This is a genomic window from Allomuricauda sp. M10, from assembly GCF_020782875.1.
Taxonomy (GTDB): Bacteria; Bacteroidota; Bacteroidia; order Flavobacteriales; family Flavobacteriaceae; genus Flagellimonas.
Genome location: NZ_JAJGBN010000007.1, coordinates 115,343 through 173,013, shown reverse-complemented (window position 1 = coordinate 173,013; position 57,671 = coordinate 115,343). Strand labels below are relative to the sequence as shown.

Sequence of the window (57,671 nt, the reverse complement as noted above, 5' to 3'; positions counted from 1 at the left end):
GCAGAAACTTCCAAAAGGTCATCTTTCATGGTGATGTTGAAATCCTTTTTGTCGAACCCTGGGGCCGCCAACTCAATTTCAAAATCATCATCGTGCTCCTTCACGTTCATTGATGGCATGGATTTTTCCAAGTTGAAAAAATCATCATCAATAAAAGTGTCTCGATTAAAAAAATCGATCAAGCTCTCATTCCATGGAAATCGCTTTCCGTTTAATTTAACCAGTGACATAATTAAAAATTTAGAATAATGAATCTTTGTTGTACCATATCCAGTGTACCGGCATTGGTATTGTATCTCAATCCTGCGGTTTTTTTCGCTTTAGAATCGATCCCGCATAGCTGTACACCTTGTTCTTTAGATTGAGATAATTCTCAATGTAAACCGTCATGGCATCCTTGAACGTTTGGTGTTTTTGGTAGTAGTGGGCATCGCAGTCGTCCGTGGTGCATTCGATCAATCCACCTAAATGTTTTTCATGCTCCAGAATCGCTTTTTTCAATCGGTTCTTTTCCTTTTTGGAAAGGGCGAAATCCCGTTTAAACTCTTCCAACCTCTCAAAAAGATTAGGTGTTCTTGGTTCAAAAACATAGGAGTTCAACAACCGCTGGATGAAGAGCATCTCATCATCAATGAACTGCAGGTAGGAATTCCAGATCTGGAGTTCCTTGTGCAAATCCCCTATTTTTCCCAATTTGACCATGACCCGAGGTTTTTAGTTCCAAGGCATTCATTAAGGTAAGGTTTGGTCGGTCTTTTTGAAATGATTTAAATCATTTAGGTGGTTCTAAATGCTTTTGTCCGGGTATCGATCATCCATACCAAAGGTTTGTTTTACCAAGGCGGTGAATTGGTTCTGGGTCATACTGTCCGCTTTTTCCGAAGCGATGATTTTTTGGGCCAAAGCAGGGTAGCGTTCTTCCAGTTCATCCAAAAACTTTTCCGGGGCCTCAGCTGGCCCAAAAATGGCAAGTTCATCCACATCATGCAGCTCCAAGGTTATGTTTTCAAAATACCTTTTTAACTGATGTTTTTCCCTTTCCAGGTACTTACTGTCCTGCACCACATCCTGTGGTCCCCAGTTGGCCTTGGAACGTGATCCCCCTTTGGGATTGAAAAACTCCAATTCGGATTCTACATTGAAAACACTTTCCCCACCATCCTCCAAGACCACCCCAAGGGCCTCTTTTTTATCCAACCAAATTCCAACTCTTTTCATCTTTTGCACTTTTCAGTTATCATTGAGTTCCAATATGGGCACTTCGGGATCATAGCCCATTTCCTTGACCAAGGGGTTGGATAGGATACTGCCAAAGAACAGATGCTTTCTGTTCATGAAAACGATCATATCGCAATGTTTGCTCTCCACAAAGAGATGGATTCCCTTGCTCACCTTCACCGAGGACAAAAAATGGGTTTCATAATCAGTCCCTTCCAAAATGTCCATCAACAATTTTTTGTTTTCCTCTTCCACCCTACTCAACTTACCATCCTTGTCTCTATCTATATGCAATACATTGATCTTGGCACCATGCAGTTTGGCAATCTCGATAAGGTATTCAATTTCGCGTTTTTTAAAGTGGGTCCTGTAGTCGGTCGGGAAGGCAATTTCCTTTGGAGGTTCCACGGAAAAATCGCTTGGGACGGCAATGACCGGGCATTCCTTGATGCGCTCCATCACCGATACGGTATTGGTTCCAAAAACCCTGGCCTTGGCATCCGTAACCCCTTTGGTGCCCATGATGATGATGTCAATATCTTTCTTTTCGATCACATTACGAATGGCTTCCGTAAGACTATTGAAGGTGACAATAGTGTACAGGGCATGTTTGTCATTATCAGGATGCAGATCGAGGATTTCCATTAAACGGTCCATACCGTCCTCTGCTTCTTTTTTTGCAGCCTCATATAAAGGTTCTCCAATTTCGGGCACCCTCATGCTGTCTAGATTATAGCCAGAAACATGGAATGCGTTCAAAAGGTAAAAATCACACCGAACGTCTTTGTACAACTCAAAGGCATATCTAATGGCGTTCAGTGCATTTTTAGAATAATCCGTGGGTAATAATACACGCTTGTCCATTACTTTTATGTTTTTCATTAAAGCTACACCCAACTTTAAAAACATGCCATGATTTGCGTCATCTTGACCGGTCAGGAAGAATCAAAAAGGGAACCGCCAATTTGGTATTCAGGTCTTTGATGATTCCTTTACCGATGAATTCCAAAAAGAAATGATGTTGGTAATAGACCATGCAAAGCATGTCAATGTTCCACAACTCCACAAATTCCAAAATGGTCCTCACCTTATCCTGAAACACAGGCAAGACCACTTCCTTGGAAAGGATTTTGGAAACCGCTTTTAAAAACTTCGCCTTATGTTTGGCCATGGCATCCGTCCCCTTACTTTCTTCAATACTCATGGGCATCAATGCGCTATCCATAATATTGGAAAAAAACAAAAGCGCCTTCACATTTTCCTGCGCTATAGGATTGACATAATTGGATACGAAGGCCATTCTTTCCACAGGTTTGAAATCTATTTCCAAAGGTACGATCAATACGGGGCACTGATTTACTTCGCGTACCAATTGCATGGCATTGTTACCGAACAGGATGTTGGCCCCCTCCTCTTTCGCTTTGTTACCTATGACCATCAGATCTATCTGAAGTTCCTTGGCATACCCTGAAATTCCTTTGGTCACAGTATGGCATAAGGACACTTTTTTGATCTGGTGTTTGGAATTTTTCCCCAAATCCAGCACCAATCTGTGTGCCATGGCATCTAACCCTTGTACGGATTCCACTTGTTCAGTTTCTGAAACACTTCCTCCTGAAGTGGCACAAACATTTACCAAATGAAAAGTACATTCCTTGGTTTTGAACAGCTTTGCAGCATAATAAAGGGCATTGTATGAGTTATTGGAAAAATCCGTTGGGACCAAAATTTGTAACATGGCTTAACTTTTAAGGTTATAGGGCAATACCAAAAAGGGAATAAGACTGTGAAGACCTATATTTTTAATTACAGGCTCTATGAACAACCGTTCCAAAAAGGTGTGTTTGTTTTTGACCATTACCAACATCTCTGCAGTCACTTTTTCTTGTATGGCATTGATGGCGGTGGTCAACTCCTGATCAGGCAAATCGTGAAATGTGTGGTTGTGTTCCACTAACAATCCTTCTAAATGGGCCCTGTTATTTTCTTGTCCCTCCATTAATCCTTCTGGGGAAGCCACATGCATGATATGGATCTTGGAGTGCCATAGTTTGGCCATTTTTAAAAGAAAGGAAACATCTACTTGATCAAAATCGATTTCGAGGTCGGTAGGAAACAAAATTTCACCAGGGGTAATATATTTGTAATCTGCAGGAATGGCCAGTACCGGAATCTGTGTACGGTTGAGCACGTGAACGGTATTGGAACCGAACAAAATTTCCCGTGCGCCAGTGGCCCCTTGGGTACCCATGATGATCAAATCCACTTGTTCCTTCATGGAAAACCCCCTTATTTCATCCTCAAGGGTATTGAATGCCGCATGGGTAACAAATTGATGTTTAGGGTTGTCAAATTGGGCTTTGATCCGTTCTCGGGTTTTATCCAACTGGGCTTCCGCGGCATACCTAAAATCGTCTGGCAGACCCATTTGACCTGGACTTCCCAATGCATAATCAATACGATAAACAGGGGGCGAATAAGCATGCATCAAATAAAAAACAGTAGTGGTATTCTCCAACAACTGGGCCGCATAACTGATGGCATGGAATGCGTTTTCGGAAAAATCGGTGGGCAGTACAACCTTCATCATAGCTCAAGTGTTTACATATCCTACAATACCATAAAGCTAGCTACTCATGGATTCAAATTCTATGATTTCCATCACCTTAACAAAAGGTCGCTATTTTAAATCGCCTTATTGGTGTATGACGTAGAAAGGTACCTTGGTATGAAAACTGATCTGTTCCACAAGGGAATCGAACAATATCAATTGAATAAAGTTCAGGTTTTTGGCCACCATGAACATCATATCGATATCCCTGCTTTCAACAAAACATTGAATAGCGGACTTTACACTTTTGTTGGTTATGGTGTGCGTACTGTACCGCCCAGGAAAGGATTCTTCCATAAAATCGAGGAGGTAATCCTTATTTGTGGTTTGTTCAGGATTTAGGGAGTCATGGTCTTTCATCACATTCATGATCCTAAAATTCCCGTCGCCCAAGTCCAACATTTCGGCCATGGAGCGCAATATTTCATGGGAATAGAAAATATTATAATCTGTGGGAAAAGCAATTTCAATGGGTTTTGAAAACTCCACATTATTAGGCACCACCAAAGTATTGCATTGTACCTTGGTCACCACATCGCCAGCATTGCTGCCCACCACTTTCTCTTGAATACCCGACACTCCTTTGGTACCCATCACAATAAGGTCGATGTGTTGACCTTCCACATGTTTTTTGATCGTAGGAACAAAAAAACCATTTTCATGTAGGGAGTAAAAGGAATGGTCAGGGTCATTGTTTTGTTTTCGGATATACTCCACCAATTCCATCAATTTTTGCTTGGAAGTCAAAGGAAATGTGCCTTTGGTCTCATCTACTGTTCCATCTTCAACATTGGAATCCAAAACCGAACCCACATAGAGCAAATAAAAGTTGCACTCCAAGGAACCGAACAACATCTGGGCATATTTTAACGCGTTGGTGGAGTTTTCAGAAAAATCCGTCGGGATCAAAATATTCTTCATCGGGCTTCTGAATAAGGCCCAAAGTTTAACATTCCCTTAAACAAATGGAATGATAAATATCATGCCCAATTTCCACAGACTCCCAATATTAGTTCACCCGCTCCAACGCTTCTTTGTCCAACACCACAATATTTCTGTTTTCTATGGCGATGAGTCCCTCGTTCTTAAAATCGGACAAGGTTCTGATCAAGCTTTCCGTGGCAATGCCCGCCACGCCTGCCAAATCGCTACGGGCAATTTTTAAGGGATTGTTCTTGCCCCTGTTCATGGCCTTTGAATACATCAATAGGGTTTGGGCCGTCTTCTTTCGTACAGAACTATAGGCCATTTGCAACAACTGCTTTTTTATCTGCACCAGATCTTCTGCAATGACATCCATCAGTTCCAAGGAAATGTGTTTGTTTTCTTCAAGGATGGATTTTACCTTTTCCTTGTGGATTCCCGCCAATTCCACATCTTCGATGGCCACGGCATATTCTTGGTAAGGAAGGTTATCGGTGAGCGAGGTGAATCCAAGAAAATCGTCCTCCGAGTATACCGAAGTAATAAGTTCCTTACCTTCTTCATCAAGTCCACAACTTTTCACCACTCCCTTTAAAATCAGGTACACCATATTGGAATGATCTCCTATGGTATAAATGGTTTCATCCTTTTTGTAGGTGAACAATTGTCCATGGTCGTCAAAAAAATTCTTCAGTTCGTTGAGGGATCGTATATCATCTTCCTCTTTATGGGGCCTAATACGTTCCAAAAAGGAACTCTCCAAATGCTCGGCTTTTTCTAAACGGGAATAAATAGCTCCCAAAAGTTCCTCCTCTTCAAAAGGTTTGGTCAGGTAATCATCCGCACCCAGATCCATGCCTTTGCGTACTTCTGAACGTTCGGTTTTAGCCGATACAAAAATGAAAGGAATATGTCGGGTCTGGTCACAGGATGCCATTTGCTCCAGTACCTCATAACCGTCCATTTCGGGCATCATGATATCACAAAGGACTATATCGGGTCGTTCTTTTTTGGCCAGTTCCACAGCCAACTTTCCGTTGGAGGCCGCAAAGACCCGAAATCCTGAAAGTCCCAACAATTCTTCTACATTTTCGCGTAATGAGGTATCATCCTCAACCAGAAGCACTTTTTTCATTTTCCTTGTTGTTAATGGGTATGTGCAGTGTAAATGTGGAGCCCTTGCCCAACTCACTTGTAAAAGTGATATTGGCCCCAAGGTTGTGCATATGCTGGCGTACTATGTTCAACCCAATCCCTGTACCCTGAACAGTGAGTACGTTACTGGCTCTAAAATACCTATCAAAAATAAAAGGTTGTTCCTCAATGGGAACACCAAGTCCTTGATCAATAATATCAATCCGTAATATAGTGCCTATCCGTGTTGCCCTGAGTTCTATTTCGGTATCCTCGGGGCTATATTTTATGGCATTGTGCACCAAATTGGAAAGTGACAGGGCCATTATCTTCTCATCAAATTCGATATTGATGCCATCAATATCCAAAGGATATAGGATATGTTGACCTTCTTTTAAAAGGGTGTTGGAATCATAAATGACCTCATTGACCAACTTGCTCAGCGGGAAGTTGGTGATATTGTAATTTACCTTACCTGTGTCCAACCGCTCAATAGAAAGAAAATCGGTGAGGATGTTATCCAAATGCCTTACCTTATACTTGATAGTGTTGATGTGCTTGTCCCTTTTGTCCTGTTGGTCGGTTTCAGTATATTTTGACAATAGTGAGGTAGAGGTCAAAATACTGGTCAAAGGGGTCTTGAACTCATGGGAGACCAAGGACAAAAACTTGGTCTTTAGTTCGTTCAGCTTTTTTTCTGCCATCAAGGCTTCCCTAAGTTGCTGGGTACGTTCTTCAACCGTATTCTCCAATTGTTGGGTATAGTTCTTTCGTTCCGTAATATCCAAAACAATGGCCACGCAGACCTTGCGTTTGCCTATGTGGGATAATTGAAGATGTACCTCTACGGGATAAAGGCTACCGTCTTTTCGCTTGTGGACGGTCTCGAAGTTTACTTTCTCCCTTTTACCACTGATCAACGGCGCTACCAATCGCTTCATCACCTCATTGGACAACTTGGGTTTGATGTCCAGCACCGATAATCTGTTGAGTTCTTCCAAGTCATACCCCAAATTAAGCTGTGCCCCTCGGTTTACGTTGATGAAAATGAAGGTCTCCGCATCAAAAACATATATTTCATTGAGGGATTCATCAAAAATCTGGAACCAATAGTCAATGGTCTGTTCCGCTTTTTTTCGCTCGGTAATATCCACCACTAGGGCCATTACATATTTATCACCTCCAAGTTTGAACGGATTCAGACTTATTTCCAAAGGGAAGCGTTGTCCGTTCTTTCGCATTCCGAAAAGTTCCAGACCTGGCCCCATTGTTCTGGCTATCCCCTTCTTCATAAATTCCTTGACCTCATGCCGATGCCTTGCCCGTAAACCCTCCAATATCAAAACATCAAGGGGCCTACCTACCAAGTCCTGATCATAGTACCCAAACATTTTATTGGCCGCGGTATTGCACGATACAATCTGGTGAGCTTGATCCACAATGACCACGCCTTCGGCAATCACTTCCGAAATCACTTTCAAAACATCGTATTTTTCAAGTAGTTCCATGTCAGCTTAAAAGTACTGATTTTGATCATGGTCAAGAATTTTTTGCTTGCCTATATTTATTAAACAAGCACTAAAAACTAATAAAATGATGGAAACAAGTAAGAAATTGGGGAATGAGCTATACCAAAATTTAGGCAAACTTTTTTATGCCGTAGCCATGGCCGATCATAGCATTCATGTGAAGGAATTGGAAAAATTGAACGAAGTGGTCCATGACCATTGGTTGGATGTGGATACGGTTGAAGATGAATATGGCACGGATGCCGCTTTCCAAATTGAGGCCGTTTTTGATTGGCTCCTGGAATATGGAAAAGAGGCTGACGATATCTATGAAGAGTTTGAACAGTTCTATATGGAAAACAAACCATTGTTTACCCCGAAGATCAAACAACTGACCATGTCCACAGCCAGGGCAATTGCCTCCTCGTTCGCAGGAAGCAACAAAGCTGAATTGATCCAATTGGGCAGGTTGGAGCTATTGTTCAGAAAATGATCATAGTTTGATGGTCATCACCGGTAATTTGGCGTGATTGGAAACATTTTCTGCCAAGCTACCCACCAAAAAATGGGCAAAACCTTTTCGTCCGTGGGTAGGAATCACCAAAAGATCTACGTCGTTCATCAAACAATAGTTGAACAACCCACCTTCCACGGTGTGATAGTTGTGAAAACGCACCTCCACGGATTGGTCCAACTCTTTTTTATAGTTGGCCACTTTTTTCCTCACATCATCAACTCCCATAAAATTGGCACCGGCATCATTGATATACACTATTTCGATGGATGCCGATAGCAGATTCGCAAATGCTGATGCTTTTTTAAAGGCCGCGATGCTTTCATTTTCCAAATCGGAAGCAAAGACCATTTTCTTCACCTTAAAATTCAAGTAGCGATGTTTGATAACCAAAACAGGAACCTCCGAAGTACGGATCACCTTTTCGGTATTGGACCCCACAAAAAGATCGGACAAACCACTTGTGCCATGGGACCCCATGACCACCAAATCGCAATTTTGCTCTTTAGCAACTTGGTTCACTTCCTTAAAATCCTTGTAGTTTTGAATGATGACCTCAACAGGGATTTCTTGGAGATACTCTTTTTTGGTAAAGTCTTTGAGTTTTTTCTTGGCCAATTTTAAATAGTACTTGGCCTCTTGCTCCTCGGCAATTTCAGAGTTGTCCAATACGGACTCGGACATGCCGATCATGTGCAACAATACAATCCCTGATTCATTGCTTTTGGCCATCTGCGCAGCCACCTCAAGGGCATATTCCGAATACTCGGAAAAATCGATGGGTACTAGAATTTTTTTCATGATATCTGAAGTTATCGCCACAGGATTTTGTTCTTGAACGAAGAATCCAAAACCCAAAACCCCTATTCCTGTGATAGTTTCCATTTGTTTGGATTTTAACTTAAAAGTAGAAACCATGTGACCACAATCCTATGACTTAGGTCATATCCTGAACGAAGGGAGAACTCATCCCAGCCTATCTAATTTTTTGCGAAGGGAGGCAACTTCTTGTTGTAGATTTTGCACCTGCTCCAATAAATGGTACACCGCCTGAATACCTTCAGGGTTTATGTCCAGTTCTCGATGCAACCGTACCATTTTCTCAAGGATGGGCAATTCTTCCATGGGGATGAAAGCCTCCTCTTCAACATGGTCAACCCTTAAAAGTTCGAACTCCTGCATAGAGAAAACAAAGGATTCCTGAACCCCATGATGTTCACAAAATGTCTTTATCGATATATAATTTTCTTGTGCCATTTTTTTAGGTTAGGTTGGTTTTTTCAAGAGCTTCGAACAGTGAACGCTGTTCTGGAGTAAGGTTTTTAGGAACGTTTACGGAGTAGGTCAAGATCAAATCCCCGAACTGACCTTCCTTCTTATATTTTGGGAAACCTTTTCCCTTTAGTTTGACCTTGGTTCCGTTATCCGTGCCGGGGGCTACCTTTAATTTTACTTTTCCCGTTAAGGTTTCTACTACTATTTCACCACCTAGCACCGCTTTTACCAAAGGAATCTGGACATTTTTGTAGAGGTCGGCCCCATCTCTTTTAAAATCGGTATTGTTGGTAATGGAAAAGGTGATATAAAGGTCGCCAGCCGGACCACCTTCAATGCCAGGTCCACCATGCCCATTGATTTTGATGGTCTGTCCATCTTCGATTCCCGCTGGGATGCTCAACCGAATGTTCTTGCCATTTACGGTGAGGGTCTGTTTTTGGGTAGTGTACACGTCCATGAGAGATAAATGCAGTTCTGCATGGTAATCCTGACCTCTGTAGCGTACTTTTTGTCCCCGATTACCAAAGCCAGTAGCACCTCCGAACATAGATTCGAAAAAATCGGAAAAATCCTGTGCGGAACCTTCAGAGTGGGAATAAGTATATCCTGAATAATCGCCTTGCGGCCGCTGCGCCCTGGAACGTTTTGCCTTTTCAAATTCTTCGGCATGTTGCCAATCCTTTCCGTACTGGTCGTATTTTTTCCTTTTATCAGGATCCGACAGTACTTCATTGGCCTCGTTCACTTTTTTAAAGTTCAGTTCGGCATCCTTGTCATTCGGATTCAAATCGGGATGATATTTTCGGGCCAGCTTCCGATACGCCCTTTTAATGTCTTCGGTGCTTGCGCTTTTATCAACCCCCAAAACCTTATAATAGTCAATAAAATCCATAGTTGAAATTGTATTCACTGATTGCTCTCTCCTATGATGAACCTAAACTTCATCAATTGAAAATCACTCTTCAAAATAAGAAAAAGTTGGGGAATGTTCACAATGATCGATATCAGGAAAACCCATATCCCCCTTCCAAAGTTTCTCCCTATTTTTACATAAAGCAGAAAATCCAACCACCAAAGTTTTAACTGATGATAGTACACCAGTTCGATCAGACCAATTCCGTTTTAAATACCTTTTTGGCAGAAATGCGCGATGTAAATATTCAAAAGGATTCCATGCGCTTTAGAAGGAACATTGAACGGATTGGCGAGGTTCTTGCCTATGAGGTGAGTCAATCTTTGGATTATGGGGAAGCTGAAATCACCACACCATTGGGAAAGAAAAAGACCTATCTCTGTTCGGACCAATTGGTACTTTGCTCGGTTTTGAGGGCTGGTCTGCCGCTACACAATGGCCTTTTGAACTTTTTTGATGGTGCTGAAAATGCCTTTATCTCTGCCTATCGCCATCACCCAAATGATGGAGATGAGTTTGAGGTCATCGTAAAATATTTTGCCGCCCCTTCCTTAGATGGGAAGATTTTGATCCTTACCGACCCCATGTTGGCCACTGGCAAAACTCTGGAAAATGTGTTGAATGCATTGAAGCAGCATGGTACGCCAAAACAAATCCACATTATTTCAGTAATCGGATCTAAAATGGGGGTTTCCAAGGTGGAAGAAGTTTTCCCTAGGGATACCCAATTATGGATCGCTGCTGTGGACGAAACTTTATCCAGCAAGGGATACATCATTCCAGGACTAGGTGATGCCGGGGACTTGAGTTATGGGGTAAAATTGTAATTCACAGCCACAGTTCCACCACTTCATGTAGTTTGGGAATATGGCAATTCCACCCGAACCTTTCCTGTATTTTTATTTGATACGTTTCCATTGCGGTATTTTCGCCATGGATCAAGAAAACCTTTTCCGGAATATTTTTTATGGAGCCCATCCATGTCAACAGTTCTCCTTGATCGGCATGGGCAGAAAGACTTTCCAAATGCACGATCTTGGCGTTTATATCCACATACTTTCCGAACATTTTAAGTTCAGTGGCACCATCTAACAATTTTCGGCCACGGGTTTCTTCGGCCTGATAACCAACCAAAAGAATGGAGGTCGATTTTTTATCTGCCAATTGCTTGATATAGGTCAAAACCCTACCTCCTGTAACCATCCCACTACCTGCAATTACAATCTTTGGTCTAGGATCATCAATAGTTTCCCAAGTCTCCCGATACGAACTGACCAAATTGATATGGTTGCACATATTATTGTATTCTTCCTCCGAGAGCTTGTGCCAATTTGGATAGTGTTCGAAAACCCCCAACACATTGGTACCCATGGGACTGTCCACAAAAATGGGAATATTGGGAATCAGGTTTTTGCTATATAATTTCCATAACTGGTACATGAGGGATTGTAACCGTTCCACAGCAAAGGATGGAATGATCAAAGTACCCCGTTCCTTTATAGTTCTATCAATCAGTTCGGTGAGTATTTCTGCGACATCTTCCTTGGGGTGTAACCTATCGCCATAGGTGCTTTCCACAAAAAGATAGTCGGCCCATTGAGGTTGTTTGGGCAGATTGAGCAGGTCATCATGCATTCTTCCCACATCCCCTGAAAAAACAAAAAGCTTCCCAAAAAGGTGCAATTCGATAAAAGTGGAACCGATGATATGACCATTATACTTAAAGCAGGCCTGGCAGTTTTCAGACAGGGAGATGTCTTCCCCCTCCTCGATACTTTCAAAAAGGTCGAGTGCTGCAACCACATCATCCTGGGTATAAAGAGGAAGTGCCGGATGATGCTTGCTATATCCTTCTTGGTTTGCCCTTTCGGCTTCTTCTTCATGGATTTTGGCGCTGTCTTCCAAAATGATCCTGGCAATTTCCAAACTGGGAGCCGTTCCCAAAATCTTTCCATTAAAACCCTGTTTAACCAACAAGGGCAAGTACCCACAATGATCCAAATGTCCGTGGGTCAACAAAACCACATGGATATTGGAAACCTGAATGGGCAAGGGTTCCCAATTTTGCAACCTGAGTTCCTTTAATCCCTGAAACATGCCACAGTCTACCAAGATGTTGATCTCATCCGTTTCCAAATGAAACTTTGATCCCGTGACGGTTCCGGCTCCTCCTAAAAACTGAATCTTAAGTTTGTTCATCCGATCTTACATTACACACAATGATTTCATCTCGCCCAAGATGCGTTCCTTTCTTCCGTTGGATACTCCAAGGTGGTCCAATAAAAAGCTATCATGCAACAACTGGCGGCAAAGCACCACATCACGTTCCAACAAAAAATCCTTTTCCCGATTGCTCAGCAAAGTGGAAACCGTAATCGGATAAAGTCCCAACCTATCAATCCGGTCCTTTAGCCCGTCCCCTTCAGGGTAGTCCCAGCTCAACAAATACAGCCCCATACATTTTCCATATTGAATGGCATCCATGGTAAAACGGGTATTGGTGACCACCCAACCCAAGGTATCCTCAAAATCTTTGTCTGGTTTGGCTTCCAACGGGCCTTTTACGTCATGATAACGAGAGTTGATGTACAGCGGGATTTTTATGTTGCAATTGAGTCCGTCCTCGCTATGGAACTTGCATTCTATAATGTTCAAAGTGCCATTTTTTATGGCCAGTACATCAATTTCATGGGAAACGCAGGTCCCCTGCAAGACCTCGCCAACCTTGGTGCGATATCCCGAATAATGTAAGATCCCGCTCAAAAATCGTTCAAAAGGAAAACCAGTGGGCCCCAACTCATAAATGGCCTTTTTCAGTTTGTATTTGGAGGCATAGATAGATTTTCTTTTTTTCAAAAGGGCAAAAGCCCGATTATGGATTTCCCTTGTGGTGATACCGGGGTACAATTCGTCTTGAACCATCTTGACGATTTCCTGTACTGTGGTTTCGCTAGCGCCACTAAGTCGAAGTGATCTTTGCAGCTTATCTATGGAAAACCGAACTTTTTCGCCTGTTGATTTGGTAATGTCTATCTTCTTATGTGCCATATTACTAAATTAAGCAACATAATGCTACTTTTTATCCAACTCCACCGCAAGTTGACCAATATCAATTTATAGGATTTGGGATAAATTGATTCATAAATTACAGGTTGGACTTTTGTTTTCAACCCATTAAAAATTACTATCCCCTTAAAAAATCAAAAAGAGCCTTCAGAATTAATCATTACCTTGAAAAGTATTCCGAGATGTCTTCTATCAGAAACGATATCGTCTCAATTCATAAAAATTATGGACACACAAAAGGAACTTCGTTTACGCTGCTGGATAGATATTGATGGGGAAAGATTCTTCGGGCCGGGTCGTGCACAACTGCTGCATCATATCGATAAAGAAGGGTCCATAAGCAAGGCAGCAAAAGCCATGGGGATGTCCTATAAAAAAGCATGGTCCATGGTAGATGATATGAACCAAAAAGGCCAAAAACCCTATGTTAACCTTCACAAAGGTGGAAACAAAGGCGGTGGTGCCGAACTTACGGAAACGGGAAAAATGGTACTGGAGTTCTTTCAAAAATTGATGGTGGAACTGAATTCCACCGTTAAAAAAAAGGAGAAAGAATTCTTGGATTTAATTTGAGTGGAGCCTAACGGCAATTAGATTTTTATTCCGAAACCGTGGAGCAAAATCAACCGTAAACCCACATACAAGACCAAAATACTGGTGAGGACTCCCAAAAATTTGAGATTGAACTTTCGGTTGGAGAGGTATGATCCCAAACTTCCACCCAACACTACGGCCACAATAAGCTGAAGCATGAGACTCTGGTTCAATTTGAAGGTTCCGGCCATGTTCAAGCCAACCAACCCCGATAACGAATTCACCAAAATAAATACCGATGCCAATGATGCCACCACTCTTGGATTGGCCCATTTTAAAAGGTTCAGCACAGGGGATAGAAAAATGCCTCCTCCAATTCCTGATATACCGGACAACAGTCCTATACTACCTCCAAGCAAGAGTTTTTTGGTATTGTTGAATTCCTTGGATTCCAATTTTTGTTTCACGAATCGCAACAGCATAAAAACTCCTGCCAATATCAAGGCGCTTCCCAAAACCAGGAAGAATGCCTTTTGGGAAAGTCGGACCTGCGCACCTACATAGGCAAAGGGAACACTTAAGATTAAAAAGGGCCAGAACATCTTGAAACTGAACACCCGGTTCTTAATGAACACAATTGTCCCGATAGTGACCACACAAATATTAAGGATGAGTGCCGTGGAACGGATTTCGTAGAAATCGGTCAGAAACAGACTCAAGATTGCCAAATAACTGGACCCGCCTCCAAAGCCCACTGAGCTGTAGAATAAAGCAATTAAAAAGAAAACAATGGGCAGATATTCTATGGGCATATCAGGAGATGAGTTTGCATTTGATCAGATCTCCTTTTTTGAAGTTTTGTCCTAGTTCAACAAAGGCCAGGGCATTTCCCAAAGCCATGGATTGGATCATGGACGAACCTTGGCCATCCAAAATCTCAACGCCGTCTGAGGCTATTCGAGCCTTTAAAAAGGAAGGGCGGTCAAACTTATTTTCATAAGTATGTTGAAGGGGAAACGCATACCAAGGAAGTCCCAGATTCGAATGTCCGCTCCATTTTTGAAGCAAAGGCAAAACGTAAATGAAGAAACAGGTCAGCGAGGAGGCTGGATTCCCTGGCAAAGCAAATACAAACTGATCGCCCCTCCTCCCAAAATAAAGAGGTTTACCCGGTTTTTGGAATACTTTGTAGAACAGTTCCTGTACCCCATTTTCCTCCAAAGACTGTTTTACAAAATCATAATCGCCCACGGAAATGCCACCCGAAAGAATTAAAACGTCACAGGTTTCCATGGATTTTTGGATACTTTTTTTAGTCTCCTCAAAATCATCCTTCACCTGTTGCTGTTGGGCACATTGAAATCCAAACTGTTCCAAAGCTCCAGCAATTGCAAAACTATTGGATTCGTAAATCTGTCCTTCAAGTTTGGGCTGACCGGGTTTTACCAATTCATTTCCCGTGGTAATCATATGGATTCTTGGTTTGGAAAAAACCTTCACCTTGTCCATTCCTAAACTTGCGATCAGTCCCATGGAAGAAGGGTTTAACACATGCCCTTTTTGAAGTACCAATTGTCCTTTTTGCAGTTCGGCCCCTTTCTTGCGGATGCTAAGGCCGGCCTTGGGCATTTCATCCAAAAAAAGGTTTACTCCCTCAACTTTGGTTTTTTCCTGCATCATTACAGCTGAGGCATTGGCGGGAACCTTTGCCCCTGTAAAAATTCGCACAGCATCACCGTCTTCAAGGACAAAGTTCGAGGTATCGCCCGCAGCAATTTCTCCTACAATCGTATATTGTTGATGAAGCCCACACAGTGCATACCCATCCATGGCAGAATTGTCAAAAGCAGGCATATCGAATGGGGCCAGGATATCTTCGGAAAGGGCAAAACCCAAAACTTCTTGAAGGGGTTTTACCTCCGTTTTGAAAATGTTTTGCTGACTTTCAATACAATTAAGGGCTTCTTCTATGCTTATCATTATCCTCCTATTGATATCATAGATCGGTTTTGTTCGTAGTGCTCCTGCTCCATTTTCACTTCCATACCGTCCCGGGAATGCTTTTTGGATTTGATGGCGTTGATGATAATTTCATCCAATTTTTCGCCATTGCGCAAATGCGAGAGTAAATCGGTTTCCGAAGTGGCAAACAGACAGTTTTTCATTTTGCCATCGGCAGTAAGTCGGATCCTGTTACAATCATCGCAAAACGGATTGGTGATGGTGCTTACAATTCCGAAACTGCCTTGGTGCCCCTTCACCCTAAAATTTGTGGAGGTACTGTGCTTAGGATTGTGCAATTCCTCAATTTCACCAAAACTGGAACCGATTGTGTGAAGAATTTCTTCCCTCCCCACACCTTTGTTCCAATCCCATTTGTTTCCTTTAAACGGCATAAATTCAATGAACTTGATCACTAAATTTTTATCCTTGGTGAGGGCAATAAAATCATTGATCTCGTTATCGTTGACTCCCTTGATCAGTACCACATTAAGTTTGAGTTCCATATCCATCTCCAGCGCACGATTCAAATTGGCCATGATGCGTTCGTAATAATCCCGTTTGGTGATGAACACAGATTTGGCCTTATCCAACGTATCCAGACTAAAATTGATTTTCCGAAGACCAATCTTTTCAAACAGATCCAAGTATTTATCCAGAACGATGCCATTGGTTGTCAACTTTAGTGTTACGCCTAATTTGGACAGTTCTTCCACCAGAAAATCAAAATTCTTCCGAACCAAAGGTTCACCCCCTGTCAACCGGATGGTATGTACTCCCAAATCCCTAAACGTACGAGCCATCTCAATGATCTCTTCCAACGTCATGATGTTGGGTCTTTCAATCAATTCGATGCCTTCTTCGGGCATGCAGTAAAAACAGCGCAGGTTGCACCGATCCGTCAACGAAATCCTGAGATACGTATGCGGCCTGCCGAAATTGTCAATTATTTTGGGTGTTCTTTCAATCATGTCGTTTTCCTTCTATCACCTTAAATGCATGCAACGCATGGGGAAAAATGGCTTCCATGGACTCCAAAGCCCCACGGGCTGAACCGGGAAGTGCCAATACCAATTTTCCGTCTTTTATCCCAGCCATGGAACGCGAGAACATGGCATACGGCATACGATCCTGACCATAGCTTCGCATTTGCTCCTCCACGCCTTTCAATCTAATTTCCAACAATGGCTCCAATGTTTGGGGCGTTACATCTCGGGGACCAACACCTGTGCCACCGGTGTAAATGATAAGATCCGAAGTAGCGGTATCCAAAATTTTTACAATCTCCGATGGTTCATCCGGGATGATGGTTTTAAAGGTTTCCAGTCCTAAATCTTGAAGCTTTTGTATAATGCCTTCTCCAGCGGTATCCTCCCCCATTCCTTTGGAAATGGTATCGGAACAGACCACCACATGAGCTTTTAAACCTTCAGTGTTGACCTTGTAGGACGATTTTCCGCCTTTCTTGGATTTCAGCCGAATGGTGCCAATTTCCACATTTTTATCGATGGGTTTCAGCATGTCGTACATGGTGAGTGCTACCACGCTTGCTCCGTGCATCGCTTCTACTTCCACCCCTGTTTTATAAATGGTTTTCACTGTCATGGTGATATAAATCTCCAGCCCTTTGATCTCGTATTCAATCCCTGTGTATTCAATGGGCAATGGATGGCAATCCGGTAAAAGATCAGGCGTTTTTTTCACGCCCAAAAGTCCAGCGGCCTTGGCCATTTCAAACACATTTCCCTTGGGAACTTGATTGTTTTTCAGGGCACTGATGGTATCTGGGCTACTCGTTTTTACTATGGCCTCCGCGGTAGCTTCCCGCAAGGTGTTCACTTTGTGTGTTATATCGACCATTTACTTGTTGACTTTCCATTGATGAGTTTCATCTTCGAATATTTCCTTTCCGAAGACGGGTACTTTCGCCTTGATTTCCTCCACGAAATAATTGGTGGCCTCAATGGCAATCTTTCTATGGGACGAAGAGGTAAAGACGAACAAACAAATTTCCCCGGTCTTCACGGTGCCCAAACTATGGTAAATGTGGGCGCAGGTAATATCGAATTTGGCAAACGCCGCTTCCCTAATCTCGTGGAATACTTTCTCTGCCATTTCTTCATAGGCCGAATATTCGATTGCGGCCACTGTTTTACAATCAATCACATCGGCCCTTATCTGGCCCAGAAAAATGCTGTGCGCCCCAATATTGGTCTTGCTCTGATGGCTTGCCACCGATTGCGCAATTTTCTCCGGGGGTATGGCCCCTTCCACAAAAACCTTTTTTACTTTTTTAGTCTCCATTGATGATGGTTTCAATTCCTCCTTCCACATTGATCAGGTTGTTGAACCCGAATTCCCGCTCCAATATTGCTATGGCATTTTGGCTCCGTTTTCCGGATTGACAGAATACCATTACTTCTTGATCTTTTGGTATTTCATGATGGCGCACCACAAGGTCTGCCATCGGTATTTTTAAAATGTTGTTTCCACTTGGTTTGGGCTGTTCAAAGATTTCCCTGACATCCAAATACCATTGAATTTCACTTTTTAAGGTACATTCCACTTTAACGGGTACAATACCGTTAATTTCAATTTTTTCAATTTCTTCCGGTCGTTTTTTAATGTTGATGAGTTGTTCCGCTCCCGAAAAAATGTTGAAGAGCTTCAACTTGCCGGATAACACCTCGCCTTTCCCTAAAATCATTTTCAAAACCTCTGCAGCCTGCATGGTACCGAGCATTCCTGGTAAAACACCCAAAACACCTGTCGCCTCACAACTAATATTTTGTCGTGTTGTTTTGGGGAACAAGCATCTGTAACTTGGTCCTTTTTGGTAATTGAACACCGAGAGTTGCCCTTCATTTTTATAGATGGAAGCATACACCCATGGCTTTTCAGACAAGAGACAAGCATCGTTGATCAAGTATTTGGTTTCAAAATTATCGGTGCCATCCAGAACAATGTCATACCTGCCAATTACGTTTTGGGCATTTTCCGGCGTCAAGGCTTCTTGAATGACTTCAAAAACAACGTCACTATTTCTTTTGGACAACTGTTCCGCTGCCGCAGCGGCCTTCGGTTTGCCCAAATCCGATTCCTGGAACAACACTTGTCTGTGTAGATTGGTCACATCAACCTTATCATGATCCATAAGGCCAATGGTTCCAACTCCTGCAGCCGACAAATACAAGGCTGCAGGACAGCCCAATCCACCCACACCAACAATCAACACTTTGGCGCGGCGAAGTCTGTCCTGTCCTTCAGCACCTACTTCCTGTAACTTTATTTGTCTGTCGTATCTGTTCATCCGCCTGCGAAGGGTGGCAATAGGGCCACCTCATCCCCATCTTTTAAAATGATAGTTTCATCCAAATTTTGGTTTACGGCCACTTGTATGGATTCATGGTCCATAATTGCAAGTGGGCCCAAACATTTTAATTTTAATTCATGTGCCGTAGTAGTACCAGTCAAATTCAACACTTCTTCACTTGTACCCATGGCTTCAGCGACCAAACCAAAATATTTTACGGTGACCTTCATTATTCCAATCCTTTCAATTTTTCCACATCCGCTTCCGTATCGATATCAAAACCACCTTGTTCAAATTCTATCGTTTTATAAACGAAATCTGCATTCATGGTCAATTTTTTAGCGCCTTGGTCCCCTTTTAAATTTTCCAAAAACGGAAAGGCAACTTTGGAAAAAATGGCTGGCACGCCCATTTCTGATCCGTATTTTGAATAGGTCGCCATGGGTTTTTGATATACATGCGCCATGCTCAATCTTTGTATGTATTCCGTTGTCAAAAAAGGTTGATCCGAAAGTAGCAACAGAACGTGTTCCATTTCTACATCACGATTTAATTCCTGTAACCCTATTTTTATGCTACCTGCCATACCTTTTCCCCATTCCGGGTTTTGTGCCACTTCAAAATTCTTGGTCTCCACTTCGTTCAAGATCAAATCCTGATGGGAACCCAAAACCAAAATTTTCTTTTTGAAATCCAACTTTTCAACCAAATCAATGGTGTGCTGTAAAAGTGGTTTTCCCTTGAACTTTACTAACTGTTTGGGTCTACCCAATCGGCTTGATCCACCAGCCGCCAAAATGACTACTCCTATTTTTGCTGTTTTACTCAAATATGTATTTTTTGAAATTCGGTCCCTTCCTTGTCATGGATGGGAGTCGATCTATGTTTTAAAGGACGTGCCTGTTTTCCTTTCAACACGCTTTGTATTTCCGCCAAAATGGACAGACCTATCTCGGCTGGAGTTTCCGCTCCAATCTCCAATCCCACCGGGGCATGAATCTTGGCCAAATCCTGTTTTGAGATTCGAAAACCCTTTTGTTCCAGATCATCCAACATGCGGTTGTATTTTTTCAATGGTCCCAATATGCCAATGTAAAAAAGTTGTGGTTGATCCAATAAAAGTTCCAATACCGCTAAATCATAATTGTAGTTGTGGCTCATGAGCACAAAACAGGTCCGTGCATCAATATTTATATTTTTGAGCGTCTCTTCCGGTTTGGATACGATTACTTGACATGAACCCACAAATCGTTCTTTATTGGCATGAGTGGGGCGACCATCGGTAACGAAAACCTTCCATCCCAAAAGTTCGGCTTGTTGGGCCAAGAGTTGGGCATCGTTCCCAGCGCCTACCAGCACCAATTTAACGGGAGGCTGGAGTGATTGTACAAAAGCATGGAATTGATTTCCGTTCGATTCCAAAGTCACAAAACTCGACTCATTATTGTCCAAAACGCTTTTGCTTTCTTTTAAAAGAACCTCCAAAATTCTTTCGTTCAAACTTTTGGAAACCATTACTTCGGATGAAGCAACGAGCATCATAGTACCAAGTTGATTCTTTCTACTGTCAATATTAAAACCAATGGTGAGCGCTACTGGTTCTTCCATTTTGGAAGCTTTGCTTAAAATTTCACAGGCATTTTCATTTGATGTAAAATCAATAGGTTCAAATAACACCTGAATAATTCCGTTACAGCCCAACTGCGCTCCTACCACTGCATCATCTTCGTCACTGGTATCGTAAGTAACCAATCTGTTTTCCTGAATTTCCAAGGCATAAAGTGCCTTTCTTAGTGCATCACCTTCCAAACAACCACCACTGATGGCACCGGTTATGGTTCCGAATTCATCCACCAACATTCGTGCCCCTGCCCTTCGGTACGATGATCCTTCCACATGTACCACCGTTGCCAAAACACAACCGATGTTTTGGATTTTTAATTCTTCATATTTTGATATGATAGCATCCAACTCCCTCATACTGAAATGGTTTTAAGTTGGTTAATCACTTTTGAAATTTCCTCAATCGCAATATCCAAATCCTCTTTTGTAGTGGGTTGCCCCATACTTATCCGAAGACTTGCCAAAGCAGTTTGTTCATCATGCCCCATCGCCATCAACACATGGGAAGGACTTATCAAGTTGGAATTGCAGGCGGATCCTCTGGAAACCGCCAAACGTTTGAGATGCAACAACAATTTGGAACCATCAACATCCGAAAAAGTAACGTTGACGGTGTTCGGCAATCTTGGTACATCCCCACCATTTATTTTAGCCCCTTCTACCTGAAGAAGTCCTTGCTCCAATTCATTTCTGAATTGCAACAATCGGTTGCTTTCTTCCTCCATTTTGGAAATGATGATTTCACAAGCCTCCCCAAAACCAACAATGGCCGGAACATTAAGCGTACCAGGTCGAAACCCTTGTTCTTGGCTCCCACCAAAAAGCTGCTTTTCCAATCTTACCTGCTTCTTTTTGTTCAGGTATAAGGCTCCTATTCCCTTGGGACCATATATTTTGTGGGAAGAGAATATGGCCAAATCAATATTCAAATCGTTTAGGTCGACTGGGATTTTTCCAACAGCTTGGGTAATATCGGACATGACAGCCACACCCTGCTCCTCGGCTATTTTGGAGATCGTTTGTATGGGATGTATCACTCCCGTTTCATTATTGGCCAACATAAGGCACACCAACATGGTCGATGGTTTGAAGGCTCTTTTATATTGCTCCAAATCGATGCTGCCTTGGTTGTCAACATCCAAATACGTTACTTGAAAACCTTGGCTTTCCAATGCATCCAAAGTTTCCAAAATGGCTTTATGCTCCGTTTTACAGGTAATGATATGATTGCCCTTATGCTGGTTTGCCTTGCAAAATCCAAATAGGGCCAGATTGGCGGCCTCCGTGGCTCCTGAGGTGAACAAGATCTCATTGGGCCTACAACCCAAGGAACTTGAAATTTGCTTTCTTGACTTTTCCACAGCATCATTGGCATACCATCCAAAGGCATGGTCGCTTGACGCATTTCCAAATTGTTCCGAGAAATAGGGCAACATGGCATCCAACACTTTCGAATCTACCGGAGTGGTTGCATTAAAATCCAAATAAACTCTTTTGTTTGCCGACATTGTTTCTCGATATGTACACGTGTACATATTGCAATTTACTAAGTTTCCCAGACCCTTTCATACATTTTTCAAACCATTTTTGATAAAATCCAAATAAAAAAGTGACTTTTCCCTTGACAATTATGTTCGTATCTTCCAATCACAAACTACTGTCAATCAAAATCCTAAAATCAAAAGAAAATGACTGCAGGCTATTCTGGTACTCCGTTGGCCAAAAAACTGGGCATAAAACCGGGGTTCAAAATTTCAGTCATGAACCCGCCAAATGGGTATTTTGATTTATTTTCAGACCTTCCAAAAGACTTGGAATGGGTAGATGACCCCACCATTTTGAAGGACATCATCCATTACTTTTCCGAAAGTCGCGACCAACTGGAACAGGATATCATTAGACTTCGAAAAGAATTGCAACAGCACGGGGCCATCTGGATTTCATGGCCCAAAAAGACATCCAAATTACCAACCGATCTGGATGGAAATCTGGTTCGTGAGATTGGTTTGCGAAATGGTCTTGTGGATATTAAAGTCTGTGCGGTTAGCGATATTTGGTCAGGACTCAAATTCGTTATTCCGGTTAAAAACAGAAAATGATTTTTTAAATTGCCAACTAAACCTTCACTATGCATTCAACCTTAAAAGTACGACCAATAGCTTTCATCCTTTCGTTATCGTTGCTATTGACCATAGGCTGTAAATCCTTTCAGAGCACTACAATAGCACAAACATCTGGCAATCCTATTTTTGATGGTTGGTATGCCGATCCCGAAGGTGTTGTTTTTGGCAAGGAATATTGGATCTATCCCACTTTTTCTGCCAAATATACGGACCAAGTGTTTTTGGATGCTTTTTCTTCCAAAGATCTGGTGACTTGGGAGAAACATTCCCGCATTTTGGATACAAGTATTGTAAAATGGGCAAAGCAGGCCATTTGGGCCCCTGCTGCCATAGAAAAGGATGGGAAGTATTTTCTCTTTTTCTCGGCCAATGATGTGCAACGTCCTGGTGGACCTATGTGGGATACCGAAAACGACATTAACCATTATGGGGGCATCGGAATTGCTGTTGCTGATTCACCGGCCGGACCCTTCAAGGATTATCTGGGCAAACCCCTAGTTTCCGATTTTTATAATGATGCCCAACCCATTGACCAATTTGTATTTAAGGATGTGGATGGTACCCATTATTTCTTTTATGGTGGATGGAGCCATTGCAATATGGGCATTTTAAAGGATGACCTTACCGGTTTTGTCCCTTTTGAAGATGGCGAAATTTTTAAGGAAATCACCCCCGAAGGATATGTGGAAGGTCCGTTGATGTTTTTACGGAACAATATCTACTATTTGATGTGGTCCGAAGGAGGTTGGACCAACGATACCTACAAAGTGGCCTATGCCATGGGAAAAAGTCCAAAAGGTCCTTTTGAACGGATCGGAACCATTTTGGAGGCCGATCGCTCCATTGCCACAGGTGCCGGACATAACTCGGTAATCCAAGTTCCAGGAACGGATGATTGGTATATGATCTATCACCGAAGACCCATCCCTAATTTGGATAGGGACCATCGGGTGGTGTGTATTGATAAAATGGAATTCAATGAAGATGGCACCATCAAAAACATCATTATGACTTTTGACGGCGTGGCACCTCAATTGATTTCAAATCCTAAAAAATAGAAGTGGTTCAATCCCAAACCTAAAGGTTTAATCCTTCAGGAATTTTTTGATGTCTTTGTTGGCACCATAAACCACAATAAGATCGTCTTTGTTGAGCACGCTATTGGGGTTGGCCACGCCTTTGACCTCGGTAACAAATTTCACCTTACCCACTATGGTCCTTTCCTGTGTATTGGCAATAGTGGTCAACACCAAAAGATTGTATTGCTCTCTAATGTTGCTGTCCCTAATGGTCTTTCCATGGAGTCTAACAGGAACACTTACTTCAACTATGCTGTAATCATCGTTTAATTCAAAGGAGTCCACCACTCCCTTCAAGCATAATTTTTTGGCCCAACGCTCTGCGGATTCTTCCTCTGGATGCACAATTTCATCCACACCAATGGCATGAAGCACTTTTTCATGCAGGTTGTCAATGGACCTACTGATTAATCTTTTAACCTGAAAGTTTTTGAACAAAGCCGTGGCCATGACACTGGCACCTTTGTCCTCACCAATGGCCACCACCACCATATCCGTATCCTTGAGTGGCAGTCCAGCCACCGTAAATTCATCCGTGGCATCCATACAAATGGTATGCGAAATATGCTCCTTGTAGTGGTCGACCCGATCCATATTGGTATCGATACCTATTACTTCATTTCCTGCCTCGGTCAATTTTGCCGCCAGAGAGGCCCCAAAACTTCCCAATCCCACAACAATATATTTCATATGCCTATCTTTTAATTTATGGTGAGTTCTTCCACCGGATACTTATAATTCTTCTCTTTTACCTTTTTAAATACGGCAATCAACAGGGTCAGCATGCTCACTCTTCCCAAAAACATGACCACGATGATCACAAACTTGCTGGCCGCGCTCAAATCTGCCGTAATACCAAGACTCAACCCAACGGTGCTGTAAGCCGAAAAACACTCGAAGGCAATGTCCAACAATTTCTTATCTCCATCAAAAACGGAAATTAAAATGATGCCCAATCCAATGACCAACAAGGACAAGGAAATTACCGCAAAGGCTCTACGTACCGATATTTCGGATATTTCCCTTCTAAAAATCTCAATCTTTGCCTTTCCCTTGGCCAAACTCAAAAAGTTGAGCGTTGCGATGGCAAAGGTATTGGTCTTGATACCACCGCCCGTGGATGCAGGTGATGCACCGATCCACATCAACAAAAATATCATCATGACGGTTGAAAAATCCAATGCGCCCATGTCCACCGAATTGAAACCTGCAGTTCTAGGCGTAGCCGCGCCAAATAAAGCAGTTACCCACTTCCCAAATCCATTGTGTTCTGCCAAGGTATTATTGTACTCGTTAAAATAAAAAAATAATGTTCCCACAATGGTTAAAGCGGTTGTGGTGAGAAGTGTAATACGGCTGTTGAGGGTCAATACCCAAGGTTTATAGGTTTGTTGTTTTCCTTGGAACAAGAAGAACATCCTCAGTAAAAAGTATTTGAGGTATTTGATAATGTTCACCACAATCGGAAAGCCCAAACCTCCCAATACAAAGGCAATGATTATAATTACCTGAAAGGAGTAGTTATACCGAATACCCGATTCGAACAAACCGTTGGGCAATGTGGAAAAACCTGCGTTACAGAATGCCGATACTGCATGGAATACCGAAAAGAAAGTACGCTCAAAAAAAGAATTGAAGAAAAACTTGTCCAAGCTTAGATAGATCAGCAAGGCGGCCACCAATTCGATGGAAAAAGTGATGACCAAAATCCGTTTCAACGTTGAGAAAACCTCCCCAAGCTTATTGGAACCCGTCATATCACTCAACGTCAACTGGTTTTCGTAGGATGTACCTCCTTTAAAAAAATAACTGAAGAAACTCGCCACCGTCAATATCCCTATTCCTCCTGCCTGTATCAAAAAGAGAATGATGGATTGGCCAAAGGTGGTAAAATAAGTTCCTGTATCTACCACGATCAAACCGGTAACACACACTGCGCTTGTTGATGTAAACAGAGCGTCCAAAAAGGAAAGTCCATTATAGGTTGCATTGGGAAGCATCAACAATACCGCTCCCAATAAAATGATGGCAAAAAAACTGGCAATGAACAACTGTGCCGGATTGAGAACGGTTCTTTTATAGTTGATGTTCTGCTCTGAAAATTCTCTTATGAAGGTTAGGATAATGGCAAACTTTACCCAGTTGTCATTGTAGAGAAAAGAAATATGCTTGTGGGCCTCTTCCCCCAAAAAATGAGCGTAAAGAATGACCAGCGTGACAAAAATACTGAGGACATCAAAAATGAGGACAGAGCGTTTTATCTGCTTGTCACGTCCTATATATCTCAACCCGGTTGCCACGATACCAAGGGCAATTACAACATAGTAGTAGGTATTGTACCAGATTTGAATTTCTTGTGACTTGTCGAACCCAAAATCGATGATAAACAAAAACAATCCAAGGATACTGGCATAAAATGCAATCTGAAAAAAATATTTGGAATACTTCAGATAATCGGGAGGTTCGCTTCCCCAATTGACAAGGGCCATAGAATACTAGGATTCGTTTCTTAGGAGCAAAGTTAGGTATTGTACCTTAAACATTTAGGATGATTATGGAATACCTTTTAAATTTCCATTATCAAAAGGTTTGCTCCCTTGAACTCCCTTCGGAAATTTCATATCAAGCTTTGTCTCCTAGCCTTTTGTACCGCCTCCAACTTGTTATGCACCTGAAGCTTTTTATAAATATTTTCGATGTGCTTCCTTACCGTACTGGGTGAAAGGAACAGGTTATTGGCTATGACGGTATAGCTCAAGCCTTCGGACAATTGCTCCAATACTTCCTGTTCACGTGAAGTGAGTTCTACGGTATCCTGTTGTACGTTGATAAACTCCTGCTTTTCAGGATAGCGCAACAATTTCAATGTTTTAACGGCAATGGAAGGACTCATTGCGGCTCCTCCCTGCATTGTTTCTATGATGGCTGCGTAGAGTTTGTCCGCATCTATTTCTTTTAAAAGATACCCATCCGCACCGGCCCTTATGGCATTAAAAATATTCTCATCATTATCAAATACCGTGAGCATGATCACTTTTATATGGGGGTACTTTTGCTTCAGGATGTTCACTGTCTCTATTCCATCCAAAATAGGCATTTCAATGTCCATGAGTACGAGGTCCAGGTTATGGCTTTTTTCCAACTTTCCCAAAAGCTCACTTCCGTTATACACCATATATTTGGTATCGATATCCTTAAAATCGGAAAGCTTTTCATGTATGGCCCTCGCCAAGAACGTGTTGTCATCCACTATGGCCAATTTGATCTTTTTCATCTCACTTCTTTTCGTTCAACTTGTGAGGGACGGGTCATGTACCTACCTTTAATTCGATTTTTGTTCCCTTACCCAAAACACTGGTCTGTTTAAATGCTATTCCTGCCCTTTCCGCCCTGCTCTTCATTATCTGTAGGCCATTTCCCTGTGAAAAACTTTTGGTATCAAAGCCTTTTCCAAAATCCTCCACCTCTATTTCCACCTGACCGTTCTGCTCGGCAAAACGAACCTCTATCACCGTGCTATCGGCATGTTTCACTGCATTATTCACCGATTCTTGAATGATCCTAAAAAGATTCATGCCCACAAAAGCGTTGAGTACCTTCTCCCCACTTTCACCTGTTGTTCTAACCTGGATTTTCCCATCGGTGGCATCTTGGATGGTGGCCGCCAATTGTAGGGTACGCTCCTTAATATCCTCCAAACTGATCTCATCCTTGTTCATGGCCCAAATGGTGTCCCGCAATTCGGATATGGTGACCAGGGAAAACTGCTTCATTTGGGTCAACTTCTCCATAAGGAAAACTTCCCCTTTGTCAATTCCCCGTTTGGCCGAATCGGTGATGGAAGTCAAATAGGTGAGCTGGGAACCGATATTATCGTGCAGGTCACGGGCAATGCGGATGCGTTGTTCCTTTAGGTTTTCCTGTGCCTTTGCTTCTGCCATGGCTTTTTCCAAAGCGGCTTCCCTTGCCATGGTCCTCGCTTTTAATTTTTGTTCCCTGAACAACACAAAACCGACCACCAAAAGTAGCATTAGCAGACCACCACTGCCGATCAGCATATTGTTGCGTTTTTTTATGGACAATTCGCTTTCTACCAGTTCGTTCTTTTGGCGAAGGATTTCGTTTTCCTTTTGCTCCGACTCGTATTTTTCCTTCAGGTTGAGCATTTCTCGTGCCTTTTCCGAAAAATAGAGACTGTCCCTTGCTGCCTTATGTTTTTGATGATAAACATAGGCCTTTTTATAATCTGGCTTTTCTTCATATATCAGGGACAACGTTTTGGAAAGCACGTCAATGCCTGGAAGAAAATCGATTTGCTCCGCTTCTTCATAAGTAGTTAGGGCCAATGCTTCGGCCCTATCCACTTTTCCCTGTTTAAGATAAATATTGGCCAAATCGTTTTTTAAGGAAATCTGGGCCAAACGTTCCCCTCTTTCCTCCTGAAGGGTTATGGCCTGATTGTAATAAAGTTCGGCATCATCAAAATTTCCAAGAGCCCAACTTGCCAAGGCCATGTTGGTTAACGGATACCCTTTATCCAACCTTGCGCCGATGGTGTTGTAGCCCTCCAACGATTTTTTGGCATATTCAAATGCCTTATCAAACTCATTTTTTTCAATATAGGCCGCAGCCACACTGTTATAGCTCATCGCCACAAAATAATCGTTCCCTATCTTCCTGTACATCTCCAATGCCTTTAGATAGTATTCCAGTGATAGGTCTGGTTCTTGGACCAGTTTGTAGCGGTTTCCCAAATTCAAATAGGATCCCGCAATCCAGATACTATCCTTTCCCGCAATAAAGTTCTCCAAGGCCTTGAACTGATAATCTACGGCGATGTCAAATTCAGAAAGGGCCTCATAAGCATTGGACATATTGGTATAGAGACTTCCCAACACATAGTGTTCTTTTGAATTCTCCAAAATGGGCTTGGCCTTCATATGATATTCCAATGCTTCTTTAGGTCTGCCGGCATCCCATGAAAGAATACCGTACGTCATCCAAATCCTAGCCCTGTAATAATCATCATCCAACGCATCCGCCTCCTTGAATGCCAAATCGACATAATATCTGGCACTGTCCACATTTATGGAACGAAACTTCATCCCTACATCCTTGATAGCTAACACTTTGTCGCCACCCTTCTTTAAGGCCAAAGTGTCTTTGAGCCTAGCAAGTTCTTCCTCCAGGGTCTGGGCCTTTACTAAAGTATGTGATGTCCCTAAAAGTATAAGTATCAACAGGGATTTAAGCAGTGGTTGTATTGAAGACATTTTCTAAAAATAGACAAATTTTTGCGCATGATCACACTTGTATTTCCAAAATTAATCGGCCTTGTCCGCCAGTTTTTGTACTACGGCATCCAAATAAGCATTCAATCCCTTTTCAGCGCCTTCCAAATATTTTTTGGGATCACACTTTACTGTAGAAAAATTGGACTTTTCCAAATGTTCCACACTCCATACCTGAAGCACGCCCATATCGGTTCCCAGTTTATCCCTGTCGGGGGTTTGTGCCACATCGAATTTTTGTCTTTCCATGACCCCTGAGACTTCCACTCCTCCCCTTGGGATAAAGTTGCCCATATCGAACCTAATGCTGCTCTCTTCACTGATCACAAAGGTGGTCTCAGCTTTTACCCTGGCATTTCCGGCATGTCGGTTCAATGTTCTTGACACCTCGCTTTGGCTATCCTCAAAAACGTTGACCACAAGAACGACCTTGTTGAAAATGAAATCGGTTTTTTGGTTCACCACTTTGTTTTCAGTATTGCCTGCATAATCGGCAAAGCCGGCTAGCGGTATTTGATCTTTGCCCATGGTCCTGAACGGTACCACAAATTTTTGGGTGGTAGGCCTGGTCAGGATGATTCCATATTCCTTACCTTTTTCCGGTCCTTGGCCCGCTGTGAGTTCCCACCTATCCTCACGGTTCTTTTCATAGGCTTTGTGGTTCCAGAGTTCTTCGATCGGTGCAATCTCAAAACCTTTTGATTTTAGATCCGCCACATAGTCCTGATAAAGTTGATCCGTCAATTTTTGAAGGTCATCAGGGTTAAGGCCATCCAGTACAAGTGTTAGGGATGCCTTTGCATCGCCCTTGAGTCCTCCCCTCCACAGTTTGCCCCCTTTTTTGGAATCCTCCAGATTTAGGGCAATTTGGTAATTGACCTGAAAATCGGATATCATGATCTTTTTGGGGCTTTTTCTGTAGCTCAAATTTGCAGGGCCCAATGTTTTAAGGTTCACTTCACCCACCGTTTGTCCAAAAGTGACAAATACTCCTGCAATGCACAATGCCAATGCGATATAAAATTTCTTCATGGTATTTTTTTAAAGTTTGTTGATATAAAATCCAAAACAAACATAGACTTGGAACAGCTGCGATTCAATAGGGCAATTGACGTAAAATGAACCTCAACAAAACTGGTTATATATCAAAATAAAAGTAGCTGAGGAGAAGAATCCCGAATGCCGCACAAATCAATATGGAATTGATACGGCGTAGCTTGGGGTTCAAATTTTTGGACATGGCGTATACCTGCAAACCGATAGCCAACAACAACACCGGCAAACTGATGTATAGGTTGAAAAGATAAAACCACAACCAACCCGTACATAAAGACCATGTTGCCAGTGCAGAAGTCAATGGAGGGATCCAGCGGTCCCATTGAGCGGCCGACCCATCAGGAAAACGAAAATATAGAAACATTGAAAGCAGCACCATTGGCCCAATCAACGCTATCAATAAAAGTACAACGCCTATCATAAATTGTTGGTTCGAATCTTCCTCACTATACCAAGTAGATTTCTTCCTGCTCCGTGGTCACAATACTGATGGGCACATTTCCATATTGGGTCTTGAAAATGGTAATACCGTCTCCCACGGACAGCTTATTGTATGTAATCGTATTCACTGTTAACGTTCCATGTGTGGTTCTAATATTGTTTGAGTTGGATGTACGGTTGGAGGTGATGGTGCGTTTGTCCTCTATCAAGGCTGCCACTCCTTTTTTATGGGCACTGAACTTATCCCTTCTATAATTTTTATGCGCCTTGAAGAGCTTGTAGGCCTGATACAATGGAACCATCCAAAGGGGAAAAAGAAATATCGCAAAACCCCAAAAGCCACTTATCAACAATAAAATGCCAATAGAAACAAACGGTGCGGCCAGGAACATACGGCGTTTCAATGCTGCATACCAAATTCTTTTCAGAGCTTCAAAATCCTTTTGGGTATAGCGGGTATGCGGAATCCGTTTTTCAAGAAACTTTTGACCTTCACTGGCAACTTGTTCAGAATTGGATTGGGTAAGTATGTCAAGCTTAAGTGTCTTTTTGGATTTGGGCGCCCTGTCCATGACCACGTCCATCCCTACCCTCACTTTTGCATATTCCTGATAGTCCACCGAAAACTCCTCATCATCCACATATAGATAATAATGTCTGGTAGTTCTGGTTTTTCCTCCCGTCCCCGACCCACCACCTGAGGTCTGCACATTGAGTCTTTTATCCGTAATCTTTCCTGAGATACGATGTTTCATACCACGCCGTAGATCCATTGCAATGGTGCCGATCATATATGCGATAATGCCAAAAAAGAAACAGCAAAAACCAATAGCTATATACAACACCACGCTATCGCCTGCAAAACTGTTTTTGAAGTCCTTGAACACGAATGAAATGAACAATAGAAACATCCCAATCACGACCACAGGAAACATCAACATGGCGAACAACTGCTTCCGTAGGTTTTTGATGTCCTCAGGATCAAAGGGTAAATTTTCCTTTATTGGCATTGTACTAATAAGCAATTGAAAAATCAATATCCGGTATAGATGAACGGTGCCCAGAAATATGGGTGGATTTGATCCCCGTACACTCCTGCAATGAAATTTCGTTTTACCTCGGCCAGTGCTGCTGCCGTAGGCATATTTTTGTTGAACATCCTATTGTAAAGCTCCACACTCAGGTACATGGTCCCCGAATCGCTCACGCTCCATAATGATGTCAAGGTACTTTTGGCCCCTGCGTTGAAAAGGGCTTGGTTGAGTCCTTTTATTCCATCACCGGGTGACTCCACGCCCAATGCGGTCTGGCAAGCACTGAGCATTACAAAATCAACGGGAAGGTTTAGTTTTTCTACCTCACCAACGACCAACATACCATCTTCCCCATTGACCGGCTTTGATTTTACCGTCATGGCTATGCTGGACAGATCGAAAATATAAGGATGTACGCTGGCGTGGCTCGAAAGATGCAATGCCCTATACTGGCCCAGTTCATTGGCCATGCTCATCCGTTTCAGTTCATTTTCCGTCATCATTTCGTCAAGGCGGGCATCGGTTTTGGGCACCAATTCCTGGATCAGCACGACTTCTTTTCTACCACCTTCCAAAAAGCCCATGGGCTCATCAGATTGAAATGTGGCAAAGGCATAATCCAAAGGATTCCCACTTTCCACATCCTGCCTTACCCTATATCGTAATTTTTCAAGATCCCCGATGGAATTCAATGGCGCTCGCGAAGTTTCATAAAGATCATAGGTGGCGCCACCAAAAGCCAACACATTCTTTGTATAGGACCTTTTGGGTTGCTTTCGTAGGCTGGATAACAGGGCGGCACTGGGAACATACCCAATTTGGAACCGTTCGGCCAAGTAGTACCCGTTGGTGTCCACCAACGCATCAAAAGGTATGGTTCCGATCAGACCTTCCGGGCTTATCGTCAATTTAGCAATACCATTAAGGTTCTGCTCCAATCCATTAATGAATGTATTGTAAAAACGATTGAGCAACTTGGACACATTCTCCTTTTGATAAAATACGTACTGGCCGTTTTCCACCTTCGCTTCCATATGTTTACGCAGGTACTGTGTGATCAATTTAAACTCATCGTTGGCAAAGGTGTTAGGTTTTCTGGCCTTTGTGCCGGACAAGTAGTCCAGATTGGGATTCCTAAATTCCAATTTTGCCTGTTCTTTTTCCAGGGTGATGAGTTGTTCCTTCTCTTGTTCCAGCAGATCCACGAAGGCCCCGGCAGATCTATTGTATTTGGAAACCACTCCTTTTTTAGTGACCAAACACATGAGATAGGTGCCTTCATATGTGGTTCCCTTGGAGACATCTATAAAGGAAAGGTAGGCTTCATCGGCTCCCAGTAAAGCCTGTAATTCGGACAATGGCAATTGTTTTACCTTGCTCTTTTTATCGTTCAATAAAGAATAAGAACGATTGGATTCGATAACGTCATAGATCTTATCGAACTGCTGGGTCTCATAATACATGGCCGCCAACATGCCATTGATCCGCTGAAACTTGTCCAGGTAGCCCCGTTGTGCCAAGGCATCCAATTTATCCAGTACTTGGATTTCCTCTTTTCTTGCTTTTTCAAATTGAACCACTGCTTCATCATAGTTTTTCAACTCCATCAACCGAACCCCGTCATTGTAAGCATTTCCTGTTAAAGCGACCACTCCTTCACCAAGAAGGTTTTCCGTGGTGGACAACCCATTTTTCACAAAGGAAACGTAGGGTTGGTTTTCCATCCCTGGGATCTTTAGGAATTCTTGGGCCTTTTTACGTATTGCCCTGCCTTTTTCCAGATCTTTATCGAAAGCGTAGGCACGCATCAATACATAATAGGCCTCGGCAACGTACTCCGGTGACTTCAACTTGGGCAATAGGTTGATGTATGCATCCGCAATAATGGCGGCCTCGTCATACTTACGCTTTTCGGTAAGTGCCATGACGGTATAGAAATATGTTTTTGCCAATACGGCCGATGACGGGGCCTTTCCTTTAAGTTCATCCAATATGAAACTGCTTGATGCCAACACTGCATCCCATTTTTTAAGTGCTGCCTGCAAGCGCGCTAATTTTAAAAATGCCCTGTATCGTGAAGGGAGGGAATACTTTTTTTGATCAAAGACAATTTTTTCGAGATGGGGTTCCAGCTTTTGACCGAAGGAAAAATTGACTTTTTCGGACAATTGAGCCATGTAAACTAGTGCATCCGTATACAATGCCCTTGTAATAAGGCCCTCTTCAACAGCTGTTCCTGCATTGATCCAATCGGCCAGTATTTTCTCGGCGGTTTCGTTTTGGGCAATGGCATCATAAGTAGCACCAAGGCTGGAGCCAAGGTTTTCAAAAGTGGCCTTTGCCCTTTTGGTACTTTCGGAATTGTAATCCAAAAGATAGGTTTTGGCCTTTTGCATCGTTGCCGATAGATGCGGGTAATTGGACAAGGAATTCACATAACCGCTCAATGCCTGATAGTCTCGTTGCATCCCCGCTTGATCTTGGCCCACAGCCTGCATGTTATCAAGAAATTCCTTCGCCTCTTTGGGCAGGTTTGCAAACACGGCATGGGTAAATCCATAAAAGCCTGTTTCGGGGTCATAGCTATCAAAAGCCATGGCCCACTGTGAAAACATGACCGCATCCGCTGGTCTATTATTGGCGTACAAGGCACTGGCAACCCAACCAAATGGCTTGGCATTCTCTGGGTAGGTTTCCAAAAGCTCGCCCGCGGACGTCAATCTGGCATTGTTGTTCCTCGATCTGCCTGCCTCCAAAAAAGCCGCATAGCTTGGATGTGAGGTTGGATCATTGGGTGGAATGGTCATTTGTGTCCAAACAAGGGCATGGACGCATAAGAACGTCACTAAAAAAGTATTTTTCATGGTATTGAAATTGAAGATTGGTGCCTTTTGCACTATAGGGATTCCAACAATTGGCCATCCTTGTATATTGCGGCCTCATGTTTGTTATTTTGATTTTTCATCAAATATTGGCCAGTAATGGACCCGTTCTGTATCTGCATGATTTCCCTGGCTCCGTCAAAATGCCAGATCATTTGAATGCCATTTACTATTCCTTCGGAGAATTCTGAAAAAATGATTTTATTCCCAGACAATAAAAACTGCATGGTCATACCGTTCATTTTTCCATTTTTCCAATCGCTATAAACGGCATCGTTACCATCGATCTTCACTCCTTTTCCATTTTCACAATTGCCCATTACACAAGGAGCCATCCCTGTAGAAACCAGCGGACTATTACTGATATGTGCATCTTCTCTATAGTCCTTGAACTCATATCCTGCTTTACTTCTGAGCACATGCAATCCTTCTTTCTTGTCATTTATAAACAGACCAAAGGCATACATGTTTCCTTCGCTTTCATAGCTGAAAAATCCATTTTTCTTGCCCTTTTCATACTTCCCCCAAAATTTGCCGAAGGTCCCGGTTTGATTTCCCAAGCCGTTAAGCGCACCGTTTTCATAAAAGCCTACTTGATAGCCGTAATCGTTCCCGTTGCCATCCAATAGACTGGCTAGGGCATAACCTGTTTGACAGTCTCCCTTAATACATTTTGTATTTTTTTGAGCCGATACTGTTACATGCACGGTCAACAAAAAGGCAATCCACAATTGAAGTTTTCCCATGGTAATAGGTCTTTAATGATTATGGATACAAACCTAGCGGGAATAGCGAACCATCTCAATACGGCAATTGACGTATTTGTTCGGATATGGGGTGAAAAGAAGAGGATTTTCCCCAAGAATTAAAAAAGAGATTTATTGAAAGTTCCATAGTGCTGGTGGCAAGGATCCATAAAAATACCTGCCACCAAAAGTGAAACTTGTTTTAAGTGAAACTAGATTGAAAAATCAAAATAGGCCTTGGCATTTTTATAGCAGATATTCTTTACCATGTTCCCGATCAATTCCATATCCTGCGGCAATTCACCTTTTTGGATTTCTTCACCTAGAAGATTGCAGAGTATCCTTCTAAAATATTCATGGCGGGGATAGGAAAGAAAACTTCTGGAATCCGTTAGCATCCCGATAAAACAACTCAACAAGCCCATATTGGATAGGGCGTTCAACTGATTAGTGATACCGTCCTTTTGATCTAAAAACCACCAGCCCGATCCAAACTGAATCTTGCCTTTCACACTGCCATCATTAAAATTACCGATCATTGCGGCCAGGACCTCGTTATCGGCCGGGTTCAAATTATACAGAATGGTCTTGGTCAATTTATCCTTGGCATCCAAAGCATCCAAAAACCGGGATAAGGTATAGGCCTGCGGATAGTCCCCAATGGAATCCCAACCTGTATCCGGGCCCAGTTTGCTCAACATACGGGAATTATTGTTTCGCAAGGCTCCCAAATGAAACTGTTGCACCCAACCTTTGGCATGGTATTGATCTCCCAAGAACAGTAACAATGCGGTCTGGAATTTTTCAATCTCCAGTTGGGTAAGGGTTTCTTTATTTCTTTGTTTGACAAAAATGGATTCAATTTCAGTAGTGGCAGCCATTGCAAAGGGAATACAACTCAACCCATGGTCAGAGAGTCTGCACCCATTTTCATGGAAATAATCAATTCGCTTGGACAATGCAACACATAAGGTTCGGAATGAAGTGATTTCTATATCGCTCGATTTTTCCAGTTCCTTCAGATATGTTGAAAAACCTTCATGTGAAATCAGTAGGGCTTTGTCCGGTCTGAATGAGGTGCTAATGTGAACCGAATAACCGCTTTGGGCAATTTTTTGATGATGCTCCAAGGTATCGGTCGGGTCATCCGTGGTACAGACGACTTCCACATTCATCTTTTGGATCAGGTTTCGGCAACTATTGGTGGAACTGTTCAGTTTTGCTGATGCCTCTTGATAGATTTCGTCCGCAGTTTCTTTGTTCAAAAGTACATCGATGTCAAAATATCGTTTCAGTTCCAAATGCGTCCAATGGTACAATGGGTTTCTTAGGGTTTGGGGCACGGTTTCGGCCCACGCATGAAACTTTTCCTTATCACTTCCATTTCCTGTAACGAATTTTTCTTGGATACCAACCGTCCGCATGGCCCTCCATTTATAGTGGTCCCCATTGATCCAGATTTGGGTTAGGTTTTCAAAAATATGATCCTTGGCAATCTGATCGGGTGGCAGATGGCAATGATAATCTATAATTGGCCGTTGTGCCGCAAAATCATGGTAGAGTTCCTCGGCAAATGGGTTGTGCAATAAAAAGTTATCCGTAATAAATGGTTGTTTCATGCTATTCGTCAAGCTCCAATTTAATAATTGCGGTATGACAAGACTATCCCAAAATCTCGTTTACCATTTTTAGGTCGGTTTCCACGATGGTATTTCCATACATGGCATCAAGGCCCATCTGCACACAGAGTGCTGCCATAGCGCCTGTTTTGGCATTGGAAATGGGCAGGGTGTTGTTCACGATATTGTCCCTAAAATCGATCAAGGCCTGTTTACTGGGGTCTTCATGGTCAAAGTTCACGGGGATACCCCTTCCTTGATCCCAGTTCATTGTGGCTCCCGAAACACCATCCACCTCGCCTATTTCTTTCTCAAAACTACCTTCGGGATAATACCAAGCCTGAACATAATCCAGGATATAGGCACCTTTGTCCCCCATCACCTTTACTTTGTAATCGCCCATGGCGTTACTGGTCAGACAGGTAAAAGAGGCCCGTACACCATCGGGATAGCTATAAATGAGATGGATATTATCAAAGGTTTCCCTACCATCTTTCCAATAATCGATACCTCCAATACCCATCACTTTTTCGGGCATTGAACCTAATACCCAATTGGCAAAATCCAGTTGGTGGGAACAAAGTTCGGCCAGTAGTCCACCGGAAAACTCACGGTACATCCGCCAGTTGATCATGCGTTCCCATTTGGGATCTGGAACAGGCCTTCTCCAATTGTTGTTACGATTCCACTGGCATTCAAAAGCGGTGATTTTACCAATCTTTCCTTTTTTGATTTCATCAACAATATTGGTGTATAGTCGAGAACTATGGTATTGGTGGCCGGCCTGAAAAATGGTACCTGAATTTTCTGCGGTATGTACCAAAGATTTTATCCCATCATATCCTTTGGCCATGGTTTTCTCCCCATACACATGTTTGCCTGCTTTTAGGGCATCGGTCACAATTTGGGAGTGCGTACTGAATGGAGTCGCCACCAGAACAGCATCCACGTTTTTGTCTTCCAAAAGTTTACGGTAATCCTCATACCCCTTTGCCTTGCCTTCCACTTTGGAAAGTCCGGAACTAAGTCTAAATGGAATGATATCGCTACAGGCCACAACCCTCATATTCGGAATTTCGTTGATAAAAGGAATGAGTCCGCCGCCACGGTCCCCTGTACCTATGACCCCAACATTGATGGTTTCATTGGCACTCGGGGTTCCATATCCCAAAACTGTTGGGGCATATAGTGCCGCCGAGCTGGCCAAACCACTTTTCACAATAAATTCTCGCCTTTTCACTTTCAGTTATAATTTTGGTTCCCAACCTTTTTCATATTCCCTTTTCCAGCCTTTCATGGCTTTTTCACTGTTCAGGATCTTGCCTGTTTGGGTGTTGATTTGGATGGTATGTCCGGCATCATAAGCCATGTTCCCCAAATGACAGAGCATTGTGGAAACACTAGCATCCCTAATATCCGAATTCAACGAAGTATCTGTTCGGATGGCATTAAAGAAGTTCGCCACATGGTCCACATCCAATCCACCGATGCCCTGGGTATTCAAGGTTGCACTTGTGGTAGCCTCGTTTTCAAGCTTGAGCAAGTTACCATTCAAATCGTATAGTTTGTAAAAATTCCGGCTCAATTCCATAACCCCTTTACTACCATAAATGGTAATGCCACGGCCAGGTCGTTCCGGTTTCATGATTCCCCTACTATGGGAGGTCCATGTGATGAATTTATCCCCTGGGAAAGTATAGGTCACCTGTTGATTATCGGGAAACTCCCAATCGTCATCAAAGGTATATTTACCACCAAAAGCCGTAACGGTTTCAGGAAGTTCCACACCCAAGGCCCAACGACAAATATCGATCTCATGGGTACCATTGTTGTGGATTTCCCCTGTACCCCAATTTTTAAACCAGTGCCAATTGTAAGGATGGATATTGTCCCGATAATTTTCTCTTGGCGCAGGGCCCTGCCACATTTCCCAATTTAAGGTTTTGGGTACCTCGATCATTTTTCCATGACCGATGGAGGCGCGATTGTTGGAGTAATATGCCTCTCCCTTGAAAACGTCCCCGATCACTCCTTTTTTAATGTCCTCTACAGCAGCCATCGATGTTTTGGCCGACCGTTGTTGGTTGCCCATCTGCACTTTTTTCCCATATTTCTTTTGGGCCGCCACCAAAAGGTCGTTCTCATATGGGTTATGGCTACAAGGTTTTTCCACATACACATGTTTACCTGCCTGAAGGCCCAAAATGGCCATAGGGGCATGCCAATGTTCAGGGGTAGCAATGAAAATGGCGTCTACATCCTTATCCTCCAGAACCTTTCTAAAATCCTTTTCCACTTTCGGCACATAACCGATATTCTCCTGACACCAAGCATTGTGCTCTTCCAAAATGACATCGTCCACATCACAACTGTACAAAATCTTGGCATTTGCATCTTGATGGATGGCCAAAAAGTGGGCCTTGGCCCTGCTCCTTACACCGATTACAGCGCAATTGATTCGATCGTTGGCTCCCAAAATACGGGCATTGGCCCAAGTGGGCAATACCATACTGCCCAAGGTGACAGCGGCTGTGCCTGCTGTTGTTTTTTTGATGAAATCTCTTCTTGTTGTCATGGTTTTACTGTTTATCGGTGGTTTTTATCTTGATGTTTTTAAAACTTACCTTATCCCCATGGTCTTGCAACAAAATGGGACCTGTTGGTGCTTCCCCAAAATTGGGCCATACTACATATTTGCTTTCGGAAACAAGTTTTTTGAAATCATCGCTACCGCGTTCGTATTCCAGAACTTTCATACCGTTGAGCCAATGTTCTACATGACTTCCTTTGGAAATAATGTGGGCCGTATTCCATTCCCCAATTGGGTTAGTAGGTTTGTTAGGATCCGCTTTGATAAGATCGTATAATGATGACAAGGTCCTGCTCCCTTCATGGTTGCCCAATTTGGCATCGGGATGCACGGCATCATCCAAAATTTGGTATTCCAAACCGATTGATGATCCAGGGCCTTTGTTCAAATCGGTATTCACATAATATTTGATACCGCTATTGGCTCCTTCGGTCAGTTTAAAATCCACCATCAATTCAAAATCCCCAAATAGTTCTGTTGTTACAATGTCTCCACCTGCAGCCGATTCTTCACCACCGGAAGACAAAACGGTCAATACCCCATCTTGTATTTCCCAGCCTTTGTCCGGAAAACTATCCAAACGAGCACCACGCCAGCCGTTGGTGGTCTCACCGTCCCACAACAGTTTCCAGCCGTTTTTGGCCTCATCCACATTGATGTGGTTTTTGGTGACCACAGGTTGCAAGGTCATGGGTTTGGTATATTTGTAAAGGCTATCCGTTACGATTTTTATATTCCGCCAAGCTATTTCTGTGCCAGCTTTTTGATCTTTTCCAATACTGTGAACCTGAAGGGCTATAAACCCACTTGGTGTTTTGTCATCAATCAAATGGGCCGCAGGAACTCCGTTGATCCACGTTTTGATGGTATCACCGATCGCCTCTACTCGATAATGGTTCCAATCGTTTTGTTTGAATGCTTTTTGAGCTTCTGGGTTGTCGTCCAAGGTTACGAGCCAACCTCTTCTTCCTTCATCATAAATACCGGCACTCCATGCCCTATCCGATGGATCGATTTCAATCTGGTAACCGTGAACCCTTCCATTTTGGTAATGGGGAAAACTATTGCTCCTAATCTGGATTCCAGAATTCATGGTGGAATCTACCTTGTAATCCAACTCCATGATGAAGTCACCATACATTTTATCGGTAGTTAAAAAAGAATTGGGTGTATCGTGGACCGTTGATCCCACAATGGCATCATCTTTTACCGTGTAATTGGCAACACCACCTTTTTGGGTCCAACCGTTGAGGGTCCCATCGGATAAATCTACCCATGGGGTATCATCTTTAGGTGTCTCGGCACACGCCCAACAAAGGAGAAGTGCCAATACTGCGTATTTTAGTTTGTTCATTTTATGTATCATATTTAAAAATTTATTTTACAATTTGATTAAAGTCCAAATAGCCCCGGAAGCCACAGGGCCAATTCGGGAATGTAGGTGATGAGAAACAACGCCAAGATCATTGCCGCAAAAAGGGGCAACAAGGGTTTTATCACTTTTTCTATGGATGTCTTTGCGATTCCTACCCCAACAAAGAGCACCGAACCGACCGGTGGGGTGCACAAACCAATACAAAGATTTAAGATCATGATGATGCCAAAATGCACCGGATCTATTCCCAATTTGGTCACAATGGGCAAAAATATCGGGGTGAAGATGAGCACTGCCGGAGTGATATCCATAAAAACACCAACAAACAATAATATTAGGTTTATAATGAGCAACAAGGCAATCTTGTTATCTGTAATGGACAAAAGTCCCGAACTGATATCCTGCGGAATATGCTCAAAGGAAAGTGCCCACGACATGCTCATGGAAGCCGCGATCAACAACATGACCACTGCGGTGGTGGATGAAGCGTTCAAAAATATCTGGGGCAATTTTTTTAAGGTAATCTGTTTGTAGACAAACCCCAGCAAAAGACTGTAGAGTACTGCTATGGCAGAAGCTTCCGTGGCCGTAAAGATGCCGGCAACAATACCACCAATGACCAAAACCAATAAAAACAGGCTTGGGACCGCATCAATAAAAGTTTTAAAAACCTGTTTCATGGAGCTTCGTTCACCAGTACCATATCCTTTTTTCTTGGCCCAAAAAACTGTGACCACCATCAGCAACAAACCTGTGAGAAGGCCTGGGATGTATCCGGCCAAAAACAGCGCGGCAATGGATGCCCCTCCACTGGCCAATGAATAAACGATCAAAATATTACTGGGTGGAATGACCAATCCCGTAGTGGCAGAAGTGATGTTCACTGCAGCCGCAAATTCCCTATCATAACCTTCTTTTTCCATCTCTGGCCCCAGGATGCTTCCCATAGCCGAGGCCGAGGCCATGGCCGACCCTGCAATGGCGCCCATTAACATAGCCGAAATGATATTGATCAAGGCAAGCCCTCCAGGTAGGGCTCCCACCAAGGATTTGGCAAAAGCGATCAGTCGATGGGCAATTCCCCCTTGGTTCATCAATTCTCCCGACAAAATGAAAAATGGAATAGCCAACAAGGCGAAACTGTCCAACCCCGTAGCCATTCGTTGGGAGATGGTTGCCAATGCCGGCAATGACGGAACGCTTACCAAAAGTGTCAACATAGAGGAAATAGCAATGCTCCATGCCACAGGTGTTCCTATCGCCAAAAGGCCTACAAAACTGATGATCAATACAAGTAAAGGGATATATTCCATAGGGTTCAATCGGATATGATGTCAAAAAATTTATAATAAACCACGATCAACCCGCTCAAGGGAATCACAATATATACATAGGCCAAAGGCAGTCCCAATGCAGGGGAAAGCTGTTTCAGTTCGTATGTGGTAAAGACCAACCAACCGCCACCAGTTACCATAGCAGCCAAGCAAAACAATATGATAGAGCCAGACACCGCTCTTTTCAACCATTTTTGATTTTTGGCACTGGCACGTTTGGCCAATACATCAATGGCCACGTGACCTGTTTTGCCCGATACAAAGGCTGCGCCCAACAAACCCAACCAAATCATAAGAAATCGGGCGAGTTCATCTGTAAAAGCACTGGGTTGCCCCAAAACATATCTGCTGAACACTTGCCAAAGCACGTTCAAGACCATTAGCCCCATCAACAAGACCAAGAGATGGGCCAAAATGCTATCCAATATTTTTTTGAAGCCCATCAGTTTGCCGTGGATTTTATCTGTTGTATCATATTGTTCAATTCTTCGTCCGCTTCATACGCTTTGTACATTTCCTTTGTCATTTGGATGAATGGCTCTTTTTCTGGATGCAAAATCTTCACCCCGGCCTTCTGCACTTCTTCCAAAGCCTCCGCTTCCGATTCGGCCCATAACTTTCGTTGATGTTGCAAGGACCTTTTCACGGCTTGATTTACCCATTCTTGTTCCTTCTCCGAAAGTTTGTTCCAAAACTGGGTTCCAACAATCAACACATCCGGGGAAAAGGTGTGTTCATCCAACGAATAGTACGGACAAACCTCATAGTGTTTTGACAGGTAAAAACTGGGCGGATTGTTCTCCGCTCCATCCACAACCCCTTGCTGAAGGCTGGTATATAGTTCGCCCCAGGAAATGGGTGTTGGGGAACCACCAAGGCTCTTTACCATATCCATGGCCGTAACACTTTCCATCACCCTTATCTTGAGTCCCTTCAAATCGTCCGGGGAGTTTACAGGTTCGTGCTCGGTGTAAAAACTTCGGAAACCGGCATCGTAATAGCCCAGTCCTTTCAATCGGAATTGTTGTGCATTGTCCAAAAGGGCTTGTCCAATGGGTCCATCCAAAACCTCAAAGGCATGCTTTCTGGTTTCAAAAAGATAGGGAAGTCCCAATATCCGTGTTTTTGGCGCAAAGTTTTCCAACGTGGCCACCGATACTTTGGTCATGTCGAGACTACCGAGTTGTATCAATTCCAAAATCTCCCTTTCGGTACCTAACTGTTGGTTCGGATAAATCTCTATTTGGAGTTTTCCCCCCGAAATATTCTTCAGGTCTTCTTCCATTTTAACCATGGCCCTGTGTACGGAATGGTTCACATCCAAACCATGGGCCAATCGGATGATTTTCACATCATTTTCCTGTACACAACCTGAAAGTTGCATCAGCATGACAAACGACAAAACCATCCTGAAAAATTTCATATTACTGTTTTTTTTACAACGTTTACTTTCAATTTCATTTTGCCCATGACCTTTCTATTCCCAACATCAATCCTCTTAATTCTGCCAATCCCCGAAGTCTACCGATAGCAGAATATCCTGGATTAGTGTGCTTTTTCAAATCGTCCAACATTTGATGGCCGTGATCGGGCCTCATCGGTATTTGCCAGTCCGTTCTACCTTCCTGTTTACGGCGTTGTTGTTCCTGCAAGGCTTTCTCCATGATATGGAACATGTCCACGTCCCCTTCCAGATGGTTGGCTTCATAAAAATTGCCCTTTCCGTCCCTTTTTGTACTACGCAAATGCATAAAATGAACCCTATCGGCAAATCGTTGGAATATGTTTCCTAAATCATTATCGGCCCGAACTCCCAAAGAACCCGTACAAAATGTAATGCCGTTATGTATGGATGGCACTTCCTTAAAAATATGGGCATAATCCGCCTCGGTACTCATGATTCGAGGTAAACCTAAAATGGAAAAAGGCGGGTCATCCGGATGGATGCACATCAGAATACCGTGTTCTTCCGCCACAGGGATTACTTCCTTTAGGAAACTTACCAGATTACTGCGCATTTGTTCCGCATCAATGCCCTTGTAGGTATCTAAAGTGGCTTGGAATTTTTGAAGATTATACCCTTTTTCGGCATCCAAATATCCTTCGGAAGAACCAGGTAGCCCGGCAATAATGTTCTTGACCAACAACTGAATTTCGTCCTTGGACATCCCTTCAAAGTAAATCTTGGCCTCAGTAAGCTGTTCCTGGGTATAATCCTTTTCTGCCAGGGGCTGTTTTAAAATATGGATATCAAAAGCGGCCAAAGCGCTGAATTCGAAAAATAGGGCTTTGGAGCCATCCTCCACGGGGTAGGCCAAATTGGTTCGGGTCCAATCCAAAACCGGCATAAAATTATAGCACACTACCTTAACACCGCATTTTCCCAAATGAATCAAGCTTTGCTTGTAGTTCGCAATGTGTTCCTTGTATTCTCCTGAACGGGTTTTGATGTTTTCATGGATTGGGAGCGATTCCACAACAGACCATCTCAAACCTACTTTTTCAAGTACATTCTTTCGTTCCAAAATGCTTTCCACAGGCCAAATTTCCCCATTGGGAATATGATGCAACGCCGTAACAATCCCTGTGGCCCCTGCCATTTTAATGTCTTCCAACGATACCGGGTCATCCGGCCCGTACCAACGCCAAGTTTGTTCCAATCCCATTTGTTGCCCTTGTTTATACACCGCTATATGCACTAAATCCCCCATCGATCGGAATGATGGCCCCAGTCACAAAACTAGCGGCATCACTGATAAGCCAATGCACGACACCATGCAATTCATCGGCCTTCCCAAAACGTTTCATAGGAGTGTTATCGATTATTTTTTTGCCACGATCCGTAAGACTACCGTCTTCATTTAATAGCAATTTTCTGTTCTGATGACTGATAAAAAATCCTGGGGCTATGGCATTCACGCGGAGTCCTTCCCCAAACTTCAGGGCCAGTTCAGTGGCCATCCATTTGGTAAAATTATCAATGGCCGCCTTGGAAGCCGAATAGCCTACCACACGGGTAAGTGCCCTAGCGGCCGCCATGGAGGACACATTGAGGATACACCCGTGGCCTTGTTCCGCCATTTGTTCACCAAAAACCAAGGATGGAATCACGGAGCCGTCCAAATTCAACTCGGAGACCTTCCTAAAATCATCCATTTGTAGGTCGAAAATGGTCTGCCCCTCCCCAATCACTGCACCGGGCATGTTACCACCCGCCGCATTGATGAGCACATCTATTCTTCCCCACTCCTGTACAACCTTTTTCTTAACGTCCTCCAAAAAATCCTTGTCCAACACACTGCCGGAAAATCCAAGCACATTAGAATAGGTTTCTTTGAATCGGTTGACTTTCCCAATCACCTTTTCCTCGGTCTGTCCCAGCAAAATGACCTTGGCATTTTCTGAGAGCAGGTACTCCGCCATGCTTTCTCCCAGAACTCCCGTTCCTCCGGTAATCAGAATGACTTTTTTTGAAATATCGAATATTGTATTGCCCATTCCTGTATGGTGAACCCAAATTTTTTTAGGATTCTTTTTCAAATTTTATTATTTCTGTGTACTTTAGACACGGATGCTAATTTAAAAGTTTTAATCCAATAAAAAAATCAAATGAGCAATAAAAAGATGATCGAACCACCTAATCTTCAAAATTTAACAGTAAACACTGATTCATTCGAATGTTCCATTACCTCGGATATTGCTGTGTTCGGTTATGTGGACCACCGCTTGAAACTCTTGCTCACCAAGCGATCCGTTGGGGAATTTACAGACCACTGGATGTTACCGGGCGGGGTCATGGAAGCCGATGAAACCCTAAAAGATTGCGCCAGTAAGGTACTGCATGCCCTCACTGGGGTAAAGGACATCCATTTTGAGCAGGTAAAAGTCTATTCCGATTTGAAAAGACACCCCTTAAAACGGGTGATCACGGTTTCGTTCTATGCCATGGTCCGGCCAGAGAACCACCCCCTTTTTCTTAAGGGCAATGTAGAGCAGATCGCTTGGTTTGATATGGAGGAAATTCCGGCCAATTTGGGTTTTGACCATGCCCAGATCATTCACGATGCCCATATGTTCCTCAAAAACAATCTAAAAGACCGATTGATCATTGGTGAATTGTTGCCCAAACAGTTTACCCTTTCGGAACTCCAAGGACTATATGAGGATATTTTGGGAGTCAAATTGGATAAACGGAATTTTAGAAAACGGATCTTTCAGATGGATGTATTGAAAAATACTGGGGAGGTAAAGGCTGGTATTAAAGGTGGTCCTGTACTTTATGAGTATGTGGCACCCGAAAAAGCATAATCCCATTTAAAATTGATGCCTTGAAATGCATCAACCCAATTTGAAAAACAATATCTTACAAAGACATTCCAAATAGTTACATCTTAGGAATACAACTAAACAACCATACCATGAAAACCAATCGCATCCCTTGTATTTTGTTCCTTTTAGTGGCCTTTTTTTCCTTTGGTCAGGGTCAGAAAGATTACAAACCCACCAAAGAAAACCTGGAAGCCCGAAAGTGGTTCCAAGAGGCCAAATTCGGGATGTTCATCCATTGGGGCGTTTACAGTATTTTAGGTGATGGCGAATGGGTGATGAACACTCAAAATATTCCCATAAAAGCCTATGAAAAGCTGCCGACCTTTTTTAATCCGACCGGTTATGATGCCGAAGCTTGGGTAAAAATGGCAAAGGATGCCGGGATGAAATATATTACCATCACCAGTAGGCATCACGACGGTTTTTCCATGTTCGACACCAAGGCCAACAATTATGATATTGTAGATGGTACTCCGTATGGCAAGGATGTTTTGAAACAACTCGCCGATGCCTGCCACAAGGAAGGTATCAAGCTTTTTTTCTATTATTCGCTGTTGGATTGGCACAATGATGATTACTTTCCAAGAGGACGAACCGGGAACGACATTGCAGGGCGAGGTGCAGGCGTATGGGACAATTATATTGCCTTTATGAAGACCCAATTGACGGAACTATTAACGAATTATGGCGAAATTGCAGGGATTTGGTTCGATGGACATTGGGACCAAAAATTATGGGACGGGGAACGGTTTGGAGCCCTTCAGGTAGACTGGCATTATGACGAAATCTACAAATTGATCCATGATCTTCAACCCCAATGCCTTATTGGGAACAACCACCATTTGGCCACCATAGAGGGTGAAGATTTCCAGATGTTCGAAAAAGACTTGCCTGGCAAGAACACCACTGGCTTTGGCACATCTGCTTCGGATATTGGAAAACTGCCCATGGAAGTGTGTGAAACAATCAACGGCTCTTGGGGATTCAATTTGCAGGACAGACAACATAAATCCAAAGAAGAATTGATCCACTACATTGTGAAAGCCGCAGGTTACGGGAGCAATTTATTGCTCAACGTAGGCCCAATGCCCAACGGAAAAATTCAAGATGAACACCAAGAATCACTTAGTGAAGTGGGCAAATGGATGAAACAAAATGGAGCGACTATTTACGGAACCATGGCAGGCCCTATTTCCCCCTCTGAAAAAATGGCCACTACCCAGAAAGGCAAAACCATATACTTGCACATTCTGGATGGAAGCCAGAAAGTATTTTTGGAAGACTTCGGAGCCAAGATCAAGGACGTAAAGTTATTTTCGGATCAATCTAAACTGACATTCCAACAAAACGCATTTGGGTTGTTTTTGCAGGTTCCCCAGAACAAAATGGATGCAGTGGATACTATTGTGGAAATTACCTTGAGGTAATTTTAGGGTAACAAATGAAAGTGTTCCTTTTAATTCAATAAACCCCAACATTGGAAATCACTGGACAACCCAAAGCGTCAGTAATCTTAATTCTCAATTTGGAGGCTTCTATCCCACCGAATTCCAAAATGCGTTTATAACCAATAGTGGTTCCTTTGGCAATAGTTTCCCATCCATTGCCCTTCGGCACTTGCACCTCAAACGCCGCAACCCGTTGCCCAAGTGGAATATATTCTTGTAAGAGCAGGTAATTCATTGATTTTGGAACTCCAAAACTTATTTCGAAAGATGTTTGAACCACTTCATCATCGGTTGCCCAATAGGTGTCTCCATTGCCATCGTTCAAGTTTGATGGTGAAAATCTTTCATCGTTTCCTCTAAAAGATTCGGCTGTGATTTGGGCCGATTTTACCAAATCCTTTTTAAAAACACTGTCCAATATCTTTCTAAATCCCTGAAGGGAAGCTACATCCTTCTCATGAAAAAGTCCACGACGGTCCGGGGGGACATTCAACAAAAGATTGGATCCCCTTCCCACCGAGGTCAAATACAACTGAAAAAGATTTTCGGCACTTCTTACCAAGGAATCCTGCGATTGGTGATAAAACCAACCCGGTCTGATGGATACATCCACTTCTGCCGGAATCCAATGACTTCCACCTTCGGCGCCTTGTTGCAACAATTCTTCAATCCCGGCTTTTCCCGCATACAAGGTATCGGGAGTTATGGTATTCCAATTGGTCTCTCCTGCAAGGCCTCTTTCATTCCCCACCCAGCGAATATCCGGTCCGGCATCGCTAAAGAAAAGTACTTGGGGCTGTATGGAATCGACCATGGCCAAGGTGTTAGGCCAATCATAATACCGTTGTCTATCTATGGTCCTAGTTTCGCGGGCACCATCATAATATCCATCCCCACCGTTGGCCCCATCAAACCACATTTCAAAAACTGGTCCGTAGCCTGTGAACAATTCCTTTAGCTGATCGCGATAATACTCCATATAGGAAGCTTCACCATAATCGGCCCTGTTCCGATCCCATGGTGATAGATACGTTCCGAACTTAAGCCCATACTTTTTGGCCGATTCGGAAACTGATTTTACAATATCGCCTTGTCCCCCTTGGAATGGACTGTTCTTGATGGAGTGTTCGGTATATTTTGAAGGCCATAATGCAAAACCGTCATGGTGTTTGGCCGTTAAAATTACCCCTTTAAAACCTGCATCCTTTAAGGTCTTTATCCACTGGTCTGCATCAAAAGCTGAGGGATCGAACAATTCCGGGGACTCGTCCCCATAACCCCATTCTTTATCCGTAAAGGTGTTGATGGTGAAATGCACAAAGGCATTGAGTTCCATCCTATGCCAGATCAATTGGTCATCAGAAGGTATGGGACCTAGAGGTTGTGGCGGTAAAACTTCACGCTTTTCTGAGCATGATGTAATACCCAAAACCAAAAAGACAAGTAACAATGAATATCTATGCATATACCCCTGAATATTATAGTGGATGGGACAATATAAAAAAAAGTAAAGGAAGATCAGATCTTCCTTTACTCACTTAACTCTAATTAAACTAACTCAAATTATGAATTGATCCGCGTGGACGGACCCATAATAGCTATGGTTTATTGTGCAAACCAAAGTGTAGTTCCTTGTAAATCCGGTCCTTGTGCAGCGTTTGCCGCTTCAGTATTAGGACCATTGGTGTTGTACGCGCCGGTACCATAGCGCATTCTTTGTGGGTATGCACCGTTCAATGTACCTGCACTGTACAAATCATAGTCGGACACCCCGGCCGATAGCTCGGATGGGTAACCACTATCCCTTACAATGGACCATGCTTCGGAACCATCGGTATAGGCAGCGATCCATCTCTGGATGCTGATTTTTTCAAGATTTGCTTCAGCAGAACCATCCAAAAGAGCAATGGATTCAGTTGCCAAGAATGTTTCAATGGAAGCATCGTCCACACCCCAAATTTTCATGGCCTGTCTGATACCATTTTGGTACAATGTCTGTGCATCACCAGTAGCCAAACCTTTCACAATCGCCTCAGCCTGCAAGAAGTTACCTTCGGCAGCGGTAAACACGATTTCTGGGAAAATATCATTTCCTTGGTTTTTGGCATTGATGATCAATTGCGCCGGCCTTGAGAATAGCGCTTCCTTAACATGGGTATAGATCAATCCGTTCAATCGTGTTGGTTGCCCTACGTAGTAAGGAGTATCGGTAGCCACATTAATGGTTACCGTGGCTTGTCCGTCCACATTGGTTCCATCAACCCTAGTGTAGCTAACCCCTGCATTGTCCAATTGAGCCAAAATAAAATCAACATGCTTGGTAAAAAGAGCAGCGCCTTCACCTTCTACAGGTTGGGTAAATACAACCTCACCACCATCTATAGGCTGGGCATACATGGGCAACCTTGGATCGTTATTGTTCTGAAGGTAATCCACTAAGGTTTTACCCACGGTCCAGTTAGATCCCACACCGAAATTATACCAAACATCCCCATAAGCGGCATTGGACCATTGGGAGATTTCGGTATCCTTCTCCATTAGGGCATTATCCGTTTCTGCAATCAAAAGATCGGCAGCCATAGCCTCTGTAATGGCAGCATTGGCAAAATCAGCTCCAGGAGCGCCTTGGGCCCTTAACGCCATTCTTAACTTAAGTGTATTGGCCAACTTTTTCCATTGTTGCAAATCACCACCAAAGAACAGGTCGTTTTCAGACAAAAGCTCAACCCCTTCTCCTGTTGCGGTAGAAGAACCGATAATTTGCATGGCCTCGTTCAACTCATTGATCACACCTTCATAGATTGCCGCTTGGGAATCGTAAATTGGGGTAATGATGTCTGGGTTCAACGCTTCTGAATAAGGAACCATACCAAATACATCGGTATACGTTTGATAGTATAACCCTTTCATGATCAATCCGATGGCATAGTAATTCTGGTTTTCCAGTTCCCCACCTTCTTTTACAAAGTTCAAAAAGGCACTAAGGCTTGCGGTATACCCTGCCAAGTAATCGTATGCAGCATCGGTATATCCTGAATTGTAGGTATAGGAAAGACCATCATCCCACCAGCTACCGTTAAATCCGAAACAGAACTGACCTGCAAAACGATCCCAGTGGATCAATTGGGCCCTCCAGTAAGGATAACGGTTGGGAGCATACAGTTGTATCTGTGTCTCCGTTACAAAATATTTCGCACTGACCTCATCAGACGTAAAGGCATTTGGCTTTACGTTAATATCGTCAAAATCGGAACAACTTATGGCGAACAACAGGACGGCCAAGGCCATTCCCATTCTCATGATTTCTTTTTTCATTTTCATTTTTTTATAATTTCAGGTTAAGGTTCAACCCAAGGCTTCTTACCGTGGGTACGTTGTTAATGGAAATACCCTGACCGGTCAACCCAGTTCCCAAAGTGGCATCTGGATCAATATCCTTGGCCTTTTTGTAGAAAAAGAACATGTTTCTTCCAATAACCCCCAACGAAGCGGAATTCAATCCAATCTTACGTACCAAGTCGCTACTGAAATTATAGGTCAATGCAAATTCCCTTAACCTCACATTGGTTTGTTCGTAAACGTAGTTTTCGGCAATGGATGACATGGCTCCCCAATATTCCTGAGCTGTAATGCTTTCGGTATTGGCCACACCTGTATCGGAATTAATGGCATCCACAACAACACCACCATCCCTGTACTGAAGGGTTCTTTCTGAAACACCACTTCCATCCAAGCTGGCAGAGGTTACAGAGTAGATTTCTCCACCTATACGACCATCAACCAAAACACGTAATGAAAGGTTCTTGTAGTTGAATGTGTTGGTTAGACCACCGATCCAATCTGGTTGGGAGTTGCCCAAAAGTTGTCTTTCTGAAGAAGCATATGGAATACCTTCGGCATTTACCAGTTTGTTGCCAGCTTCATCAGTGGCCCAAACAGTTCCGTAGATATCACCGATACCACCACCTACATTTGCAGTAATGGCAACGTTACCAGAGTTGGTTGTGTTCAACACGGTTCCATCCAATCCTTCGATTAAGGAATTTACCGTGTTTTTGTTTTTGGAGAAGTTAAAGGAAACATCCCAAGAAAAATCCTTGGTCCTAACCGGTACACCGCCAATTAACAATTCCAAACCTTTGTTCTGTACTTCACCGATGTTGGACTTGTAATAATTGTAACCGGTAGCTGCAGGAACAGGAAGGTCATAGATCATATCGTTTGTAGTGATGTTGTACAAAGAGAAATCAACATACAAACGGTTGGTGAAGAATCTGGCTTCAGCACCAAATTCCATGGATTTAACGCTTTCAGGTTTTAAATCCTCATTATATCGGATATTAGGGGCACTCAAAGTGGTAAGACCCAAGTAGCCTTGTTGTGGCACATCGAAAGTTTGGTACAACTGGTACACTCCGGTATCATTACCAACTTCGGCCCAGCTGGTCCTTAGCTTTAACATATCCAATACATTTTTATCGGGATCGATGAACCTATCCACAAGTACCGCATAACTCACGGAAGGATAGAAATATGATCTGTTGTTGGCCGCCAAGGTGGAAGACCAATCGTTTCTTGCAGTCAAATCCAAATACATGAAACTGTCGTAACCCAAGGAAACCGATCCGTAAAGCGAGTTTACTTTTTTGATTTCCATTGGTGTATGGGTACTGGATTGAATGTTGGTATTGGCCAACAATGCTCTTGTAGGGATCTTGAACTGGGAACCGGTAACGCTCATGGCCTCAGCGGTACGCTTACTCAAGTTACCACCTACGTTTGCAGTCAAATTCAACTTTTCAGTGATATTCTTGTTCGCGGTGATCAAGAAATCAGAGTTCAACTCGGTGTACTTGTTATCGGTAAACGAAAGGTATCCGTAACGGTTAAAATGATGTCCCACAGGGTTGATCACCTCAGTTCGCACATTGGTAATATCCCCACCTACTCTTATAAAGGCCGATAACCAATTGGTGAACTTATAGTCCAATTTACCAAAACCTAGAAAACGATCACGTCTTTGGTTGTTGGTATCCTCATATTGAATCCAGTATGGGTTACCTACACTTTTTCCACTGCCTGAATAGCTGATTACATCATAATCGCTCAATCCGCTGGTAGGGTCATACAAGGATGGACTATCAATTTGATAGTTTTTTAAATCGTTCACATCCACACTTCTTGGCATGTAGTACACATAGCCCAAAACACCTTCGGAACCCAAATTTACCCTATTGGTCAAATCTTGGGTGAAGTAAGTAGCCTTTCCATCAAAACTCAATTTATCGGAAATGTCCACCAAAGTCCTAAGGTTTAGGTTGTGGCTCTGTAATTTGGAATTTGGAATGATGGAAGTCGTATAATTATTGGTATACGAAAAACGCATGCTGTAATCTTCCCCTCCTTTGTCCAAGGAAACTGAGTTGATCAATTTTTCACCTGTCTGGAAATAATCCTCCACATTGTTCGGCTGTGCGGAATAAGCTTTGGTATCTCCAGTGAAATAAACTTGCTGTGAGCCATCCATACGTGAACCCCAAGAAGCGGTACCCATACCGGCCAAGTCGGCATATGGAGTGCCATTGCTACCCTGTCCGTACTCATTTTGATACTCAGGCAAGAACATTGGGTTTTCCAAAGTCACGTTAGAATTGAAGGATACGCCCAAGCCTCTTCCTTTTGTGCCTTTTTTTGTGGTAATCAATAAAACACCACTTGCAGCACGCGATCCATAAAGAGCGGCCGCGTTAGGACCTTTCAATACAGAAACGGACTCGATGTCCTCCGGGTTCAAGTCGGTGATACCACCACCCGTAACACTACTGCTGTACACACTTCCACCGGATTCTGTTCCAGACATGTCGATTGGAATACCATCCACCACAATCAGGGCCTGGTTGTTACCGGTAATGGAATTGTTACCACGAAGTACAATCCTGGAACCAGATCCTACGCCACCGGATTGGTTGACTACCAAACCAGCCACTTTTCCTACCAAGGAGTTGGCCACGTTGTAGTCCTTAACGGTGTTGATCTGCTCGGATTCCACTTCGGTTACGGCATATCCCAAGGATTTTTTCTCCCTGCTGATGCCCAAAGCGGTCACAACGACCTCATCCAACAACTGGGTATCCTCTTCCAAGGATACGTTGATGGTACTTCTTCCGGAAAGGGAAGATTCGTAAGACTTATACCCCAAATAGGTATACACCAAAATGGCATCACTACTAGAAACGGTAATGCTGTAATTGCCATCAAAATCGGAGGTTACTCCGTTGCTGGTTCCCTTTTCAACAATGTTAACCCCTGGTAGCGGAGTCCCTGTTGCGTCAGAAACCGTTCCGGTAACGGTCTGTGCCATTGCTGCCTGTATCGAAAACAATACGGCAAAGACCATTACATACGTTAGTTTTTGAATCATGTTAGTTTTTTTGATCTTTAATTAGGTATTAGGTTCTGAGTGTTGTTAACATTAAGTTAACCAAGTGAAAATGTCGATTACAGGAAGACTGTAGAAAAAATTTCGACCAACAACGACGCAGAAAAGCCGAAGGGAGTAATAACGCTTTTAAAATTTTAGCAGGTATTCAAAAAACGGGACACGATAACGATTGAGAACATCCCCCATTCCTTCCATTTTGAGGATAAAAATGGAAAAACTACTAAAATTAAAGGCTCCAAGAGGTTTTAAAGTGTATTAAACCACACTTATACCTGCGTTCTCCTCAATTTTATGGAATAAAAAAAGCCTTTGAAAATTGGGCAGTTAGCCAATGGCATTTACCCAAAATCCAAAGGACTCTTTTGAATCTTGATCTGAACCAACCCTACTTGGTCCCGATCAATTTAAATTTATTGAGCAGCTTTTGAAGCCTTAATAACCTTAAACTGATCTTCGGTTATTGCAGGGCCATCAAAAAAGGAAACTCCTTTGGCCCCATTTTCCTTGGCTTCTTGAATTGCTTTGCCCAAATCTTCAGAGGTCATTCCCGGTACATAGATGCCCGTATGCAGTTCTGTATCCTTCTCCTTTAGATCTTCCACTCCTTGTTTTGTAGCGAAGCCGATCCAGTCTGTACCTTCATTGTAAAACTCATTGTAAATCATGGGCAATACCATATCAATATCCCATTTGTCCCATCGTTGGCGAACCATATGATCGGCCATTTCAGGATAAGGAAATACTGCGGCCGTTAAAATCTTATTGTTTTTGTGGGCGATTTGGTACGCCTCATTGACCACATTCCTGATCTTGTTAAGTCGGAATTGCTTCCATTCCATATCAATGGCAGGGTTTTCCATTTCCCTTGGATTTTTGTGGTATTCCTTTTGAAATTCTTCGATACAGACATCACAATAGCAGAAATCATATTCTGGAAGTTCCTCGTTCTGGACCAAATCGTATTTGGGCAAAAGCCCGATGGGAAGATACACATCCGGGAACCGAATATAATCCAAATGCACGCTGGCCACATCTTCCACTTTGGAAAGCCCTTCCACCAATCGCAACACATGGTTGCGGGATTCTTCACGGGTAGGACATAAAAATTCATAATAGCCTACATACGGCCTGTGATCGTAGGCGGACTCCCCTTTTCTGCTAACCACATACCATTCCGGATGTTGCTGTACAATCGAATCCCCGGGACGGTTCATGGCCATGATCCAAGCATGGATCTCCAAACCTTCTTTTTTGGCCAATGGAGCCAATCTACCCAAAAGAACCGGATCGGTATTGGTGTTTATTAGGATGGCGTCCAGCCCATTTTCCTTGTATTTTTTAAACTCGGCAACGTAGGAAGCATCATCGCGTTTGGGATCTGCCGTGATCCAACTCCAATACTTGAATGGTTTTTCAGTAGCAACCGGTTCCTCCTTTGCTTGGGGCTTTTGGTCAATGTTGTCCAAACACGATGCCATCATAGTGGCCAAAAGTGCCCCAAAAATCAATCGTAATTTCATTTTTTTCCGTTTTTTGTTAGTTGGTATTTTCCGTCTTCACGGATGGTGTATGTATTTCCGGTAAATGGACTTAGGGCAAACAGATTCCAACCTGTACCATGAAGTTCCAATTGCATTTTGATCAAGGTCCCATCGGATAATTTTGGTTCCGACCATAGAAGTTTTAGGGAATCGGCAAATGTGCCATGTTTCGCCCTGTAGCTTTTCTGTTTTCTATAATAGGAATAAAGCAGCCATCTGATCTCCTCGTCCCTTGGAATGGTAAACGAGTCTTTCTTGCCAGATACCATAGGAGAAAAATAGGCATAACCCCAATGTTCCGGCTCATGCATATTGATGACGCCTTGGGGCGACCATACCCAATTATATTCCGGTAGGTATTTGCCTTCCTCGTTCTTTTTTCTGCCGTATTTTCCGTTTTCCAGTTGAAAGTCCCAGTTCACCCTTGAAAAATTGATGCGCCAAAATTGACCCTCGGGCACATCGTTGCTTCTGCTTGCCTCCGTTAGCACAGACCAAGGCATTGCAATTTCCACACTCCAACCTTGATCTACATCGTTGGGATCGTTCAAGGTCCCATTCACATGAACCGCTGTCTTTATTCCGAGGATATCCCAACTATCTACTACCGGACCATTTTCCCGATACGGTTTTACCAGCAAAAGGTCCCAAACCGTATTCAGGGCATTCATTTCAAATTCATAGTAGTTGTGGGTATCCCCATCGGGATCGATGAAAATCTCAAAATCGTTGTTGTAGAAAATCACCGCATCTCTTTCGGTAATATCGGCCCAAACATGGGGTTCTTCCAAGTCTGCAAAAAAATAAAGGTACTCCTCGTCCCAAAGCATCCTTACATTGGTCTTGTATGTGGGTACCTTCATCCCTTCAATATCTATAAAATCGTCGGACACTTCGGCATTTTTCCATGAAGACTCATTCGCCAGACCATCCACTACAATGGTGTCAACCGATTTGTAAACCACAATGGATCTTGGTGGGTCCGAATACTGACCCAACGCCGTCAACTGTACCAAAAGTTGAAATCCGAAAAATATTCTTTTAAGAATGGTTAGCATGTACAAATAAGCAAAAATGTATCCTGGAATCCTTTGCCAAATTATGGCCAACATTAAATCTTTGGAAAAATTCCTAATTTCAGCCGTATTTAAGGTCTTTTATTAGACCAATGACCAATATCAAAAGCCAAATGTTGAAAAAGAGTTAGAATTCCATATAATGCACATACAAAATCGAGTTAATGATAACTTCTTGGTCAATGCGGTGACCGAGTATAAGATAAGGCCGATCCACCATATTATTTTTTGGATCATCTATTTCACCTTCAATTTCTTAAGATGGGGCAGCTATTTTAATGATTATCTGTATTCGTTTAAATCGAATCTTTTAGGGTTTCCCATCCATATTACGCTTTCCTATTTCACTATTTATTATTTGATCCCCAGGTTCCTGTTCAAAAGGAAGTATATATCCTTTATTGCGATATTGTTTCTCAGCATTTTGCTCATGGTCACCATCAAATATCTCCTAACCCATTTTTTGATCAGCTACAACGTATGGCCAGAGGGTCCGGAGACCTATAGCATGACCTTGAACTTTACAGTGGTCATGATGCTAGGGGAACTTTATGTGATCACTTTCGTGGCCTCGTTCAAATTTACTATGGATTATTTGAGGGAAACAAGAAAGGCATCCCGATTGGAA

At 42.9% G+C, this 57,671-nt stretch carries 55 protein-coding genes (2 of these 55 running past the window's edge); 8 read left to right on the top strand and 47 right to left on the bottom strand.

All coding sequences use genetic code 11. The features are described 5' to 3' along the window. The 9 genes from LKX84_RS16300 to LKX84_RS16260 all read right to left on the bottom strand — a co-directional run. Positions 1 to 230, bottom strand: the 5' portion of a protein-coding gene (locus tag LKX84_RS16300) for an Hsp20/alpha crystallin family protein (protein WP_228238514.1). 211 nt of this gene lie to the left of the window's left edge; only the first 230 of its 441 coding nucleotides appear in the window; the start codon lies at positions 228 to 230; its stop codon lies off the left edge, out of view. A gap of 67 nt (positions 231 to 297) precedes the next feature. Then, entirely contained in the window at positions 298 to 702 is a 405-nt protein-coding gene (locus LKX84_RS16295) for a hypothetical protein (protein WP_228238512.1), read from the bottom strand. A gap of 84 nt (positions 703 to 786) precedes the next feature. Next, the gene (locus tag LKX84_RS16290) at positions 787 to 1,218 is read right to left on the bottom strand and encodes a hypothetical protein (protein ID WP_228238510.1); all 432 of its coding nucleotides are present in this window, start codon (positions 1,216 to 1,218) and stop codon (positions 787 to 789) included. A gap of 12 nt (positions 1,219 to 1,230) precedes the next feature. Next, the gene (locus LKX84_RS16285; protein ID WP_228238509.1) at positions 1,231 to 2,082 is read right to left on the bottom strand and encodes a universal stress protein; all 852 of its coding nucleotides are present in this window, start codon (positions 2,080 to 2,082) and stop codon (positions 1,231 to 1,233) included. A gap of 58 nt (positions 2,083 to 2,140) precedes the next feature. After that, positions 2,141 to 2,956, bottom strand: coding sequence for a universal stress protein (locus LKX84_RS16280; RefSeq protein WP_228238508.1), 816 nt, complete (start codon positions 2,954 to 2,956; stop codon positions 2,141 to 2,143). 3 nt (positions 2,957 to 2,959) lie between these two features. Beyond that, on the bottom strand, positions 2,960 to 3,808 hold the full coding sequence (locus LKX84_RS16275) for a universal stress protein (RefSeq protein ID WP_228238507.1): 849 nt from the start codon (positions 3,806 to 3,808) through the stop codon (positions 2,960 to 2,962). 105 nt (positions 3,809 to 3,913) lie between these two features. Further along, a complete protein-coding gene (locus tag LKX84_RS16270) occupies positions 3,914 to 4,750 on the bottom strand; it encodes a universal stress protein (protein WP_228238501.1) in 837 nt (278 codons plus the stop codon). Between the two features lie 88 nt (positions 4,751 to 4,838). After that, complete coding sequence (locus LKX84_RS16265; protein ID WP_228238499.1) at positions 4,839 to 5,888, bottom strand: response regulator; 1,050 nt, start codon at positions 5,886 to 5,888, stop codon at positions 4,839 to 4,841. Further along, positions 5,866 to 7,395, bottom strand: a complete 1,530-nt coding sequence (locus tag LKX84_RS16260) for a PAS domain-containing sensor histidine kinase (RefSeq protein WP_228238490.1) — start codon at positions 7,393 to 7,395, stop codon at positions 5,866 to 5,868. The genes LKX84_RS16265 and LKX84_RS16260 overlap by 23 nt, the downstream gene beginning before the upstream one ends. 85 nt (positions 7,396 to 7,480) lie before the next feature. Here LKX84_RS16260 and LKX84_RS16255 point away from each other — a divergent pair, with 85 nt between their 5' ends. Beyond that, the gene (locus tag LKX84_RS16255; protein ID WP_228238481.1) at positions 7,481 to 7,888 is read left to right on the top strand and encodes a hypothetical protein; all 408 of its coding nucleotides are present in this window, start codon (positions 7,481 to 7,483) and stop codon (positions 7,886 to 7,888) included. Here the strand turns inward: LKX84_RS16255 and LKX84_RS16250 are convergent, their stop codons facing one another. The 3 genes from LKX84_RS16250 to LKX84_RS16240 form a co-directional block, all read right to left on the bottom strand. Continuing rightward, on the bottom strand, positions 7,889 to 8,794 hold the full coding sequence (locus tag LKX84_RS16250; protein WP_228238479.1) for a universal stress protein: 906 nt from the start codon (positions 8,792 to 8,794) through the stop codon (positions 7,889 to 7,891). It abuts the gene before it with no gap. An 81-nt stretch (positions 8,795 to 8,875) separates the two neighbouring features. Continuing rightward, positions 8,876 to 9,166 carry a chaperone modulator CbpM gene (locus LKX84_RS16245; RefSeq protein WP_228238477.1) on the bottom strand — a complete coding sequence of 97 codons (291 nt, stop codon included), beginning with the start codon at positions 9,164 to 9,166 and terminating at the stop codon, positions 8,876 to 8,878. Positions 9,167 to 9,170: 4 nt separating this feature from the next. After that, positions 9,171 to 10,079, bottom strand: coding sequence for a DnaJ C-terminal domain-containing protein (locus LKX84_RS16240; RefSeq protein WP_228238475.1), 909 nt, complete (start codon positions 10,077 to 10,079; stop codon positions 9,171 to 9,173). 194 nt (positions 10,080 to 10,273) lie between these two features. Between LKX84_RS16240 and upp the strand changes: the two genes are divergently transcribed. Further along, positions 10,274 to 10,927, top strand: a complete 654-nt coding sequence (gene upp, locus LKX84_RS16235; protein ID WP_228238473.1) for a uracil phosphoribosyltransferase — start codon at positions 10,274 to 10,276, stop codon at positions 10,925 to 10,927. A gap of 1 nt (position 10,928) precedes the next feature. On the opposite strand, the gene LKX84_RS16230 is transcribed toward upp, so the two are convergent. Next, positions 10,929 to 12,299 carry an MBL fold metallo-hydrolase RNA specificity domain-containing protein gene (locus tag LKX84_RS16230; protein ID WP_228238472.1) on the bottom strand — a complete coding sequence of 457 codons (1,371 nt, stop codon included), beginning with the start codon at positions 12,297 to 12,299 and terminating at the stop codon, positions 10,929 to 10,931. A gap of 6 nt (positions 12,300 to 12,305) precedes the next feature. Next, positions 12,306 to 13,148 (bottom strand): ATPase, encoded by an 843-nt coding sequence (locus LKX84_RS16225; protein WP_228238471.1) that lies wholly within the window; start codon positions 13,146 to 13,148, stop codon positions 12,306 to 12,308. A gap of 243 nt (positions 13,149 to 13,391) precedes the next feature. Between LKX84_RS16225 and LKX84_RS16220 the strand changes: the two genes are divergently transcribed. Continuing rightward, on the top strand, positions 13,392 to 13,739 hold the full coding sequence (locus tag LKX84_RS16220) for a winged helix-turn-helix domain-containing protein (RefSeq protein ID WP_228238470.1): 348 nt from the start codon (positions 13,392 to 13,394) through the stop codon (positions 13,737 to 13,739). 17 nt (positions 13,740 to 13,756) lie between these two features. On the opposite strand, the gene LKX84_RS16215 is transcribed toward LKX84_RS16220, so the two are convergent. The 10 genes from LKX84_RS16215 to LKX84_RS16170 are packed head-to-tail and all read right to left on the bottom strand — an operon-like array spanning position 13,757 to position 22,145. After that, positions 13,757 to 14,512 carry a sulfite exporter TauE/SafE family protein gene (locus tag LKX84_RS16215; protein ID WP_228238469.1) on the bottom strand — a complete coding sequence of 252 codons (756 nt, stop codon included), beginning with the start codon at positions 14,510 to 14,512 and terminating at the stop codon, positions 13,757 to 13,759. A 1-nt stretch (position 14,513) separates the two neighbouring features. After that, the gene (gene glp, locus LKX84_RS16210; RefSeq protein WP_228238467.1) at positions 14,514 to 15,680 is read right to left on the bottom strand and encodes a gephyrin-like molybdotransferase Glp; all 1,167 of its coding nucleotides are present in this window, start codon (positions 15,678 to 15,680) and stop codon (positions 14,514 to 14,516) included. Further along, positions 15,680 to 16,672 (bottom strand): GTP 3',8-cyclase MoaA, encoded by a 993-nt coding sequence (gene moaA, locus LKX84_RS16205; RefSeq protein ID WP_228238465.1) that lies wholly within the window; start codon positions 16,670 to 16,672, stop codon positions 15,680 to 15,682. Before moaA ends, glp begins: the two co-directional genes overlap by 1 nt. Next, complete coding sequence (gene moaCB, locus LKX84_RS16200) at positions 16,665 to 17,561, bottom strand: bifunctional molybdenum cofactor biosynthesis protein MoaC/MoaB (protein ID WP_228238462.1); 897 nt, start codon at positions 17,559 to 17,561, stop codon at positions 16,665 to 16,667. The genes moaA and moaCB overlap by 8 nt, the downstream gene beginning before the upstream one ends. Further along, positions 17,562 to 18,005 carry a molybdenum cofactor biosynthesis protein MoaE gene (locus tag LKX84_RS16195; RefSeq protein WP_228238460.1) on the bottom strand — a complete coding sequence of 148 codons (444 nt, stop codon included), beginning with the start codon at positions 18,003 to 18,005 and terminating at the stop codon, positions 17,562 to 17,564. Beyond that, positions 17,995 to 19,011 carry a HesA/MoeB/ThiF family protein gene (locus LKX84_RS16190; RefSeq protein WP_228238459.1) on the bottom strand — a complete coding sequence of 339 codons (1,017 nt, stop codon included), beginning with the start codon at positions 19,009 to 19,011 and terminating at the stop codon, positions 17,995 to 17,997. Before LKX84_RS16190 ends, LKX84_RS16195 begins: the two co-directional genes overlap by 11 nt. After that, positions 19,008 to 19,244 (bottom strand): MoaD/ThiS family protein, encoded by a 237-nt coding sequence (locus tag LKX84_RS16185; RefSeq protein ID WP_228238456.1) that lies wholly within the window; start codon positions 19,242 to 19,244, stop codon positions 19,008 to 19,010. Before LKX84_RS16185 ends, LKX84_RS16190 begins: the two co-directional genes overlap by 4 nt. Then, positions 19,244 to 19,843 carry an NTP transferase domain-containing protein gene (locus LKX84_RS16180; RefSeq protein ID WP_228238451.1) on the bottom strand — a complete coding sequence of 200 codons (600 nt, stop codon included), beginning with the start codon at positions 19,841 to 19,843 and terminating at the stop codon, positions 19,244 to 19,246. The genes LKX84_RS16185 and LKX84_RS16180 overlap by 1 nt, the downstream gene beginning before the upstream one ends. Next, on the bottom strand, positions 19,840 to 20,994 hold the full coding sequence (locus LKX84_RS16175) for an XdhC family protein (protein WP_228238445.1): 1,155 nt from the start codon (positions 20,992 to 20,994) through the stop codon (positions 19,840 to 19,842). The genes LKX84_RS16180 and LKX84_RS16175 overlap by 4 nt, the downstream gene beginning before the upstream one ends. Further along, entirely contained in the window at positions 20,991 to 22,145 is a 1,155-nt protein-coding gene (locus LKX84_RS16170) for a cysteine desulfurase family protein (RefSeq protein WP_228238443.1), read from the bottom strand. The genes LKX84_RS16175 and LKX84_RS16170 overlap by 4 nt, the downstream gene beginning before the upstream one ends. Positions 22,146 to 22,325: 180 nt before the next feature. Here LKX84_RS16170 and LKX84_RS16165 point away from each other — a divergent pair, with 180 nt between their 5' ends. Both LKX84_RS16165 and LKX84_RS16160 read left to right on the top strand, forming a co-directional pair. Continuing rightward, a complete protein-coding gene (locus tag LKX84_RS16165; RefSeq protein WP_228238441.1) occupies positions 22,326 to 22,736 on the top strand; it encodes a DUF3052 domain-containing protein in 411 nt (136 codons plus the stop codon). Positions 22,737 to 22,765: 29 nt separating this feature from the next. Then, entirely contained in the window at positions 22,766 to 23,818 is a 1,053-nt protein-coding gene (locus LKX84_RS16160) for a glycoside hydrolase family 43 protein (protein ID WP_228238439.1), read from the top strand. 27 nt (positions 23,819 to 23,845) lie between these two features. On the opposite strand, the gene LKX84_RS16155 is transcribed toward LKX84_RS16160, so the two are convergent. The 18 genes from LKX84_RS16155 to LKX84_RS16070 all read right to left on the bottom strand — a co-directional run bounded on the left by LKX84_RS16155 (position 23,846) and on the right by LKX84_RS16070 (position 45,705). Further along, entirely contained in the window at positions 23,846 to 24,529 is a 684-nt protein-coding gene (locus LKX84_RS16155; protein ID WP_228238438.1) for a potassium channel family protein, read from the bottom strand. A gap of 11 nt (positions 24,530 to 24,540) precedes the next feature. Beyond that, the gene (locus LKX84_RS16150; RefSeq protein ID WP_228238434.1) at positions 24,541 to 26,328 is read right to left on the bottom strand and encodes a TrkH family potassium uptake protein; all 1,788 of its coding nucleotides are present in this window, start codon (positions 26,326 to 26,328) and stop codon (positions 24,541 to 24,543) included. 128 nt (positions 26,329 to 26,456) lie between these two features. After that, entirely contained in the window at positions 26,457 to 27,113 is a 657-nt protein-coding gene (locus LKX84_RS16145; RefSeq protein WP_228238433.1) for a response regulator, read from the bottom strand. Positions 27,114 to 27,147: 34 nt separating this feature from the next. After that, positions 27,148 to 29,112, bottom strand: a complete 1,965-nt coding sequence (locus LKX84_RS16140; RefSeq protein WP_228238432.1) for a tetratricopeptide repeat-containing sensor histidine kinase — start codon at positions 29,110 to 29,112, stop codon at positions 27,148 to 27,150. A gap of 51 nt (positions 29,113 to 29,163) precedes the next feature. Beyond that, positions 29,164 to 30,162 carry a hypothetical protein gene (locus LKX84_RS16135; protein ID WP_228238430.1) on the bottom strand — a complete coding sequence of 333 codons (999 nt, stop codon included), beginning with the start codon at positions 30,160 to 30,162 and terminating at the stop codon, positions 29,164 to 29,166. Positions 30,163 to 30,268: 106 nt separating this feature from the next. Further along, entirely contained in the window at positions 30,269 to 30,550 is a 282-nt protein-coding gene (locus LKX84_RS16130; protein WP_228238428.1) for a hypothetical protein, read from the bottom strand. An 82-nt stretch (positions 30,551 to 30,632) separates the two neighbouring features. Next, entirely contained in the window at positions 30,633 to 31,637 is a 1,005-nt protein-coding gene (locus LKX84_RS16125) for a hypothetical protein (RefSeq protein ID WP_228238426.1), read from the bottom strand. A 23-nt stretch (positions 31,638 to 31,660) separates the two neighbouring features. Further along, entirely contained in the window at positions 31,661 to 34,525 is a 2,865-nt protein-coding gene (locus LKX84_RS16120; protein ID WP_228238423.1) for a CHAT domain-containing protein, read from the bottom strand. A gap of 32 nt (positions 34,526 to 34,557) precedes the next feature. Beyond that, entirely contained in the window at positions 34,558 to 35,289 is a 732-nt protein-coding gene (locus tag LKX84_RS16115) for a hypothetical protein (RefSeq protein WP_228238419.1), read from the bottom strand. Positions 35,290 to 35,501: 212 nt separating this feature from the next. Continuing rightward, the gene (gene uxaC / locus LKX84_RS16110; protein ID WP_228238418.1) at positions 35,502 to 36,908 is read right to left on the bottom strand and encodes a glucuronate isomerase; all 1,407 of its coding nucleotides are present in this window, start codon (positions 36,906 to 36,908) and stop codon (positions 35,502 to 35,504) included. 43 nt (positions 36,909 to 36,951) lie between these two features. Continuing rightward, the gene (locus tag LKX84_RS16105; protein ID WP_228238417.1) at positions 36,952 to 38,148 is read right to left on the bottom strand and encodes a Gfo/Idh/MocA family protein; all 1,197 of its coding nucleotides are present in this window, start codon (positions 38,146 to 38,148) and stop codon (positions 36,952 to 36,954) included. Positions 38,149 to 38,154: 6 nt separating this feature from the next. Further along, positions 38,155 to 39,483 (bottom strand): Gfo/Idh/MocA family oxidoreductase, encoded by a 1,329-nt coding sequence (locus tag LKX84_RS16100; protein ID WP_228238416.1) that lies wholly within the window; start codon positions 39,481 to 39,483, stop codon positions 38,155 to 38,157. Positions 39,484 to 39,487: 4 nt separating this feature from the next. Beyond that, a complete protein-coding gene (locus LKX84_RS16095) occupies positions 39,488 to 40,852 on the bottom strand; it encodes a DUF1080 domain-containing protein (RefSeq protein WP_228238415.1) in 1,365 nt (454 codons plus the stop codon). A 38-nt stretch (positions 40,853 to 40,890) separates the two neighbouring features. Next, positions 40,891 to 42,186: a TRAP transporter large permease gene (locus tag LKX84_RS16090; RefSeq protein ID WP_228238410.1), complete on the bottom strand. Its 1,296-nt coding sequence runs from the start codon at positions 42,184 to 42,186 to the stop codon at positions 40,891 to 40,893. A 5-nt stretch (positions 42,187 to 42,191) separates the two neighbouring features. Then, entirely contained in the window at positions 42,192 to 42,650 is a 459-nt protein-coding gene (locus tag LKX84_RS16085; RefSeq protein ID WP_228238408.1) for a TRAP transporter small permease, read from the bottom strand. Then, a complete protein-coding gene (locus tag LKX84_RS16080) occupies positions 42,650 to 43,630 on the bottom strand; it encodes a TRAP transporter substrate-binding protein (protein ID WP_228238402.1) in 981 nt (326 codons plus the stop codon). Before LKX84_RS16080 ends, LKX84_RS16085 begins: the two co-directional genes overlap by 1 nt. Positions 43,631 to 43,664: 34 nt before the next feature. Next, on the bottom strand, positions 43,665 to 44,873 hold the full coding sequence (gene uxuA, locus LKX84_RS16075; RefSeq protein WP_228238563.1) for a mannonate dehydratase: 1,209 nt from the start codon (positions 44,871 to 44,873) through the stop codon (positions 43,665 to 43,667). Positions 44,874 to 44,886: 13 nt separating this feature from the next. Then, positions 44,887 to 45,705, bottom strand: a complete 819-nt coding sequence (locus LKX84_RS16070; protein ID WP_228238401.1) for an SDR family oxidoreductase — start codon at positions 45,703 to 45,705, stop codon at positions 44,887 to 44,889. 111 nt (positions 45,706 to 45,816) lie between these two features. On the opposite strand from LKX84_RS16070, the gene LKX84_RS16065 reads away from it, so the two are divergent. Together LKX84_RS16065 and LKX84_RS16060 are read left to right on the top strand one after the other, a co-directional pair. Further along, positions 45,817 to 46,515: an NUDIX hydrolase gene (locus LKX84_RS16065; protein WP_228238400.1), complete on the top strand. Its 699-nt coding sequence runs from the start codon at positions 45,817 to 45,819 to the stop codon at positions 46,513 to 46,515. A 110-nt stretch (positions 46,516 to 46,625) separates the two neighbouring features. Then, positions 46,626 to 47,963, top strand: a complete 1,338-nt coding sequence (locus LKX84_RS16060; protein WP_228238399.1) for an alpha-L-fucosidase — start codon at positions 46,626 to 46,628, stop codon at positions 47,961 to 47,963. 34 nt (positions 47,964 to 47,997) lie between these two features. Here LKX84_RS16060 and LKX84_RS16055 read toward each other — a convergent pair whose 3' ends face one another. The 5 genes from LKX84_RS16055 to LKX84_RS16035 form a co-directional block, all read right to left on the bottom strand. Then, complete coding sequence (locus tag LKX84_RS16055) at positions 47,998 to 49,449, bottom strand: alpha-L-fucosidase (RefSeq protein WP_228238398.1); 1,452 nt, start codon at positions 49,447 to 49,449, stop codon at positions 47,998 to 48,000. 140 nt (positions 49,450 to 49,589) lie between these two features. Continuing rightward, complete coding sequence (locus LKX84_RS16050; protein WP_228238397.1) at positions 49,590 to 51,299, bottom strand: SusD/RagB family nutrient-binding outer membrane lipoprotein; 1,710 nt, start codon at positions 51,297 to 51,299, stop codon at positions 49,590 to 49,592. A gap of 10 nt (positions 51,300 to 51,309) precedes the next feature. Next, entirely contained in the window at positions 51,310 to 54,405 is a 3,096-nt protein-coding gene (locus tag LKX84_RS16045; protein ID WP_228238396.1) for a SusC/RagA family TonB-linked outer membrane protein, read from the bottom strand. 431 nt (positions 54,406 to 54,836) lie between these two features. Beyond that, positions 54,837 to 55,946, bottom strand: coding sequence for a putative glycoside hydrolase (locus tag LKX84_RS16040; protein ID WP_228238395.1), 1,110 nt, complete (start codon positions 55,944 to 55,946; stop codon positions 54,837 to 54,839). Then, a complete protein-coding gene (locus LKX84_RS16035) occupies positions 55,943 to 57,079 on the bottom strand; it encodes a carbohydrate-binding family 9-like protein (RefSeq protein ID WP_228238393.1) in 1,137 nt (378 codons plus the stop codon). Before LKX84_RS16035 ends, LKX84_RS16040 begins: the two co-directional genes overlap by 4 nt. A 106-nt stretch (positions 57,080 to 57,185) precedes the next feature. Here LKX84_RS16035 and LKX84_RS16030 point away from each other — a divergent pair, with 106 nt between their 5' ends. Further along, positions 57,186 to 57,671, top strand: partial view of a sensor histidine kinase gene (locus tag LKX84_RS16030; RefSeq protein WP_228238385.1) — the start only. Its footprint extends 597 nt past the window's final position; only the first 486 of its 1,083 coding nucleotides appear in the window; the start codon lies at positions 57,186 to 57,188; the stop codon falls past the right edge of the window.

Excerpts from the sequence above, each read along its gene's own strand:
- LKX84_RS16115 (WP_228238419.1), bottom strand. The coding sequence starts at position 35,289 with ATGGGAAAACTTCAATTGTGGATTGCCTTTTTGTTGACCGTGCATGTA.
- LKX84_RS16290 (WP_228238510.1), bottom strand. The coding sequence starts at position 1,218 with ATGAAAAGAGTTGGAATTTGGTTGGATAAAAAAGAGGCCCTTGGGGTG.
- LKX84_RS16100 (WP_228238416.1), bottom strand. The coding sequence starts at position 39,483 with ATGACAACAAGAAGAGATTTCATCAAAAAAACAACAGCAGGCACAGCC.
- moaCB (WP_228238462.1), bottom strand. The coding sequence starts at position 17,561 with ATGGTCGATATAACACACAAAGTGAACACCTTGCGGGAAGCTACCGCG.
- LKX84_RS16095 (WP_228238415.1), bottom strand. The coding sequence starts at position 40,852 with ATGAACAAACTAAAATACGCAGTATTGGCACTTCTCCTTTGTTGGGCG.
- LKX84_RS16190 (WP_228238459.1), bottom strand. The coding sequence starts at position 19,011 with ATGAACAGATACGACAGACAAATAAAGTTACAGGAAGTAGGTGCTGAA.
- LKX84_RS16070 (WP_228238401.1), bottom strand. The coding sequence starts at position 45,705 with ATGGGCAATACAATATTCGATATTTCAAAAAAAGTCATTCTGATTACC.
- LKX84_RS16295 (WP_228238512.1), bottom strand. The coding sequence starts at position 702 with ATGGTCAAATTGGGAAAAATAGGGGATTTGCACAAGGAACTCCAGATC.
- LKX84_RS16090 (WP_228238410.1), bottom strand. The coding sequence starts at position 42,186 with ATGGAATATATCCCTTTACTTGTATTGATCATCAGTTTTGTAGGCCTT.
- uxaC (WP_228238418.1), bottom strand. The coding sequence starts at position 36,908 with ATGAAACAACCATTTATTACGGATAACTTTTTATTGCACAACCCATTT.
- LKX84_RS16260 (WP_228238490.1), bottom strand. The coding sequence starts at position 7,395 with ATGGAACTACTTGAAAAATACGATGTTTTGAAAGTGATTTCGGAAGTG.
- LKX84_RS16130 (WP_228238428.1), bottom strand. The coding sequence starts at position 30,550 with ATGTTTCTATATTTTCGTTTTCCTGATGGGTCGGCCGCTCAATGGGAC.
- LKX84_RS16170 (WP_228238443.1), bottom strand. The coding sequence starts at position 22,145 with ATGTCGGCAAACAAAAGAGTTTATTTGGATTTTAATGCAACCACTCCG.
- LKX84_RS16230 (WP_228238472.1), bottom strand. The coding sequence starts at position 12,299 with ATGAACAAACTTAAGATTCAGTTTTTAGGAGGAGCCGGAACCGTCACG.
- LKX84_RS16080 (WP_228238402.1), bottom strand. The coding sequence starts at position 43,630 with ATGAAATTTTTCAGGATGGTTTTGTCGTTTGTCATGCTGATGCAACTT.
- LKX84_RS16155 (WP_228238438.1), bottom strand. The coding sequence starts at position 24,529 with ATGAAATATATTGTTGTGGGATTGGGAAGTTTTGGGGCCTCTCTGGCG.
- LKX84_RS16040 (WP_228238395.1), bottom strand. The coding sequence starts at position 55,946 with ATGAAATTACGATTGATTTTTGGGGCACTTTTGGCCACTATGATGGCA.
- LKX84_RS16250 (WP_228238479.1), bottom strand. The coding sequence starts at position 8,794 with ATGGAAACTATCACAGGAATAGGGGTTTTGGGTTTTGGATTCTTCGTT.
- LKX84_RS16150 (WP_228238434.1), bottom strand. The coding sequence starts at position 26,328 with ATGGCCCTTGTCAATTGGGGAAGCGAACCTCCCGATTATCTGAAGTAT.
- LKX84_RS16265 (WP_228238499.1), bottom strand. The coding sequence starts at position 5,888 with ATGAAAAAAGTGCTTCTGGTTGAGGATGATACCTCATTACGCGAAAAT.
- LKX84_RS16275 (WP_228238507.1), bottom strand. The coding sequence starts at position 3,808 with ATGATGAAGGTTGTACTGCCCACCGATTTTTCCGAAAACGCATTCCAT.
- LKX84_RS16160 (WP_228238439.1), top strand. The coding sequence starts at position 22,766 with ATGCATTCAACCTTAAAAGTACGACCAATAGCTTTCATCCTTTCGTTA.
- LKX84_RS16165 (WP_228238441.1), top strand. The coding sequence starts at position 22,326 with ATGACTGCAGGCTATTCTGGTACTCCGTTGGCCAAAAAACTGGGCATA.
- LKX84_RS16125 (WP_228238426.1), bottom strand. The coding sequence starts at position 31,637 with ATGCCAATAAAGGAAAATTTACCCTTTGATCCTGAGGACATCAAAAAC.
- LKX84_RS16245 (WP_228238477.1), bottom strand. The coding sequence starts at position 9,166 with ATGGCACAAGAAAATTATATATCGATAAAGACATTTTGTGAACATCAT.
- uxuA (WP_228238563.1), bottom strand. The coding sequence starts at position 44,873 with ATGGGATTGGAACAAACTTGGCGTTGGTACGGGCCGGATGACCCGGTA.
- LKX84_RS16120 (WP_228238423.1), bottom strand. The coding sequence starts at position 34,525 with ATGAAAAATACTTTTTTAGTGACGTTCTTATGCGTCCATGCCCTTGTT.
- LKX84_RS16055 (WP_228238398.1), bottom strand. The coding sequence starts at position 49,449 with ATGCATAGATATTCATTGTTACTTGTCTTTTTGGTTTTGGGTATTACA.
- LKX84_RS16175 (WP_228238445.1), bottom strand. The coding sequence starts at position 20,994 with ATGAGGGAGTTGGATGCTATCATATCAAAATATGAAGAATTAAAAATC.
- LKX84_RS16240 (WP_228238475.1), bottom strand. The coding sequence starts at position 10,079 with ATGGATTTTATTGACTATTATAAGGTTTTGGGGGTTGATAAAAGCGCA.
- LKX84_RS16185 (WP_228238456.1), bottom strand. The coding sequence starts at position 19,244 with ATGAAGGTCACCGTAAAATATTTTGGTTTGGTCGCTGAAGCCATGGGT.
- LKX84_RS16145 (WP_228238433.1), bottom strand. The coding sequence starts at position 27,113 with ATGAAAAAGATCAAATTGGCCATAGTGGATGACAACACGTTCTTGGCG.
- LKX84_RS16255 (WP_228238481.1), top strand. The coding sequence starts at position 7,481 with ATGATGGAAACAAGTAAGAAATTGGGGAATGAGCTATACCAAAATTTA.
- LKX84_RS16140 (WP_228238432.1), bottom strand. The coding sequence starts at position 29,112 with ATGTCTTCAATACAACCACTGCTTAAATCCCTGTTGATACTTATACTT.
- LKX84_RS16050 (WP_228238397.1), bottom strand. The coding sequence starts at position 51,299 with ATGAAAAAAGAAATCATGAGAATGGGAATGGCCTTGGCCGTCCTGTTG.
- LKX84_RS16065 (WP_228238400.1), top strand. The coding sequence starts at position 45,817 with ATGAGCAATAAAAAGATGATCGAACCACCTAATCTTCAAAATTTAACA.
- LKX84_RS16060 (WP_228238399.1), top strand. The coding sequence starts at position 46,626 with ATGAAAACCAATCGCATCCCTTGTATTTTGTTCCTTTTAGTGGCCTTT.
- LKX84_RS16285 (WP_228238509.1), bottom strand. The coding sequence starts at position 2,082 with ATGGACAAGCGTGTATTATTACCCACGGATTATTCTAAAAATGCACTG.
- upp (WP_228238473.1), top strand. The coding sequence starts at position 10,274 with ATGATAGTACACCAGTTCGATCAGACCAATTCCGTTTTAAATACCTTT.
- LKX84_RS16280 (WP_228238508.1), bottom strand. The coding sequence starts at position 2,956 with ATGTTACAAATTTTGGTCCCAACGGATTTTTCCAATAACTCATACAAT.
- LKX84_RS16220 (WP_228238470.1), top strand. The coding sequence starts at position 13,392 with ATGGACACACAAAAGGAACTTCGTTTACGCTGCTGGATAGATATTGAT.
- moaA (WP_228238465.1), bottom strand. The coding sequence starts at position 16,672 with ATGATTGAAAGAACACCCAAAATAATTGACAATTTCGGCAGGCCGCAT.
- LKX84_RS16270 (WP_228238501.1), bottom strand. The coding sequence starts at position 4,750 with ATGAAGAATATTTTGATCCCGACGGATTTTTCTGAAAACTCCACCAAC.
- LKX84_RS16035 (WP_228238393.1), bottom strand. The coding sequence starts at position 57,079 with ATGTTGGCCATAATTTGGCAAAGGATTCCAGGATACATTTTTGCTTAT.
- glp (WP_228238467.1), bottom strand. The coding sequence starts at position 15,680 with ATGATAAGCATAGAAGAAGCCCTTAATTGTATTGAAAGTCAGCAAAAC.
- LKX84_RS16135 (WP_228238430.1), bottom strand. The coding sequence starts at position 30,162 with ATGAAGAAATTTTATATCGCATTGGCATTGTGCATTGCAGGAGTATTT.
- LKX84_RS16085 (WP_228238408.1), bottom strand. The coding sequence starts at position 42,650 with ATGGGCTTCAAAAAAATATTGGATAGCATTTTGGCCCATCTCTTGGTC.
- LKX84_RS16225 (WP_228238471.1), bottom strand. The coding sequence starts at position 13,148 with ATGGCACATAAGAAGATAGACATTACCAAATCAACAGGCGAAAAAGTT.
- LKX84_RS16045 (WP_228238396.1), bottom strand. The coding sequence starts at position 54,405 with ATGATTCAAAAACTAACGTATGTAATGGTCTTTGCCGTATTGTTTTCG.
- LKX84_RS16215 (WP_228238469.1), bottom strand. The coding sequence starts at position 14,512 with ATGCCCATAGAATATCTGCCCATTGTTTTCTTTTTAATTGCTTTATTC.
- LKX84_RS16195 (WP_228238460.1), bottom strand. The coding sequence starts at position 18,005 with ATGGAGACTAAAAAAGTAAAAAAGGTTTTTGTGGAAGGGGCCATACCC.